The 57671-nt window shown below is 38.5% G+C and carries 51 protein-coding genes, 1 other RNA gene, 1 pseudogene and 3 riboswitches (2 of these 56 only partly in view); of the genes and pseudogenes, 48 read left to right on the forward strand and 5 right to left on the reverse strand.

Features of this window, described 5'->3' with window-relative positions; all coding sequences use genetic code 11:
• The 8 genes from hisIE to J2S74_RS09590 form a co-directional block, all read left to right on the forward strand.
• Positions 1 to 528: the 3' portion of a bifunctional phosphoribosyl-AMP cyclohydrolase/phosphoribosyl-ATP diphosphatase HisIE gene (gene hisIE / locus J2S74_RS09555; RefSeq protein WP_307324712.1), read on the forward strand. The gene continues 129 nt to the left of window position 1, outside the view; the window shows 528 of its 657 coding nt (coding positions 130-657); the start codon falls outside the window, past its left edge; the stop codon is at positions 526 to 528.
• Between the two features lie 634 nt (positions 529 to 1162).
• Positions 1163 to 2248 (forward strand): tetratricopeptide repeat protein, encoded by a 1086-nt coding sequence (locus J2S74_RS09560; RefSeq protein ID WP_307324714.1) that lies wholly within the window; start codon positions 1163 to 1165, stop codon positions 2246 to 2248.
• Between the two features lie 549 nt (positions 2249 to 2797).
• The gene (trxB, locus tag J2S74_RS09565; protein ID WP_307324716.1) at positions 2798 to 3760 is read left to right on the forward strand and encodes a thioredoxin-disulfide reductase; all 963 of its coding nucleotides are present in this window, start codon (positions 2798 to 2800) and stop codon (positions 3758 to 3760) included.
• A 564-nt stretch (positions 3761 to 4324) separates the two neighbouring features.
• Positions 4325 to 4828: an NUDIX hydrolase gene (locus J2S74_RS09570; RefSeq protein ID WP_307324880.1), complete on the forward strand. Its 504-nt coding sequence runs from the start codon at positions 4325 to 4327 to the stop codon at positions 4826 to 4828.
• Between the two features lie 263 nt (positions 4829 to 5091).
• Complete coding sequence (rapZ, locus tag J2S74_RS09575) at positions 5092 to 5991, forward strand: RNase adapter RapZ (RefSeq protein ID WP_307324717.1); 900 nt, start codon at positions 5092 to 5094, stop codon at positions 5989 to 5991.
• Positions 5988 to 6932, forward strand: a complete 945-nt coding sequence (mgfK, locus tag J2S74_RS09580; RefSeq protein WP_307324719.1) for a gluconeogenesis morphogenetic factor MgfK — start codon at positions 5988 to 5990, stop codon at positions 6930 to 6932. The genes rapZ and mgfK overlap by 4 nt, the downstream gene beginning before the upstream one ends.
• Positions 6933 to 7132: 200 nt before the next feature.
• A complete protein-coding gene (whiA, locus tag J2S74_RS09585; RefSeq protein WP_307324883.1) occupies positions 7133 to 8074 on the forward strand; it encodes a DNA-binding protein WhiA in 942 nt (313 codons plus the stop codon).
• 82 nt (positions 8075 to 8156) lie between these two features.
• Positions 8157 to 8414 (forward strand): HPr family phosphocarrier protein, encoded by a 258-nt coding sequence (locus tag J2S74_RS09590; protein WP_307324722.1) that lies wholly within the window; start codon positions 8157 to 8159, stop codon positions 8412 to 8414.
• 542 nt (positions 8415 to 8956) lie between these two features.
• On the opposite strand, the gene clpP is transcribed toward J2S74_RS09590, so the two are convergent.
• The gene (gene clpP / locus J2S74_RS09595; RefSeq protein WP_307324723.1) at positions 8957 to 9544 is read right to left on the reverse strand and encodes an ATP-dependent Clp endopeptidase proteolytic subunit ClpP; all 588 of its coding nucleotides are present in this window, start codon (positions 9542 to 9544) and stop codon (positions 8957 to 8959) included.
• A 406-nt stretch (positions 9545 to 9950) separates the two neighbouring features.
• Between clpP and rpoN the strand changes: the two genes are divergently transcribed.
• The 12 genes from rpoN (at position 9951) to J2S74_RS09655 (ending at position 22187) form a co-directional block, all read left to right on the forward strand.
• A complete protein-coding gene (gene rpoN, locus J2S74_RS09600) occupies positions 9951 to 11303 on the forward strand; it encodes an RNA polymerase factor sigma-54 (RefSeq protein WP_307324725.1) in 1353 nt (450 codons plus the stop codon).
• A 93-nt stretch (positions 11304 to 11396) separates the two neighbouring features.
• Entirely contained in the window at positions 11397 to 11645 is a 249-nt protein-coding gene (locus tag J2S74_RS09605; protein WP_307324727.1) for a glutaredoxin family protein, read from the forward strand.
• Positions 11646 to 11817: 172 nt separating this feature from the next.
• Positions 11818 to 12843 carry a sugar-binding transcriptional regulator gene (locus tag J2S74_RS09610; protein ID WP_307324885.1) on the forward strand — a complete coding sequence of 342 codons (1026 nt, stop codon included), beginning with the start codon at positions 11818 to 11820 and terminating at the stop codon, positions 12841 to 12843.
• Positions 12844 to 13014: 171 nt separating this feature from the next.
• Positions 13015 to 14022, forward strand: a complete 1008-nt coding sequence (gap, locus tag J2S74_RS09615; RefSeq protein ID WP_307324729.1) for a type I glyceraldehyde-3-phosphate dehydrogenase — start codon at positions 13015 to 13017, stop codon at positions 14020 to 14022.
• A gap of 709 nt (positions 14023 to 14731) precedes the next feature.
• Positions 14732 to 15916, forward strand: a complete 1185-nt coding sequence (locus J2S74_RS09620) for a phosphoglycerate kinase (protein ID WP_307324731.1) — start codon at positions 14732 to 14734, stop codon at positions 15914 to 15916.
• Positions 15917 to 15940: 24 nt separating this feature from the next.
• Positions 15941 to 16699: a triose-phosphate isomerase gene (gene tpiA / locus J2S74_RS09625; protein WP_307324733.1), complete on the forward strand. Its 759-nt coding sequence runs from the start codon at positions 15941 to 15943 to the stop codon at positions 16697 to 16699.
• Positions 16692 to 18230 carry a 2,3-bisphosphoglycerate-independent phosphoglycerate mutase gene (gene gpmI / locus J2S74_RS09630; RefSeq protein WP_307324735.1) on the forward strand — a complete coding sequence of 513 codons (1539 nt, stop codon included), beginning with the start codon at positions 16692 to 16694 and terminating at the stop codon, positions 18228 to 18230. The genes tpiA and gpmI overlap by 8 nt, the downstream gene beginning before the upstream one ends.
• A 364-nt stretch (positions 18231 to 18594) precedes the next feature.
• Positions 18595 to 19878 carry a phosphopyruvate hydratase gene (gene eno / locus J2S74_RS09635; protein WP_307324737.1) on the forward strand — a complete coding sequence of 428 codons (1284 nt, stop codon included), beginning with the start codon at positions 18595 to 18597 and terminating at the stop codon, positions 19876 to 19878.
• Positions 19879 to 20021: 143 nt separating this feature from the next.
• Positions 20022 to 20924 (forward strand): tyrosine-type recombinase/integrase, encoded by a 903-nt coding sequence (locus tag J2S74_RS09640; protein ID WP_307324739.1) that lies wholly within the window; start codon positions 20022 to 20024, stop codon positions 20922 to 20924.
• Between the two features lie 113 nt (positions 20925 to 21037).
• The gene (locus tag J2S74_RS09645; protein ID WP_307324741.1) at positions 21038 to 21253 is read left to right on the forward strand and encodes a hypothetical protein; all 216 of its coding nucleotides are present in this window, start codon (positions 21038 to 21040) and stop codon (positions 21251 to 21253) included.
• The gene (locus tag J2S74_RS09650) at positions 21254 to 21862 is read left to right on the forward strand and encodes a hypothetical protein (RefSeq protein WP_307324742.1); all 609 of its coding nucleotides are present in this window, start codon (positions 21254 to 21256) and stop codon (positions 21860 to 21862) included.
• A 91-nt stretch (positions 21863 to 21953) separates the two neighbouring features.
• Positions 21954 to 22187: a hypothetical protein gene (locus tag J2S74_RS09655; RefSeq protein ID WP_307324745.1), complete on the forward strand. Its 234-nt coding sequence runs from the start codon at positions 21954 to 21956 to the stop codon at positions 22185 to 22187.
• Positions 22188 to 22255: 68 nt separating this feature from the next.
• Here the strand turns inward: J2S74_RS09655 and J2S74_RS09660 are convergent, their stop codons facing one another.
• Entirely contained in the window at positions 22256 to 22996 is a 741-nt protein-coding gene (locus tag J2S74_RS09660; protein ID WP_307324748.1) for a hypothetical protein, read from the reverse strand.
• A gap of 263 nt (positions 22997 to 23259) precedes the next feature.
• Here J2S74_RS09660 and J2S74_RS09665 point away from each other — a divergent pair, with 263 nt between their 5' ends.
• From J2S74_RS09665 to J2S74_RS09685, 5 genes are all read left to right on the forward strand, one after another.
• A complete protein-coding gene (locus J2S74_RS09665) occupies positions 23260 to 25959 on the forward strand; it encodes a class I SAM-dependent DNA methyltransferase (RefSeq protein WP_307324888.1) in 2700 nt (899 codons plus the stop codon).
• 235 nt (positions 25960 to 26194) lie between these two features.
• Complete coding sequence (locus tag J2S74_RS09670; protein WP_307324751.1) at positions 26195 to 26446, forward strand: hypothetical protein; 252 nt, start codon at positions 26195 to 26197, stop codon at positions 26444 to 26446.
• Between the two features lie 12 nt (positions 26447 to 26458).
• Positions 26459 to 27739, forward strand: coding sequence for a Mu transposase domain-containing protein (locus tag J2S74_RS09675; protein ID WP_307324754.1), 1281 nt, complete (start codon positions 26459 to 26461; stop codon positions 27737 to 27739).
• Positions 27736 to 28509, forward strand: a complete 774-nt coding sequence (istB, locus tag J2S74_RS09680) for an IS21-like element helper ATPase IstB (protein WP_307324757.1) — start codon at positions 27736 to 27738, stop codon at positions 28507 to 28509. The genes J2S74_RS09675 and istB overlap by 4 nt, the downstream gene beginning before the upstream one ends.
• A gap of 16 nt (positions 28510 to 28525) precedes the next feature.
• Positions 28526 to 28852 (forward strand): hypothetical protein, encoded by a 327-nt coding sequence (locus J2S74_RS09685; protein ID WP_307324760.1) that lies wholly within the window; start codon positions 28526 to 28528, stop codon positions 28850 to 28852.
• A gap of 537 nt (positions 28853 to 29389) precedes the next feature.
• On the opposite strand, the gene J2S74_RS09690 is transcribed toward J2S74_RS09685, so the two are convergent.
• Positions 29390 to 29785: a hypothetical protein gene (locus J2S74_RS09690; protein WP_307324764.1), complete on the reverse strand. Its 396-nt coding sequence runs from the start codon at positions 29783 to 29785 to the stop codon at positions 29390 to 29392.
• Positions 29786 to 30027: 242 nt separating this feature from the next.
• On the opposite strand from J2S74_RS09690, the gene J2S74_RS09695 reads away from it, so the two are divergent.
• From J2S74_RS09695 to ssrA, 9 genes and pseudogenes are all read left to right on the forward strand, one after another.
• On the forward strand, positions 30028 to 30546 hold the full coding sequence (locus J2S74_RS09695; RefSeq protein WP_307324767.1) for a hypothetical protein: 519 nt from the start codon (positions 30028 to 30030) through the stop codon (positions 30544 to 30546).
• Positions 30547 to 30561: 15 nt separating this feature from the next.
• Complete coding sequence (locus tag J2S74_RS09700; RefSeq protein WP_307324770.1) at positions 30562 to 31236, forward strand: NUMOD3 domain-containing DNA-binding protein; 675 nt, start codon at positions 30562 to 30564, stop codon at positions 31234 to 31236.
• Between the two features lie 191 nt (positions 31237 to 31427).
• Positions 31428 to 31538 (forward strand): annotated as a pseudogene (locus J2S74_RS09705) (hypothetical protein); the annotation flags it as partial.
• Between the two features lie 522 nt (positions 31539 to 32060).
• Positions 32061 to 32291, forward strand: coding sequence for a preprotein translocase subunit SecG (gene secG / locus J2S74_RS09710; RefSeq protein ID WP_307324773.1), 231 nt, complete (start codon positions 32061 to 32063; stop codon positions 32289 to 32291).
• Between the two features lie 160 nt (positions 32292 to 32451).
• On the forward strand, positions 32452 to 33165 hold the full coding sequence (locus J2S74_RS09715) for an alpha/beta hydrolase (RefSeq protein WP_307324776.1): 714 nt from the start codon (positions 32452 to 32454) through the stop codon (positions 33163 to 33165).
• A gap of 102 nt (positions 33166 to 33267) precedes the next feature.
• Entirely contained in the window at positions 33268 to 34017 is a 750-nt protein-coding gene (locus J2S74_RS09720) for an alpha/beta hydrolase (RefSeq protein WP_307324779.1), read from the forward strand.
• Between the two features lie 52 nt (positions 34018 to 34069).
• A complete protein-coding gene (rnr, locus tag J2S74_RS09725) occupies positions 34070 to 36424 on the forward strand; it encodes a ribonuclease R (RefSeq protein ID WP_307324782.1) in 2355 nt (784 codons plus the stop codon).
• A gap of 132 nt (positions 36425 to 36556) precedes the next feature.
• Positions 36557 to 37024: an SsrA-binding protein SmpB gene (smpB, locus tag J2S74_RS09730; RefSeq protein WP_307324785.1), complete on the forward strand. Its 468-nt coding sequence runs from the start codon at positions 36557 to 36559 to the stop codon at positions 37022 to 37024.
• Positions 37025 to 37217: 193 nt separating this feature from the next.
• Positions 37218 to 37583: a transfer-messenger RNA gene (gene ssrA, locus J2S74_RS09735) on the forward strand.
• 755 nt (positions 37584 to 38338) lie between these two features.
• Here ssrA and J2S74_RS09740 read toward each other — a convergent pair.
• Positions 38339 to 40096, reverse strand: a complete 1758-nt coding sequence (locus J2S74_RS09740) for a glycoside hydrolase family 13 protein (protein WP_307324788.1) — start codon at positions 40094 to 40096, stop codon at positions 38339 to 38341.
• A gap of 404 nt (positions 40097 to 40500) precedes the next feature.
• Between J2S74_RS09740 and J2S74_RS09745 the strand changes: the two genes are divergently transcribed.
• The 13 genes from J2S74_RS09745 to J2S74_RS09805 all read left to right on the forward strand — a co-directional run bounded on the left by J2S74_RS09745 (position 40501) and on the right by J2S74_RS09805 (position 54565).
• The gene (locus J2S74_RS09745; protein WP_307324790.1) at positions 40501 to 41175 is read left to right on the forward strand and encodes an alpha-amylase family glycosyl hydrolase; all 675 of its coding nucleotides are present in this window, start codon (positions 40501 to 40503) and stop codon (positions 41173 to 41175) included.
• Complete coding sequence (locus J2S74_RS09750) at positions 41139 to 42071, forward strand: alpha-amylase family glycosyl hydrolase (RefSeq protein ID WP_307324793.1); 933 nt, start codon at positions 41139 to 41141, stop codon at positions 42069 to 42071. Before J2S74_RS09745 ends, J2S74_RS09750 begins: the two co-directional genes overlap by 37 nt.
• A 331-nt stretch (positions 42072 to 42402) precedes the next feature.
• Complete coding sequence (locus J2S74_RS09755; protein WP_307324796.1) at positions 42403 to 43689, forward strand: extracellular solute-binding protein; 1287 nt, start codon at positions 42403 to 42405, stop codon at positions 43687 to 43689.
• Between the two features lie 71 nt (positions 43690 to 43760).
• Positions 43761 to 45077: a sugar ABC transporter permease gene (locus J2S74_RS09760; protein ID WP_307324798.1), complete on the forward strand. Its 1317-nt coding sequence runs from the start codon at positions 43761 to 43763 to the stop codon at positions 45075 to 45077.
• A complete protein-coding gene (locus tag J2S74_RS09765) occupies positions 45077 to 45919 on the forward strand; it encodes a sugar ABC transporter permease (protein WP_307324801.1) in 843 nt (280 codons plus the stop codon). Before J2S74_RS09760 ends, J2S74_RS09765 begins: the two co-directional genes overlap by 1 nt.
• A 123-nt stretch (positions 45920 to 46042) precedes the next feature.
• Positions 46043 to 47068, forward strand: a complete 1026-nt coding sequence (locus tag J2S74_RS09770) for a LacI family DNA-binding transcriptional regulator (protein ID WP_307324803.1) — start codon at positions 46043 to 46045, stop codon at positions 47066 to 47068.
• 283 nt (positions 47069 to 47351) lie between these two features.
• Entirely contained in the window at positions 47352 to 49019 is a 1668-nt protein-coding gene (locus J2S74_RS09775) for a glycoside hydrolase family 13 protein (RefSeq protein ID WP_307324806.1), read from the forward strand.
• Between the two features lie 325 nt (positions 49020 to 49344).
• The gene (locus J2S74_RS09780; RefSeq protein WP_307324809.1) at positions 49345 to 50070 is read left to right on the forward strand and encodes a ThuA domain-containing protein; all 726 of its coding nucleotides are present in this window, start codon (positions 49345 to 49347) and stop codon (positions 50068 to 50070) included.
• 28 nt (positions 50071 to 50098) lie between these two features.
• A complete protein-coding gene (locus J2S74_RS09785) occupies positions 50099 to 51145 on the forward strand; it encodes a Gfo/Idh/MocA family protein (RefSeq protein ID WP_307324812.1) in 1047 nt (348 codons plus the stop codon).
• Between the two features lie 511 nt (positions 51146 to 51656).
• Positions 51657 to 52913, forward strand: a complete 1257-nt coding sequence (locus J2S74_RS09790; protein WP_307324815.1) for a coiled-coil domain-containing protein — start codon at positions 51657 to 51659, stop codon at positions 52911 to 52913.
• A gap of 124 nt (positions 52914 to 53037) precedes the next feature.
• A complete protein-coding gene (locus J2S74_RS09795) occupies positions 53038 to 53907 on the forward strand; it encodes an SMP-30/gluconolactonase/LRE family protein (RefSeq protein ID WP_307324819.1) in 870 nt (289 codons plus the stop codon).
• A 133-nt stretch (positions 53908 to 54040) separates the two neighbouring features.
• Positions 54041 to 54277 carry a YozQ family protein gene (locus J2S74_RS09800; protein WP_307324821.1) on the forward strand — a complete coding sequence of 79 codons (237 nt, stop codon included), beginning with the start codon at positions 54041 to 54043 and terminating at the stop codon, positions 54275 to 54277.
• A gap of 27 nt (positions 54278 to 54304) precedes the next feature.
• Positions 54305 to 54565, forward strand: a complete 261-nt coding sequence (locus J2S74_RS09805; RefSeq protein ID WP_307324824.1) for an alpha/beta-type small acid-soluble spore protein — start codon at positions 54305 to 54307, stop codon at positions 54563 to 54565.
• Between the two features lie 399 nt (positions 54566 to 54964).
• Here J2S74_RS09805 and J2S74_RS09810 read toward each other — a convergent pair whose 3' ends face one another.
• On the reverse strand, positions 54965 to 55147 hold the full coding sequence (locus tag J2S74_RS09810) for an alpha/beta-type small acid-soluble spore protein (RefSeq protein ID WP_307324827.1): 183 nt from the start codon (positions 55145 to 55147) through the stop codon (positions 54965 to 54967).
• A 647-nt stretch (positions 55148 to 55794) separates the two neighbouring features.
• Positions 55795 to 55933, forward strand: a riboswitch (SAM riboswitch).
• Between the two features lie 227 nt (positions 55934 to 56160).
• Positions 56161 to 56292, forward strand: a riboswitch (SAM riboswitch).
• A gap of 189 nt (positions 56293 to 56481) precedes the next feature.
• Between J2S74_RS09810 and metX the strand changes: the two genes are divergently transcribed.
• Positions 56482 to 57582: a homoserine O-acetyltransferase MetX gene (gene metX, locus J2S74_RS09815; protein ID WP_307324830.1), complete on the forward strand. Its 1101-nt coding sequence runs from the start codon at positions 56482 to 56484 to the stop codon at positions 57580 to 57582.
• 16 nt (positions 57583 to 57598) lie between these two features.
• Positions 57599 to 57671, forward strand: a riboswitch (SAM riboswitch); it runs 40 nt beyond the window's last position.

The following is a 57671-nucleotide window of genomic DNA, read 5'->3' on the forward strand; positions in this document are numbered from 1 at the left end:
GAAGAAACATGGTTTTACAGCCGTTCCCGTCAAGAGCTATGGCATAAGGGGGCGACTTCTGGAAATACGCAGCGAATCGTAGAGATGCGTTTAGACTGTGATCAGGATGCTATTGTTGTCCTTGTGGAGCCGGCAGGACCAGCCTGTCATAATGGGACCTTCACTTGCTTTACAGAAAAAGTAGAGCAGGGAGATCGTTCCGATGCTACATTATCCTCTAGTACGGACAGGGAAACGGCCGATCGTTTCGCCATTATCAACGAATTAGAAAAGGTCATCGCTGAACGCCAAGCTGAACGTCCTGAAGGCTCTTATACTACTTATTTGTTTGACGAAGGTGTAGATAAGATTCTGAAGAAGGTAGGAGAAGAAGCGGCAGAGGTCATTATTGCCGCGAAAAATCGTTCCAAAGAGGAGCTCACGTGGGAAAGTGCCGACTTATTGTACCACTGGCTTGTATTATTACGAGAGCAAGAGTTACCTTTAGATGCCGTACTAAAACGATTAGCCGAAAGACACGGCAGCTAATGTCACAAAATTGTCGGGGACCCGGTCAAGACACTGGTCAAGACACTGCGACGAGTAACCGCAGGAGTAGGCTTTAAAAATCCTGCAAGGGCTTCGCTGATTGCTTCGAGGCCACTGATAAAGGAAAAAGACGAGGCCACTGAAAAAGTCAATTTGAACAGTGGCAATGGCTTCGCTCGTTGCGCGCCTTATATGAGAAACCCACTCATATAAGGCTTTGAAAACATTGCAACGGCTCCGCTCATTGCTTCAAGGCCACTGAAAAAGATAAAAAGCGATCTTTTTCAGTGGCCTTGACCCGTCCGAATTGGGTCCTTGATTTCCGTTGTTACAAGAGATGTGACGTGTTATACTGCAATTATTATGTAAAATTTTCCGTATTCACCAGTTATCATTGCCTTTTTTTATTTACTAAGGTATGATGATTAAACGCCTTAATGGAAACTTTAAATATTGATATAAATAACTCGAAGGAGTGGAAGGCGTCCGCTTGTAACGGATTCGAGAATAACTTAAAGTAAATATATATTCTAGTTTTCTTCTAAACATATCTGTCCATAATAGACTTACTAATAAATAATTGTTTTACGAATATAAAAGGAATCGATTTTTTTAGCGATGGGAGGCTCACAGTATGAGTGAAATGGACTCAAAATTAAAGAAGGGTCAAGTAATTCCTTTCCTTCAGGATGGATCTTATTTTTATAAAAAAGGAATTGAAGCTTATCAAGCAGGTAATCTTGACCAAGCAATTAATTATATAGAGCGAGCCATTCGCATTGAACCTGAGGAGCCAGTCTTTTTATGTCAGTTAGCTATTGTTCTTTCTGAAAAAGGTGATTTCGAAGGGGCTAATGATTGGTTAGAGAAAATTATTAAAGAGATTGACAATTCCATGAGTGAGTGTTATTTTTTCATGGCAAATAACTTAGCTCATCTAGGAAAATTCGATCAGGCTAAGCTCCGTTTAAAAAAGTATTTACAGCTTGAACCGGATGGCGAATTTACAGACGATGCCCATTCTTTATTATATATGCTAGAAGAAGAGGGTCTGACCCTCTTTGCGGATTTGGATGACTTAAATATGGAACCTACTCCGTTGGAGAACATCGTGGATTTATTAAATAAAGGTGACTATGAATGGGCGGAAAAAGAGGCCCGTGGGTATTTGATGGAAAATCCAAAGGAATGGGATGTGTATGCTTATCTCGCTGAATCCCTTATGTACCAAGGGGACACAGAGCATGCTAAGTCTATTTTAAAGGATTTATTAATGAAGGAAGAGCCTAATTTCCTTGCTCAATGTAATATGACCCTCCTTCTTGCAAAAACGGGAGATGAAGGAAAGGAAACTTGGGTGAAAAACTTAATCAACCTTCGCCCAATGAAGGATTGGCACTGCTATTACTTAGCAAGAACCCTATTCTATCTTGGGGAGTATGCAAAGTCCTATAAATGGTTTCAGAAGCTATACCGAGAAAGTGATTTCCAAAAGCAGCCTGCCTATTTTCACCAAATGGCCATTGTGGCTTGGAAAAATGGAAATATAACGAAGGCAAAACAACTTTTTGAAAAAACGGAGGAGTTGGATCAGGAAAACGAAGAAATTGCTCGTCATTTTCTAGACCGTTTATCCCTAGAGGATAAATACACATTGCCTGAGGATGAATGGTTTATTTATTCTCAACCGGGCAAGCTCCTAACCAACCCTTCTAATTAGACGGCTAAGGCGTCGCTCACTACGAGAAACCACTCGTAGTGGGCTTTTTAAATTACAACAGCTGAAGACACTGCGGGGACGAGCGTTACTTCAGAGAGACATCACGCGTGATGCCACTTGAGTAAGTTTCGAGTTATCTCGACGGACACAGTTCCGAAGCAAAGCTAGTAGAGGAAGAGACACAGTTTTTTCCCGAGGAGGCTGAAGCGTTGCCCGTGGAAAGGGAGTGCCTGAAGCGTAAATCAACTTCCAAATTTAGTACAGCAAACGTAGTTTTCAATTTATGGTGGTGTCTGTAAAGACATGGGAGTTTAAGTCCACCTCTAGAATGAATTTTTTTAAATAAGTAAATAATGAACATGTTACGTGTGTTCGATTATAAAAAGGGGCAATGCAGCGTCAAAGCAGTGACCCTTTTCTTATATCCTGAACGGAAAGTGTAGTACTTTTTTAATATTCCTGAGCATGGTTTTGGACTTCTAAGTCATTTTTCCTTAGGATAGAATGGAGAATACAAACAACAACATAGTTCGCTAGGAGAGTGGGACAATGAGCGAAGAGAAAATTTATGATGTAGTGATTATTGGTGCAGGGCCTGCGGGCATGACTGCTGCTGTTTATACATCACGTGCAAACCTTTCTACTGTTATGATTGAACGTGGAATTCCAGGGGGGCAAATGGCCAATACAGAGGATGTGGAAAACTATCCAGGCTACGATAGCATTCTTGGGCCGGATCTTTCGAATAAAATGTTTGAGCATTCCAGAAAATTCGGTGCGGAGTATGCTTACGGTGATGTAAAAGAAATTATTGATGGAAAGGAATACAAGCGGGTTGTAACTGGCAACGGAGAATATAAGGCCCGTTCAGTGATTATTACAACAGGTGCTAAATATAAAGCATTAGGTGTTCCGGGAGAAAAGGAATTAAGCGGAAGGGGCGTATCCTATTGTGCCGTTTGTGATGGTGCCTTTTTCAAAAATAAAGAGCTGGTCGTTGTTGGTGGGGGAGACTCTGCCGTGGAAGAGGCCGTTTATCTTACCCGTTTTGCAAGTAAAGTAACGGTTGTTCACCGCCGCGATCAGTTTAGGGCACAGAAAATTCTTCAAGACCGTCTATTTGCCAACGAAAAAATCGATGTGATTTGGAATCATACAGTGAAGGAAATTAACGGAACAGACAATAAAGTTTCCAGTGTAACCCTTGTAAATAAAGAAGATGATTCTGAGCGTGACTTTAAAACGGATGGTGTCTTCATTTATATTGGAATGCTCCCGATCAATGAACCTTTCCTTAACCTTGGGATTACGAATGCTGACGGCTATGTGGAAACAAATGAGGAAATGGAAACAAAGGTTCCAGGAATCTTTGCCGCTGGTGATATTCGTGAAAAAACATTACGTCAAATTGTTACAGCAACTGGGGATGGCAGTATTGCTGCACAATCAGCCCAACATTATGTTGAAAATTTATTAGAAGAGCTAAAAGAGGAGTCTGCCTCTAATAAGTAAATTTCTTGAAAGCAAGGACACTTTTTCGAGTAGTCTTTGCTTTTCTTTTTTGTTGAATAAGGTTCGGTTCGTGTGAATCCGTTCCAGAATGTTACCGAAAAGAACAGGGAGACTCCATTTCGGTAACAATTAGACAATTAGAGCATAAATGTTACCGAACATCGCCTTTAGAAAAAATCGTGCTCCATTATTCTATAGGGGAAAACGATTTCATAATCTGTACTACTAAAATTTTGCTTCTGTTATAAAAGTGTGGTGTCCAATTATGACTATTTTATGAACTTTTAATAAAATGTACGTAAATTTCACAATACGTAATTATGACTTAACCCTTCTGTAACAATGCTGCAATATAAATTGGTTATTATATAAGTAGTAATTGACCCCCTTTTTTTATATATTTTTTTTACACGGGCTTCGGTCCGTGTCTTTTTTTTGAAAAAAATGAATTAACAAATACCCCCCTAGCAGTCTAGAGATTGTTAGTAAGAAATGAGATGTAGTATAATAAAATTTAATACTGTTCCAATTTAATTTTTGCAAATAGCAATTGAGGTGAAGCAGATGCAACGGGTGACTCATTGTATTTTAACGAATGATGATAAAGTGCTCATGCTGAAGAAACCAAGCCGCGGCTGGTGGGTAGCTCCAGGTGGTAAAATGGAGCAAGGGGAATCGATACGGGAAAGCGTAACACGAGAGTATTTTGAAGAAACAGGGATTACCTTAGAGAACCCAAAGCTTAGAGGGATCTTTACCATCATCATCGAAGAAAAGGGAAATGTTGTGGATGAGTGGATGATGTTCACCTTCCAAGGAGATAAGTTTAATGGGCAGACGTTAAAGGAGTCTCCGGAGGGAGCCCTTGCCTGGCAGCCTTTAGATAGTATAAATGATTTACCGATGGCACCTGGAGATTATCTTATTTTTGACCATGTGCTGTCCAATGGTGATACAGAAATAATGTACGGGACCTTTAAATATACAGAAAACTTTAAGCTGCTCGCCTACCGCTTAGACGTAGACGGCAAATCATTAAAAGAATTTAACAGACAATACCATAGCTAAGTTCGTTTTAATTGAATTTTTGAAGAAGCGAAAAGCGGTGTCTAGAGGGAAAAGCAATAGCTACGAGCGTTTCTTCACGAGTAAGCTTCGAGTTGTCTCGACGAATGTAGCAACAGAGCCTTACAAGCAGAGGAAGAGACAGGAGCCTCGGGGGCGCTTTTACCCCGAGGTAGCTGAAGCATTGCCCGTGGAAAGCATTCGCCTGTAGCGACACCGAGTGCTACGTTACTTAAGCTAATGGAAAATAGGAAAGGATGGGGGAAATGGAGCCGGTACAAAAGAATACGCAAGATTTAGAGCTTGTGATAATAACAGGTATGTCTGGTGCGGGGAAAACGGTCGCAGTCCAAAGCTTCGAGGACATGGGGTATTATTGTATTGATAACCTGCCGCCAGCATTGATTCCGAAGTTTATAGATTTAGTAGACGGATCAGCGGGACGCCTGCAAAAGGTAGCCCTCGTCATTGATTTAAGGGGAAGAGAATTTTTTGACCAATTGTTTGAGTCTATTGATACCATTGGAAGGGAAGCAAAGCTCACACCGCAAATTGTATTTTTAGATGCACGTGATCCGGTCCTTGTCAGAAGATATAAGGAAACACGACGATCCCATCCATTAGCTGCAGGTGGTTCTCCATTGGAAGGGATTCAAGCAGAAAGGGCTCTCCTTGATGAACTAAAGGGCCAGGCGCAGATGATTATTGATACGAGTGATTTAAAGCCTGTACAGTTGAGGGAACGGATCATTCAGCGTTTTTCCCTGTCGGACAAACAGGTATTTAACGTACATTTATTATCCTTTGGTTATAAACACGGTATACCTATCGATGCGGATTTAGTTTTCGATGTTAGATTTTTGCCAAATCCTCACTATATTGACCACATGAGGCCTCAGACGGGATTGGATAAAGAGGTTTCTGATTATGTCCTTAAATGGTCGGAAACGCAGCAATTTATCGAGAAGCTTTATGATTTATTGGCCTATATGCTACCCCATTATAAAAGGGAAGGAAAGAGACAGCTGGTCGTTGCCATTGGCTGTACCGGTGGAAAGCACCGTTCTGTTACATTAGCAGAATACTTCAAGGAGAATTTAGGGGATATGGGCTATTATACGTATGTCACCCATCGTGACATTGAGAAAGGAAAGCTAGAAGGTTGAAGAAGGCGAATATTGTAGTTATTGGAGGAGGCACCGGTTTATCCGTTTTACTTCGGGGATTAAAGACTTTTCCGGTAGAAATTACAGCCATCGTTACCGTAGCAGACGATGGGGGCAGTTCAGGAAGGTTGCGAAGAGATTTACGAATTCCACCTCCTGGAGATGTGAGAAACGTCCTCGTTGCCTTATCGGAAGTAGAGCCTTTAGTGGAAAAACTTTTTCAGCATCGCTTTGAAAACGGTAATGGCTTATCGGGTCATTCCCTAGGAAATTTACTATTAGCAGGTATGACGTCCATCACGGGGGATTTTGCCAGGGGTGTTCAGGAAATCAGCCGAGTTTTAAACGTAAAAGGAAAGGTTTTACCGGCAGCGAATGAAGAGATAATTCTCCATGCTGAATTGACTGATGGATCATTTGTGGAAGGGGAATCGAGAATTCCTTTGGCTAAAAAGCAAATTAAAAGGGTATTCCTTGAGCCATCGAATCCAGAGCCATTACAGGAATCATTAACAGCCATTGAACAAGCTGATTTAATTGTATTAGGACCGGGAAGCCTATATACTAGTGTCATCCCTAATTTACTTGTTCCACAAATTGCTCAAATGATTAAGCAGTCCAAGGCTTGGAAGGTTTATATTTGCAATGTCATGACACAGCCGGGGGAAACGGATAATTTCACAGCTGCTGATCATATTCAAGCCATTTATAATCATGTGGATGATAAAATTTTAAATGCTATTCTTGTAAATAGCCAGCCAATTCCATTATCCTATGCAAAGAGATATGCAGAGGAAGGGGCCAGAGAAGTTATTGTGGATTCACACCGGCTAAAGTATATGGGATTAGAAGTGGTAAGTGAAGAAATTCTATTCTTCGATGATAAATATTTAAGGCATGATTCCATAAAACTATCTCAAAGGCTTGTTTCTATGCTTTAGTCTTCTAGAAGAGGCTGTTTTCGTTTAAAAGGCTTGGAGAAGCGGAAAGCGTCCGACTGTAGCGTCTCCCAGCTACACTAAATTCTACTAAAAACAATAATCATTTAGAAAACAGCCTTAAAAATAAAGATTCATATATTGAAGCTTTTTGAAGGGGTAACATCTGTCTAAAAGTGGATGAAATGACGGAGGTGTGGCAGATGTCTTTTGCTTCCATGACAAAAAAAGAATTAACGCAGCTGGAAGTGGAGGAATGCTGTACGAAAGCGGAGTTAGCAGCCCTCATTCGGATGAATGGCTCCATTTCCCTGCGGAATATGCAAATTACACTGGATATTCAAACAGAAAACGCAGCGATTGCCAGGCGGATTTACACGCTCATTAAGAAGCTTTATTCTGTACATGTAGAGCTTCTTGTCCGTAAAAAAATGCGACTGAAGAAAAATAACGTTTATGTTGTTCGAATTACGAAGGATGCCCGCGCCATGCTGGAAAATTTAAAGATTGTAGATGGGACATTTGTATTCACTAGGGAGATTTCTCCTGAACTTATCCATAATGACTGCTGTAAACGGGCATACTTACGAGGAGCTTTCTTAGCAGGAGGGTCGGTAAATCATCCTGATACATCCTCCTATCATTTGGAAATCTTCTCCTTCTATGAGGAACATAATAGCTCACTTTGTGAATTAATGAACCATTTCGGCCTTAATGCGAAAATGCTGGAACGAAAGAAGGGATTTATCCTCTACTTAAAGGAAGGGGAGAAAATCAGTGAATTCTTAAACATTGTTGGGGCTCACCAGGCACTTCTAAAGTTCGAAGATGTTCGCATCATGAAGGACATGCGTAATTCCGTGAATCGACTAGTGAATTGTGAAACAGCAAACTTAAACAAAACAGTAGGTGCTGCCATCCGGCAGGTGGATAACATCCGGTTTATAAAGCAAGAGGTTGGCCTTGATATTCTCCCTGACAAGCTGAGGGAGATTGCTGAACTCCGTTTAGAGCACCAGGATGTAAGCCTAAAGGAGCTGGGAGAAATGCTCCCAAGCGGTGCCGTTAGCAAATCCGGAGTGAATCATCGCCTGAGAAAAATCGATGAGTACGCCCAAAAACTTCGAGAAGGGGAAAAAAATTAAATTCCGTTTCTCAGCACAGTAAAAATTACCATTTTAATGGAAGCGTTTGATTGTAAAAAATAGGGACAGGAGGAAGATACTAATGATTGAAAAAACAATTGTAGTAAAAAGAAAAACAGGTTTACAAGCACGCCCAGCGGCATTGTTTGTGCAGGAAGCAAACAAATTTCACTCTGATATTTTTATTGAGAAGGATGGTAAAAAGGTAAATGCCAAGAGCATTATGGGTATTATGAGCCTAGCCATTAACGCAAATAAGGAAATCACCTTAACTGTAGATGGCAATGATGAAGAAGCAGCCATGGAAGCCTTAGTGGCCTTTGTTGAACAAGAAAGTTAATCCGATTGAAGCTTTGAGGCTAGTAATGTAGCTAAGCTTATATTTAGCTGTGCAAACTCCCACTAAAGGACTTTAGGTGGAGTTTGCACAGCTAACATTTTCAAGAAGGGCTTTACTTATTATGAGTAAAGTTCTTTTTTTGTTTTTGGCTCTGTTAAACTTTGATGTTGATTTTCGCTTCAGGACACTCCAATTACGCCTAAAAGCAGCCCACGTCCTGTGGGCAACGGCGTAATGTCACCGTCCTGGTTCCGCGGGCAACACTTCAGCCTCCTCGGGAAAATCACCCTGCGGGGTCTTCAGTAGTTGCTTTTCCCGCAGGAGTCTCGCGCCTTTCGCTACAATCAACCCTGTTTAAAATTCAACAATGACCTTTAACAGAGCTTTGTTTTTTGAAAAAAATGTTAGAGGGAGGATGAAACGCGGAAGGGGAAGGTAATCAAAAGTTCGCGTTTCAATGAGCACAAATGAGCCGCCCCCCTCCCCATAAAATAAACAAAAAACCAAGCAGTTCCGTGAACCACTTGGTTTAAAACACTATTTTATTCCGGGCGCTTTTCCATTACTTCGTCAATTAGCCCGTATTTCTTCGCTTCAGCTGCACTCATGAAGTTGTCGCGGTCTGTATCGCGAGCAATTACCTCTAGTGGCTGCCCCGTACGCTCAGAAAGAATTTTGTTTAGTTTTTCACGCATTTCAATGATTCTTCGTGCGTGGATTTCAATATCAGATGCTTGACCTTGTGCACCGCCTAGTGGTTGGTGAATCATGACTTCACTGTTTGGTAAGGCGAAGCGTTTGCCCGGCTCCCCTGCAGCTAGTAGGAATGCTCCCATTGATGCTGCCATACCGATACAAATGGTTTGTACCTTTGGCTTAATAAATTGCATTGTGTCGTAGATCGCCATTCCCGCTGTGATGGATCCACCTGGGCTGTTAATATAAAGGGAAATGTCCTTTTCAGGATCATCTGCTGCTAAAAATAACAATTGAGCTACTACTGAGTTTGCAACGTTATCATCGATTGCAGTACCAAGCATAATGATACGGTCTTTCAATAAACGTGAATAAATGTCGTAGGCGCGCTCACCGCGATTTGTTTGTTCTATTACTGTTGGGACTAAATTCATTAAGTACTCCTCCTTTATCTCATCATAAAGATATGTTTATCTAAAGATTTTCATGTGAGTTATTTACAAATTAATCATAAACTAATAGGTCAATAAAGGTCAAATAATTTGATCCCCCTTGTATCAACCCTTAAGGCATTTCAATAGTATGTAGAAAAGCAAGCTTTCTTAAAAAACTACAACACTTTCATCATAGCCTAAATTAAACTTTCTCAAACAAAAAATTCAATATAAAACATATTAATTCCTTCTTTTACGTACAAATTTTTTATAAAATAAAAAATAAAACGCTTACATCAAAAGCCTAGTACACTAGTCTTTCTGATAAATAGAATATATTTACCAATAGCACCATTACCAACAAGTTATGGTTATCATGTATAATAGCCTTAAGGGGGGAAGTCTTATGAACATGGATTTTGGTTTGTTTCAACAGCAGTCAATGAAGCTGGTTATGACAAATGAACTTCGTCAAGCAATTGCTATGCTGCAATATTCTGTCTTGGACTTAAATGATTATTTACATGAGCAGCAATTAGAAAATCCATTAATTGAGCTGAAGGACAATCGTCTCCGGGAGGAAATGGAACGGAAAAAATACGATGATATCTCCCTGCAAAAATATGATTATAGAGTTCGTCATCACTACGACGATGATGAAGGCTACTCCCCGATTGACCATGTGACAGATGGGGATGAGGGACTTCAGGATTATTTACTAAATCAAATTCGTTTTTTACACATAGATAAATCGTTAAGGAAAATTGTTACGTATTTAGCTTTGTCCATTAATGAAAACGGTTATTTACTGCAACCCATAACCGAATTGGCAGAAGAGTTGCAAGAGCCGGCAGCAAAAATGGAAGAGGCATTAGCTATCCTCCAGTCCTTGGAGCCATACGGTGTAGGTGCCTCGTCCCTTAAGGAATGCCTATTAATTCAATTACGTCAGATGGAGATTAGAGATACTCTCGCAGAAACAATCGTAGAAAAGCATTTAGATCTATTAGGAAAAAAACAATTTAAGCAAATTGCAAAGGAAGAGAATATTGATTTGGATGAGGTTCAGTATATTGCTGACTTTATTCAAACATTAAATCCGAAGCCAGGAGCTGCCTTTCACAATGAACCAGCTAAATACGTGGTGCCAGATGTAACCGTAAAAAAGGTGAAGGGGAAATACCTCGTTTTTTTAAACGATGAGCATATGCCGCAAATGACCATTAACCGAAGATACGCTGCCCTAATGGAAGAGGGGGAAGCGGAGGTAAGTCAGTACATGAGGCGGAAATATGAGCAGTTTCAGTGGATTAAGAAAAGCATCGAACAACGGCAGCAAACATTATTAAGCGTTACCAATGCTATAGTGGAGCACCAACTGCAATTTTTCGAGAAAGGTCCAGAGTATTTACAACCATTGACCTTAAAGGAAATTGCTGATATCGTTCAAGTGCATGAATCTACTGTCTCAAGGGCTACTACGAAAAAATATATGCAAACGCCTCGAGGTTTGTTTGAGCTAAAGTATTTCTTCACTTCAACAGTAGGGAAGGACTCTGGGGAGTCCAGTTCCTCTGAGCGTGTTAAAATATATTTAAAGAAGCTAGTAGATGAGGAAAACAAGCGGAAGCCACTATCAGACCAAAAGCTATCGGACCTCCTGAAGGAACAGTATGGAATACAAGTTTCAAGACGTACCGTAGCAAAATACCGCGACGAAATGCATATCCTTTCCTCTTCCCAAAGAAAAAGATTTTAAGTGTAGGCTTTTTTCGAATAGATTGTCGTTTTTCCATAACTCGAAGTAGTGGAAGGCGCCACTCCAGCAACACTTTAAGAAAGGAAAGAAGAAATGGTCACCCTTTACTTTTATACAAAAACGGGCTGCCCTCTCTGTGATAAAGGACTGGCAACCTTAAAGGAATTTCAAAAAGACTACCCGTTTCAAATTGAAGAGCGAGACATCTACGAACGGGATGATTGGCTCGAATTATATCAAATTCGCATTCCAGTAGTGGAAGATGAAAATGGAAGCGTTTTAGATGAAGGAATACTGTCATACTCGACAATATACGAAAAAATTAATAAAAAATTTACATGATTTTTATTGCTTGTGGATCATTTACTTGCTACAATTAATTTTGGAAAGACCTTCGTTTTCCAAATTGTTGTACATAGAAATGATCTTTTTTTTCATCCGGGTGGGACATAATATGTCTGGTAGGGACGTTGTTGGTCCCGGAGGAGAAAGCAATTTAAAAAGGGGCATTAACATGCGAATGCTTTTAGATTTACAAAAAAAATTAGTACCTGACCTTTTAGACGTCATTGGTATGCGATATCGCGTGTTACGCTTTATACGTTTAATGCAGCCTATTGGAAGGCGAACATTAGCCAACAGTTTGGAAATGTCCGAGAGGGTACTTCGCAGTGAAGTTACTTTCTTAAAGGAACAGGGGCTCGTCCATGTAGCTGCTTCTGGAATGACGTTAACAGAAGAGGGAATGATTTTACTTTCCCAGCTGGAAGATGTTATGAAAGAAGTTTTTGATATCAGACAAATGGAAATTGAACTGCAGCAAAAGCTTGATTTAGCTGAGGTTCATATTGTGCCCGGAAACAGTGACGAGTTTTCGTGGGTGAAAAAGGAAATGGGGCGTACCTGTATCGCACTCATGAAAAAAAAGTTATTTGCGAAAGGAAATACTATCGCAGTAACAGGAGGAACAACGATTGCTGCAGTGGCAGAAATGATGATCCCAGATGTAGATTTAAAGGAAGCGTTATTTGTACCAGCTCGCGGAGGTTTAGGGGAACAGGTGGAGAATCAAGCGAACACAATCTGTGCCACAATGGCCAGAAAAGCGATGGGGTCTTACCGGTTACTCCATGTACCGGATCAACTAAGTAAGGATGCTTATGAATCACTCATCAATGAACCATCTGTAAAGCAAATTTTGGAGCTTATCCGTTCTGCCAATGTGGTTATTCACGGTATCGGTGAAGCTCAAACGATGGCGGAAAGAAGGAATTCCTCTCAAGAGGTGTTAGAAAAGCTTGAAAATGCTAATGCAACAGCGGAGGCCTTCGGTTATTATTTTGACCAATCAGGGGATATTATCCATAAGGTGTTGACGATTGGCCTGCAATTAGAGGATTTAAAGGGTATTCCCCATATCATCGCCGTTGCGGGAGGAGCATCCAAAGCTAATGCTATTAAGGCTTACATGAAGTACGGAACAAACCAAGTACTGGTAACCGATGAGGGTGCTGCAAAGGCAATATTAAAAAAGACATAATTTTATCGGAAAAATTAGGTTTTTACCTGTTTATAATGGGGCATGTAAGGAGAAATTTAATAGAGTAGGTTTGTAATGATTAGATAAGTCATTCAAGGGGTACATAGTTAGCTCTGTTTCCCCTTTGAAATAGATTTCTTTGTTTTACAAAAAAAAGGAGGAATTATAATTATGGCAACAAAAGTAGGAATTAATGGATTTGGACGTATCGGACGTAATGTATTCCGTGCAGCGTTAAATAACCCTGAGGTGGATGTAGTAGCTGTTAACGACTTAACAGATGCTAACATGCTTGCTCATTTATTAAAGTACGATACCGTTCATGGTAAGCTTGACGCAACTGTAGAAGTTAACGGTGAAAACCTAGTTGTTAACGGAAAAGAAATTAAAGTAATCGCTGAGCGCGACCCTGCACAACTTCCATGGGGAGACCTTGGAATTGAAGTTGTAGTAGAATCTACTGGTCGTTTCACAGCTCGTGCAGACGCTGCAAAACACTTAGAAGCTGGTGCGAAAAAAGTTATCATTTCTGCTCCTGCATCTGAAGAAGATATCACCATTGTTATGGGTGTTAACGAAGACAAGTACGATGCTGCTAGCCACCACGTAATTTCTAACGCATCTTGTACTACTAACTGTTTAGCTCCATTTGCAAAAGTATTAAATGACAAGTTTGGTGTTCGTCGTGGTATGATGACAACTGTTCACTCTTATACAAACGACCAACAAATTCTTGACTTACCACATAAAGACTACCGTCGTGCTCGTGCAGCTGCAGAAAACATTATCCCAACATCTACTGGGGCAGCAAAAGCAGTAGCACTAGTACTTCCTGAACTAAAAGGAAAATTAAACGGTGGCGCAATGCGTGTACCAACTCCAAACGTATCTTTAGTTGACCTTGTTGCTGAGTTGGACAAAGAAGTAACAGCTGATGAAGTAAACAACGCACTTAAAGAAGCTGCTGAAGGTCCATTAAAAGGAGTACTAGCATACAGCGAAGAGCCACTTGTATCTGGTGACTACAACGGTAACCCAGCATCTTCCACAATCGATGCCCTTTCCACAATGGTAATGGAAGGCAACATGGTAAAAGTAATCTCTTGGTATGACAACGAGTCTGGTTACTCTCACCGTGTAGTAGACCTAGTTGACTACATCGCAAAAAAAGGTCTGTAATCAACCTTTATAAATAGCTGTTTCTGTAAACTTTGTTTGCTTTTTGAAAAGCTTGGAGAAGCGGAAGGCGGCGACTCCAGCGGGAAAAGCAGCGGCTGAAATCTCTGAAGGGTGGTCTTCCCGAGGAGGTTGAAGCGTTGCCCGCGGAAAGCGTCCGCCTAAAGCGTATCCAAGCAACGTTATTTCTTCAAAAACAACAATGTTTTACAAAATAGACTATAAATAAACTTCTCAAATAAAAAGAGGAGACAGCGCAGTGTCCTGTTCTCCTCTTTAATCGTGAGTAGACCGCTAAGTATGAAAATGCATTAATCTGGAATCTTGAATCCGTTACAGGCGGACGCCTTCCACTCCTTCAAGAGTGCAAACAGTAACATGGATTTTGTATTTTCAGGGTAGACTTCCATGCAATAGTAATTTTGCACCATGGAGTATGAAAAATTTATTCTGCTTGGAATGAGCGAAGGTCCGTGAGACTCCTGTGGGAGTGTGGTCTAGACGAGACCCCACAGGGCGTAGCCCGAGGAGGCTCGTCAGAACACCCACGGAAAGGGAGCGGACCGTAGTGAATGAAAACTAGATTCGTAATTCCAGGGTAGTCAAAAAGGTCCTTATCTTTTTGACTACCTATACCCAAAAGCTATTTCCTGTTAATTTTAAACAATTTGTCCAAACTAAGAATGGTCTTAGTGTAAAGGAGGAGCTTCACGTGAATAAGAAATCTGTTCGTGATATTAATGTAAAAGGTCAACGAGTTTTTTGCCGTGTGGACTTTAACGTACCAATGAAGGACGGGGAAGTTACGGATGACACTCGTATCCGTGCTGCATTACCAACGATTCAACATTTAGCTGAACAAGGAGCAAAAGTAATCTTAGCCAGCCATTTAGGACGTCCTAAAGGGGAAGTTGTAGAAGAGCTTCGTTTAAATACTGTAGCTTCACGTCTAAGTGAACTTCTTGGTAAAAATGTAGTGAAAACGGATGAAGTATATGGAGATGCTCCAAAGAAAGCGATCAGCGAACTTGGGGAAGGTGACGTCCTATTACTTGAAAACGTACGTTTTGAAGCAGGAGAAGAGAAGAACGATCCAGAACTAGCAAAAGCACTTGCTGAACTAGCAGACGTTTATGTAAACGATGCATTCGGTGCTGCACACCGTGCTCATGCTTCCACAGAAGGGATTGCTCACCACCTCCCTGCAGTTGCCGGTTTCTTAATGGAAAAGGAATTAGAGGTTTTAGGGAAAGCACTATCAAATCCAGAACGTCCATTCACAGCTATCATTGGTGGAGCAAAGGTTAAGGATAAAATCGGAGTAATTGATAATCTATTAGATAAAGTAGATAACTTAATCATTGGCGGCGGATTAGCTTACACTTTCGTTAAAGCATTAGGTCATGAAGTTGGAAAATCGCTATTGGAAGAAGACAAGATTGATCTAGCTAATCAGTTCATGCAAAAGGCAAAGGATAAAGGTGTTAAATTCTATATGCCTCAAGACGTTATCGTGGCAGATGATTTCAGTGTAGATGCTACTACTCAAGTAGTGGATATTGACAGCATTCCATCTGACTGGGAAGCATTAGATATTGGTCCAAAAACAATTGACACCTACCGTGATGTTATTTTAAATTCTAAGTTAGTTATTTGGAACGGACCAATGGGTGTATTTGAATTAGAACCATTTGCTAACGGAACAATCTCTGTTGCAAAGGCCTTAGCTGACGCACAAAGTGCCTATACTGTTATCGGTGGTGGTGACTCAGCTGCAGCTGTTGAAAAATTCGGTTTTGCAGAAAATATGGATCACATTTCAACAGGTGGAGGCGCATCCCTAGAATTTATGGAAGGGAAAGAATTGCCTGGAGTTGTAGCTTTAAACGATAAATAAAGTGATCAAAGGAGGTACAATATTATGCGTAAACCTATTATTGCAGGAAACTGGAAAATGAATAAAACAAAAGGGGAAGCATTAGCCTTCGTTGAAGAAGTGAAAAATGCGGTCCCTTCAGCAGAAAAAGTAGAATCTGTTGTATGCGCACCAGACTTATTTTTAGATGCTCTAGTAAGTGCAACAGAGGGAACTCAGTTAGCTATTGGTGCCCAAAATATGCACTTTGAAGAATCAGGTGCTTTCACAGGGGAAACTAGCCCTGTTGCTCTTAAGGACATTGGTGTAAGCTACGTTGTCATTGGTCACTCTGAACGTCGTGAAATGTTTGGAGAAACGGATCAAGGTGTGAACCAAAAGGTACATGCAGCATTCCGCCATGGTTTAACTCCTATTATCTGTGTGGGTGAAACGTTACAAGAGCGTGAAGCAGGAAAGACTTCAGATGTTGTTACTACACAAGTAAAGGCTGCATTAGAAGGTCTTTCTGAGGATCAAGTAAAAGCATCCGTTATTGCTTATGAGCCAATTTGGGCAATCGGAACTGGTAAAACCGCTTCCTCTGAAGATGCTAACGAAACTTGCGGTGTTATCCGTCAAGTGGTTGCACAAACGGTATCACCAGCTGCTGCAGAAGCTATTCGTATCCAGTACGGTGGTTCTGTTAAACCAGGCAATATTAAAGAACTTCTAGCTCAGTCTGATATTGACGGTGCCCTTGTGGGTGGAGCTAGCTTAGAAGCGGATTCTTTTTTACAACTTGTGGAGGCAGGAAATGAGTAAGAAACCAAATGCCTTAATCATTCTTGATGGTTTTGCCCTCCGTGGTGAAACCCAGGGGAATGCTATTGCCCATGCGAAAAAACCAAATTTTGACCGCTATTGGAATGAGTACCCACACGCAACCTTAACGGCCAGCGGTGAAGCAGTAGGTTTACCAGAGGGACAAATGGGGAATTCAGAAGTAGGACATATGAATATCGGAGCAGGACGGATTGTTTATCAAAGTCTTACTCGTGTGAATATGGCTATACGAGAAGGGGAATTCTTTAAAAATGAAACATTTCTTCAAGCGATGAAGCATGTGAAAGAAAAGGGAACAGCTCTTCATCTCTATGGACTTCTTTCTGACGGTGGTATACATAGTCATATTGAGCATATGTTTGCTCTTTTACAGCTAGCAAAGTCTGAAGGTGTAGAGAAAGTTTTCGTTCATGGCTTCTTAGATGGACGGGATGTAGGTCCAACTTCTGCGGAAACGTATATCCGAATGACAGAAGAGAAGCTTCAAGAGCTTGGTATTGGTGAAATCGCCACTATCCAAGGACGTTACTACGCTATGGATCGCGATAAGCGTTGGGACCGGGTAGAAAAATCCTATCGTTCCATGGTATATGGTGAAGGCTTAAAATATCGCAGTGCGGTGGAAGCCCTTGAGGATTCCTATAAGAATGACATTCATGATGAATTTGTCCTTCCTTCGGTTATTACAAAGGAAGATGGGGAAACTCCAAAGGGGACAATTAAAGATGAAGATGCCATCATCTTCTTTAATTTCCGCCCTGACCGTGCTATCCAAATGTCTCAAGTTTTTACAAACAAGAGCTTTGTTGGCTTTGAGCGTGGAGACGGTCACCCGCAAAACCTTCACTATGTATGCTTAACGCATTTTAGTGAAACGGTAGAGGGGTTTGTAGCCTTTGAACCTACGAACCTTGACAACACAATGGGTGAGGTTGTTTCTAAGGCTGGCTTAAAGCAGCTACGAATTGCGGAAACGGAGAAATACCCACACGTTACCTTCTTTTTTAGCGGAGGTCGTGAAGAGAAATTTCCAGGAGAAGAACGAGTACTGATCGATTCACCTAAGGTTGCCACTTACGACTTGAAGCCGGAAATGAGCGCCTATGAAGTGACCGATGCCTTATTGGTTGAGATCAATGCAGACAAGCATGATGTCATCGTTCTAAACTTAGCAAACCCAGACATGGTAGGACATTCTGGTATGCTTGAGCCAACGGTAAAAGCAGTGGAAGTTGTGGACGAATGTCTTGGAAAAATTGTAGATCTGATTGTTGAAAAGGGTGGAAAGGTAATCATTACGGCAGACCACGGTAATGCGGACATGATCGCAAATGAAGATGGCAGCCCAATGACAGCACACACCACCAACCCTGTTCCGGTTATTGTTACAGATAAGGATGTCACCTTACGGGAAGACGGCATCCTCGGTGACTTAGCACCAACCATGCTAGAGCTATGCGGTGTAGAACAACCCGCAGAAATGACAGGTAAAACCCTGTTGAAAAAATAAATAGTAAATTTTTAAAAAAAATAAAGGTCGTTTTCGTAAACTTTGTTTGAAAAGCTTGGAGAAGCGGAAGGCGGCGACTCCAGCGGGAAAAGCAACAACGCTCTTCCGTGCGACGAGTAATCGCAGGAGCAGCTGAAGACCCCCGAGGGTGGGTTGCCCGAGGTGGCTGAAGCGTTGCCCGCGGAAAGCGTCCGCCTGTCTCTTCCTCTACTAGCAATGCCCTGTAGTGTATCCGTCGAGACAAATTGATGTATTTTCGAAGAAGCAAAGCTCTTTGTAGCGTATCCAAGCCAACATAAATTCTACTAAAAACAATTTATAGGAAACAGCCATAATAAAAGTTATAAAAAGGAGTGTTTTTCAAATGACAATTATTGCTGATGTTTATGCTCGCCAAGTACTAGATTCCCGAGGGAATCCAACAGTAGAAGTAGAAGTATACTTAGAAGACGGCGGTTTCGGCCGTGCATTAGTACCAAGTGGTGCTTCAACTGGTGAATATGAAGCAGTTGAACTTCGTGACGGTGGAGACGCTTGGATGGGTAAAGGCGTTTCTAAAGCTGTTGAAAACGTAAATGAAATCATCGCACCTGAAATCGCAGGATTCGATGCTTTAGACCAAATCGGAATCGACCAATTAATGATCGACCTTGATGGTACAGAGAACAAAAGCAAGCTAGGTGCTAACGCTATCCTTGGTGTTTCCATGGCTGTTGCACACGCTGCTGCTGACTCTTTAGGATTACCACTTTATGTTTACTTAGGTGGATTCAACGCGAAGACACTTCCAACGCCAATGATGAACATCATCAACGGTGGAGAGCACGCAGACAACAACGTAGATATTCAAGAATTCATGATCATGCCTGTTGGTGCGGAAAACTTCAATGATGCACTTCGTATGGGAGCAGAAATTTTCCATAACTTAAAGAGCGTATTAAAGTCTAAAGGCTACAACACAGCTGTAGGTGACGAAGGTGGATTCGCACCAAACCTTGGCTCTAACGAAGAAGCTCTAGCTACCATCATTGAGGCTATCGAAAAAGCTGGCTACAAGCCTGGTGAAGATATTCTACTTGCTATGGACGTTGCCGCTTCTGAAATTTACCAAGATGGTAAATACAACCTTAAAGGTGAAGGTGTTGTAAAAACTTCTGAAGAAATGGTTGCATTCTATGAAGAGCTTTGCAACAAGTATCCAATCGTATCCATTGAAGACGGTTTAGATGAAAACGACTGGGAAGGATTCAAGCTATTAACAGAGCGTCTTGGCGGACGTGTACAACTAGTTGGGGACGACCTATTCGTAACAAACACGAAGAAGCTTTCTCAAGGTATTGAGCAAGGAATCGGAAACTCTATCTTAATCAAAGTTAACCAAATCGGTACACTTACGGAAACTTTCGATGCGATTGAAATGGCGAAGCGTGCAGGTTACACTGCAGTAATCTCTCACCGTTCTGGTGAAACAGAAGATGCAACAATTGCGGATATTGCTGTTGCAACAAACGCTGGTCAAATCAAAACTGGTGCTCCATCACGTACAGACCGTGTTGCGAAGTACAACCAATTACTACGCATTGAGGACGAGCTTCAATACATCGGCCAATATGCAGGTAAAAACGCATTCTATAACCTTAAGAAGTAATTTTTAAGCATAAAAACTGCTTGTACTGTGTCGTACAGCACACATTTGGCAGTGGTTGAAGTTAGTCGTACAGCGACTTAAACTTTGCCATACAGAAACCCTCTATTTATATGTGAGTTATCACATTGGATAGGGGGTTTTTTATGATTTCAGGACTTTTAAAAGAATTTACGTTTGACTTGCAGATTAAAAATTATTCAAAGCGAACCATTGAGACTTACAATTACAATTGCTCACAATTAATTTATTACCTGAGAGATAACTTTGATATTGATGATATTGAAGAAGTATCTTCGCTCCATGTAAAAAAATTCATTCAGTATCAGACAAGCATAGGAAATAAGCCGACTTACATTAATTCGTTAATTAAAACTTTAAGAGCTTTTTATGTGTATCTGGTTAATGAAGAGTATGTGGCGCTTAACATCATGAAAAAAGTACATTTTCTTAAGGAAGAAACGCCAGTAATTAAAACTTTTACAGATGAAGAAGTGGCAAGGCTGATTGAAGTATATGATTTTAAATCGTATTTAAACGCTAGGAACAAAGTTATTATTGCCATGTTTGTAGATACAGGTATTCGTCTTTCTGAATTAATCAATTTGGAAACAGCGTGGATTAACGAAACAAATATAAGAGTATTGGGAAAAGGTGCGAAATGGCGATATGCTCCTATTAGCTTGATGTTGAGGAAGTACATGATACGTTATGAACGGATAAAGGAGAAATATTTCAGCAAGAAGAAGCTAGAGCATGGAAATTACATTTTATCAAGAAGTGGCAGACCGTTAACTTCAGTACAAATTGAATGTATTGTGAGAGAGGCTGGAAAAGTTGCGAAAGTTCGGGAAGATATTCGTTGCAGTCCTCATACCCTGAGACATTACTCGATACAAGCGAATTTAAGAAACGGTTTAGATTTGTATAGCTGTTCTAAAATAGCTGGTCATGAGAACATTCAAATCACGAAACGATATTTACAAGGACTTGAAACGGAAAATATTTTAGAAATGGCTAAACAATCAAGTCCATTAATGAATTTATAAAAAAAAAAAGAAAACGTGCTCCGACAGTTTGGCGACCGAAGAGCACGTTTCCTAAAAAACTATGACTTCATTTTAGCATGTTGCTTGTGTGAAGTCCAAAGGAGAATGAAAACATGAATGGTATCATTAAACGGAGAAAAACAACCGATTACGCACAGATCCATAACGGAGCATTACAGAAGCTTGAAGATATTCGTACCATTGGATTGATATCTCATTTAATATCGTTGCCAGATACGTGGGTAATAAGAAAGATGAATTTATATGACAAATTTGGCAGAGGACCTGTGACAGCAGCAATTGCCGAATTGGAAGCAAAAAAGTACTAGGTGACGATTAAATATCGAGATGGAAAGAAAACTTTATATTATTACAACGTGAGTGACGTGGCTTTTGACGATAGCGAAGTTTTAAATATGATTGAAGAGGTAAATGTGGGTGGATACAAAATAATCGAAATATCGGAAAGCTGGACGCATTTACTTTCCATTGGCGAAAATCAACAATTGAAAGACGAGAATAATTTAGCTGAAGTTTCTTCAATTGACGATTTTGAATTGTTGATTTTCAACAGTTCATTTTCAACAGTTCAAAATCGACAACTATTAAATAAATATAAAAAAATAAACAGTAATAAACAAAATATCAATAAAGAAACATTGTTAATTAACAAGGAATTAACAGCAGAAGAATTTAGACATTTGATGATTAACGCTTGTAACGAATATTATAATGAGTTTGCTATCAACAGATGGAATAAAAAATCGTGGAATGCACTGGTTGAAGCGTTTGTTAATGAAACGATAGTTGAGGGAAGGTATGTAAATGTTCCAGCAGATAAAATAAATGGCTATGCTTATATTTCATTAAAAAATATGGCTCATAAATTTGACTTAAAGAATGGAAGAAAGCCACTTCCAAGTTGGATGACAAAATGAATATTAATATTCAACGAACAAACGTTTCTATATAACAGATATATAGGTTTAAGAATGATATATATTCATTGTATATAAATTTGATATAGATTTGTTATATACAACAAAAAACCGATTGAAGTTTGAAAATAGCATGATGGAATACGAATGGGGTGCTGTTCAAATGGGGCAAACAGATAACTTATACTTTGTCGATAAAGTCATAGGAGCAATTAATAAAACAGATATGATTTATTCCTTGATAAATGCTCTTGATGTATGTAATCAGCTATATGAAGTAGAACAACCTGAATACTCGGATGAGCTCATTGTAATTGAGCTATAATGACGTATTTATTTCGAACTAATAACTGAAACCACAGGCTTCAATAAGCTTGTGGTTTTAATATTTCTTTATCCTTCAATTGTATATCTGAGTTTTAATGGTAGCTTACGTTGTTCTACTCGTCCTAAGTTCATGGCAACATCGTTAATATCCCCAATGTTTAATTTGCGGTCATGTTCATGGACTGCTTTTAAAATAATTCTGTATTCCTTTTGAAATTCAAAGAACTTCCGCTTATACAAAAGTGCTTTAACTGGATTTTTATCAAATTCTTCTTCAGTCATTGGATGAGGCTCCGATTTATCATCATAGTAATTAACTAAGCCACGTAAACGCCCTAGCCCTTCCTTTTTACAAGCTTCATCAACCATGTTCAAAAATTCCTCAGGTTCATTGAAGAAAATTAAATCTCTCCCAGCAAACTGTTCCGTTAAACTCTCTTCAATTTCAGGTTTTAAAACAAGGCTATTTTCTGCTTCATCAACATAGAAGTCTTTTTTAGTATTAAGCAGAACGAAGCAACAAATTGGAAGTTCTTTTATATTAGAATATGTCTGACGTAATACAGCATTTTTAAAACGAATAGGGATTTCTTTGCCATCAACGATAATTACCATTTTGCTTTTTTCACCAAATGCTTTGCTCCAATTACCTTCTCGTTTATCTCCAATACCTTTTTCAAGTTGCTTTTCTTCTAATTCAATAAAATGTTTATTTCTAGAAAAGTATAATTCCCCATTTAATGTAGATGCAGAATACTGTGGCTCTACAAATTTTAATAACAAATTCATTTCTAAATCTAAATTCAAATCTATTTCCCTCCTAGACTGGAAGCATACTTGCACCCAACATATACTCAATATTTTAACATAAATATCCAAAAGTTAGCTTGATGGTTTTTAGACTGTCGTAAAATATGCATTTTACTAGAAGCAGGGGAGAAATTAATATAGTGGCTTTCTTAGTTTGGCGATTTGTAAATAAATTTCTAATCGGGGAGAAAAAAGGAAAAATTTATAGTAAAATTTAATTATCAGATATTTTATAGGGGAATGGGGTAATAACTTTGGCAATGTTAAGCTGGAATGAAATACGAGCTAGAGCTATTAGTTTTAGCAGTGAATGGAAAGATGAAACAAATGAGAATGCGGAAGCAAAATCTTTTTGGAATGATTTTTTTAATGTATTTGGCATTTCAAGAAAAAGGGTTGCAACATTCGAGGAACGAGTAAAAACATTAGATGGTAATGGCTATATCGACCTTTTATGGAAAGGTGTATTGTTAGTAGAACATAAATCACGAGGAAGAGATTTAGAAAGAGCATATAGACAAGCTGTTGATTACTTTCCTGGCTTAAAAGAAGCTGAACTCCCCAAATATATATTAGTATCGGATTTTGAAAAATTTGCTTTATATGATTTAGAAACAGACAGTAAAAGGACATTTACCATTGAACAATTTCACCAGAATATTGAATTGTTTGGTTTTATTGCTGGTTATCAAAAGCAAGAATTTAAAGAACAAGACCCTGTTAATATTCAAGCAGCCGAGAAAATGGGAAAACTTCATGACCAATTAAGAGAAGTTGGCTATACAGGGCATGATTTAGAAGTTTACCTTGTTAGGTTGTTATTCTGTTTATTTGCTGACGATACAGGTATCTTTGAAAAGAATATCTTTCGTGATTACATAGAACAAAATACCAAAGAAGATGGCAGTGATTTAGCTTTTCATTTGGACGGGATTTTTGACACTCTTAATAAACCGAAGGAAGCTAGGTTAAAAACTCTTAGCGATTCACTTAATCAATTTCCTTTTGTAAATGGTAGGCTATTTGAAGAGCGTCTTTCGACTGCTGCTTTTAATGCAGAAATGCGAGAATTGTTTCTTGAATGTTGTTCACTGGACTGGGGAAAAATTTCTCCAGCGATATTTGGCTCAATGTTTCAAAGTGTAATGAAGCCTGAAGAAAGAAGAGAATTAGGAGCTCATTATACAAGTGAACAAAATATTATGAAGCTTATTAAACCTTTATTTTTAGATGAGCTTAGAAAAGAATTTGAGACGGTAAAAGGAAGCACCAAAAAGTTGGAAGTGTTTCATGAGAAAATAGCTAACCTAAAATTCTTGGACCCAGCTTGTGGTTGCGGAAATTTCCTAATAATTGCTTATCGTGAGTTACGTTTATTAGAGATGGATATATTACGTGAGCTTACTAGAGGGAAAATGGTACTTGATTTAGGATTCCTAATGAAGGTGAATGTTGAGCAGTTTTATGGTATTGAGATTGATGAGTTTCCAGCACAAATTGCTCAAGTGGCATTATGGTTGATTGACCACCAAATGAACATGATAGCTAGCTATGAGTTTGGTCAATATTTTGTAAGAATTCCGCTGACAACTAAGCCGAATATTGTTAATGGCAATGCATTGAAAATAAATTGGGAATCTATCGTACCAAAAAATGAACTAAGCTATATCCTTGGAAATCCTCCATTTGTTGGAGCAAGGTTTATGTCAGATAATCAGAAGAAAGACCTTCAAGAAGTAAAAGCTGGATTTAAAGGCATAAATGACTTAGATTTTGTCGCTGGATGGTTTATCAAAGCGGCTGATTACACTGGGGCAACAAGTATAAAAACGGCATTTGTTTCTACAAATTCAATAGTACAGGGCGGTCAAGCGGCTATATTATGGAAATACATTTTCAGTGACAGAGGGCATAATATTCATTTTGCACACCAAACTTTTAAATGGACGAATGAAGCTAGAGGAAAAGCGGCGGTGTATTGTGTTATTGTTGGTTTCGCGAGAGACAAGCCTTCAAATGCAGTGATATACAATTATCCAGATATATCTGGAGACCCTGTTATGACTAAAGCCAACAATATAAATCAATATTTAGTAGATGCCCCTAAAATCTTTATTTCTAAACGCACCGAACCACTCTCGGCAACTGAAAAAATGATTTATGGTTCAATACCTGCTGATGGGAAGATATTTTTGCTCAATGAAGAAGAAAAAGACGAATTTATTGCTAAAGAGCCATTATCAGCTAAGTACTTCAGACCTTATGTTGGAGGGTATGAATTAATTAATAGCATACAAAGGTATTGCTTATATTTAAAAGATTGTCCACCAGCAGAACTTAGAAAAATGCCTTTAGTACTGGATGTAGTTCGCCAAGTTGCTGAATATCGTTTAGGAAAAAAGAGATACGTTAAATTAGCTGACTACCCAACTTTGTTTGGAGAAGATAGAGTTAAAAACGAGGATTTCTTAGGAGTGCCAGTTGTCTCTTCGGAAAACAGAAAAATAATTCCGATTGCATACTACACTAAGGAATATATTTGTAGCAATCAGCTTTTTCAAGTTCCAAACGCAACGCCATACCTATTTGGTATTTTAAATTCTTCTATGCACATGGCTTGGATGAAAATAGTTGGTGGTCGATTAAAGGGAGATTACCGTTATTCCAATACATTAATTTACAATAACTTTATCTTTCCAGAGCCAACAGAGCAACAAGTAAAAAATATTGAAAAACAAGCAGATAATATCCTAGAAATTAGAAGCAAATATATTGAAAAAAATACTTCCCTAGCTGATTTATACGACCAACTTATAATGCCATCTGACTTAAGGAAGGCTCACGAGAAGTTAAATGCTGAGGTTGATAAAGCATATCAATTTAAAAAACAAATACGTACAGATGAAGTGCGTGTAGAATTTTTGTTTGATTTATACGAGAAATTTGTATATAACAACTAACATTAAAGATATTATTTGGCTTTCTATGGTTGATACATAGGAAGCTATATTTTTATACAAATTATCCATAAATGGATTTACCTAATAAATAATGTAATTGTAACTGCTAAACTAGAATCAACAGTTTTCCACAAATAAGAGTAAACAGAATTCAACAAATAAGATTAAACAGTTTACCTTAAATAGTCCACTTTCTATATACTTTAAGTAGTCTATGGAAAGTGAGGAACAGGAAGTGGAAAAGTTGATAACATACAACGAGATTCATAGGCTTCGCAGCGAAGGGTTTTCTAACAGCTCGATTGCCAGAAAATTAAAAATTTCAAGGAATAGGGTGATTGAATACGGAAAAATGACGCCAGAAGAGTTTTATTTATTTGCGATTTCATTACAGACAAGAAGTAAGAAACTTGATCCATACCGTGAGGAAATTCTAGAGTGGATCAAGGAACATCCCGACCTAACAGGAGCTCAAGTATTTGACTGACTGGAGGATAAATTGAATGTTAGCTCTGTCACTGAAGGAACAGTGAGGAATTATGTAAATGATATTCGAGAGGCTTATCATCTTCCGAAGGTGTTTTCAGAAAGGGATTTTAGTGCAGTTCCTGAACTACCTATGGGGCTACAGATTCAAGTGGATTTTGGTCAAATTAGGCTCCCTACTACAGATGGGACATACAAAAGGCTTTACTTCATTGGGTTTGTGCTAGCACACTCTAGATACAAATACGTTGAGTGGTTAGATCGGCCATTTAAATCACATGACCTTATCCGAATGCACGAGAATGCCTTCCGGCATTTTGGCGGAATGTCTATTGAAATAGTCTATGACCAAGATCGTTTATTGGCAGTCAGTGAAAATGCTGGGGATCTTATCATGACAGCGGAATTTACCAAGTACCAACAGACAAGAAAGTTTAAAGTATATCTCTGTAGGAAATCCGATCCGGAGTCCAAAGGAAAAATAGAACAAGTAGTGAAGTATGTGAAAAATAATTTTGCGAAGAACCGAACTTTTGATAATTTAATAGATTGGCAGAATTCGTGTATGAGATGGCTAAAACGTACAGGGAATTATAAGGTTCATCATAATACTAAAAAAAGACCCGTTGAGGTGTACGCCCTGGAAAAGCAACACCTTCAAAAGGTCTCTGGAACTTACATTTTTGAAGATATCTTCGACTCTAGTATATCAAGAGATATCCACAAAGACAATATCATTCGGTTCGATGGCAACCGATACAGTGTACCGCGCGGTACATACCGTAAAGGTGCACCGAATACTGCCTATGTCAATACTGATGGAGAATATGTATATATACGCCTACAGAAAAACGGACAAGTCTTGGCAAAACATGAAATTGCAAAAGGAAAAGGAGATCTCATATCGGACCCTTCTCACCGGATTCGTAAGCAGACCAAGCGCGACCTCTTAAGTGGGCAGGTGGAGGAAATGTTAAACGATAAAGAAGTTGCGAAGTGGCTAATCGATTTATTATCCGAGCAATATCCTCGTCATATAATTGATCAACTGAAAGTGGTGCAATCTGTCATCTTAAAGTATCCAACCTTCGCTGAAGAGGCAATTTATGAAATGAGACGTCTACGGCTAACAAGTGCGAATGATTTACGGGATATCGCTATCTCTTTAGAGGTCCAAAACAAAAAGCAAGGAAAGGACCCTGGAACTGTAAATGAAAAGTATAAGGATCTAGTAGCACCAGAGCGAAAAGAAGACATCTATTTCAGTGTTCTTCAGGGAGGTAGAAACAGATGAATCAGCCCTATGAAATACTTCAGGATAAGTGTCGGGCCTTGCGATTAGCCGAGACAGCCAAAGAGCTTCCTACATTCCTGAGAGAAGTAGAAGCAAAAGGATGGACATATTACGAGTTCATTCATGAAATTCTACGTCATGAAATGAGCTGTAGGGAGAGAAAGAACAGTGAGAAACTAATGAAGTGGGCAGAATTCCCTGATGTTCTGACATTTGAAAACTTTCGCCTAGAAGAACAGACGGCAATTGGAGAAAAGCAATTAAATGTATTAAAACAACTGTCTTGGATCGATGAGTGCTTCACCCTAATTATGATGGGACCGACTGGTGTGGGAAAGACGCATCTCTCGACTGCATTAGGTATTCACGCCATCGAAAGTGGCTACCAGGTATCTTTTATATCAATGGATCGCCTCATCTATGTTCTCAAATCAAAAGAGTACATAGGTAAGTCTAGGACAAGATATAAGCGAATCACTAAGTCTGACCTTATCATCATTGATGACGTTATGTATATGGCCTATGAAGCCCAGGATGCCCACTTGTTCTTTCAGTTCATTTATGAGATGTACGACAAGGCAGCGTTCATCCTTACATCTAACAAAGGCCCTGGGGAATGGGGAAAGTTCCTGGGAGACCCGACGCTAACTACAGCAATCCTAGATCGTCTCCTTCATCGCAGTGAGATTTTGACCTTTAGCGAAGAGCAAGACAGCATTAGGATGAAATACAGAAAAGCTATATTCGATAATAATAAGGTTGAATCTTAGAGAGGAGAAAACGAAAATGAGTGTTTTAAACCAAGAAGAAGTAATTAAGTTTTTTAAATTATATGGATTTAGAGTAGATGAAGTATCGGTAAGGGAATGGGTCAAGGAAAACAACAAGAAAGCAAATACTTCTGATAAGATTCGTCCAACTATTGAGGATGATTTACTTAAATATAATCATTGGTGCATTGTAAAAGGTACGGCATATGAAGAGGGCATCGATGATCAAACGAAAATTAGTAGATTGTTAGAAGAGGTTGAGTTACTTAGAAAGGAAGTTGAGGATTTAAAAAACGAAAAGTATGATCTAGAGAAGCTACTAGGAAAGAACACTTGGATATAAGTTGTGTTAGCCAAACACTAAGTTAGAGAAAACAATGATTTATGCTTATGCCATAGATTTTTGATTTGAAAATCTATGGCAACAACAAAAAATACTTAATTAAATCAAGTATCAAAGTGTTGAATCTTAATTGATGAAAACTGTTTAAAATTATTTATCAAAAACTGTTTAATTCTACTTGACGGTTACAGTAATTGAATATTATTATTCAATTATGCCAGTTTTATAGGTGGAAATGGTATAATATAGATGCTTGCAGTAATAGTAACGGAGAGGGCGAACTCGCTATCCTGAGCATGAATTGAAAGGGGCGAGTAAATATGCAAATAAATTTACACATTAAAGTGTATGTTCCAATATTTGCTGTTGGGGTAATATTAGCCATACTTAATATCTTACGTTAATGCAAAAAACTGCAAGCAGGAAGTCATCTCATTTATGAGGTGGCTTTTTTATTTTGTAAGAAAATAGCAGAAATAGCTATATAAAAACCTCAATAATTTTATTGAGGTAGAAAAGTATGTTTGAATGAATTTATTAAATTTGGGTCGTATCTAATAATTGAACTGCTTCATTTGGTTTTAAGCTATGCGCACCTTTATTAATTAAGTAATCATAAAAACTCTGTGTTGTTTGCGAAATAACTGTTGCATAGTTATGTTGTCTTGCCACTGCATAAGAAATCCTTATCATACCTAAGCCTTTACGGGTCTTTCTTTCTGAAGGTGGGAGGAAAATTCTTGTAATTTCAATGTAATCTCCGTTTTCAGGAATTTGTAAAAAATACATAAGGAAACTATTTGATGAATTTGGATCTCCTATTATTTCAATGTCTTTATCGGTGGTAGAAATGGCAAATTGAACATTTAGTACTTTAGATAAGTAAGTTTGAAGATTATCGGCAATTTCATTGATTACGATTTGTTTGGTCATTAAGAATACCTCATTTCAATTAAATTTTAAAGCACATGGATAATTATACCTATTGTATTCTATTTAGTAAAAGAGAGTTTTCATTATATTAATTAATAGCTCGATAATTAAAGAAATGGAGCAGTTCAATCGAACTGTGTTTTTTATTTTAAAATATTTTGCTATTTCGGTTTACACATTTTTCGAAGCCAATACAATGCTGGTGTCAGTAAAACAAACTAAAACGAAACGGGGAATTTAAAATGTTAAATAGAATTGTTTATGGCGGAGAAGTGTACTACAAAGTTACAGACTTAGCAGAACTGTTTGAGCTATCACAATATAAAATTAAAAAAATCTTAAAGGAGCAAGAAATTGAAACAACTACGCTCAAGGGATTTGGTCGTTCATTATTTGTAATAGAGAAAAATGTATGTGCTATTGAAGTTAATGGGGAAATTACCATCATTAAAACGGAAGTTAAAGAAACTAAGAAGAAAGAGCTTAGTAATGATTTTAAAAAAACTATGAAAAAAACTGCGAAGCTTGGTAGATATAATAAACAAGCTACTAATGTTATTCCTTTAAAAAGAAAAAGGAATAATGAAAGTGACCAAAATATTGAAGCCCTTCAAAAAGAGCATTCAAAGTTGATAAAACAGGGTTCTGCAATATATTTTAATTTCCACACGAAAGGAAAAGAATCTATTGCTAAGGAAATTGTTCAACGGCATTTGGGAAAAGGAGGCTTTTTAAAGAAACTGATGTTAATGATATTGTAGCAGTTCGCTCAATCGTTGCAGAGTTTCAAAATAAATACGTTGAATTATACCCCTAAACAATTCTTAGGGGAAAAGAAGTATTATGTTTATACACATGAGCTTAAAGGTTCTATTATATATGTAGGAAAAGGTTCAAGAAGAAGAGCGTTTGAATTTTCGAGAAGGAGCAAATTGTGGAGTGAAGTCGTAGGTATTAATGTGAGTTCTGTAAAAGTTTCTATTGTAAAATGGTTTGATTATGAAGAAGATGCTTATAAATATGAAGGAACTTTAACTAAACATTTTAAAAGTTTAGGACAGTGTCAAGCCAATTTAAGTATCGGAAAGAAACATTCGGAAAAGACAAAACGACTATTGAGCGAAAAAGGGAGAGGTAAACATAACACTATGTCAGGCAAAGAATTTAGTCCTGAGCATAAGCATAAGTTAAGTAAATCTAAAACAGGAGAAAAAAATCATATATACGGAAAAACAGGTGCAAAGCATAGTAGTTCCAAAAGGGCAGTAGCATTATTACCAGATGGATATAAAATTGAAGCTCCTTCAAGAAATGAGTTGGCTAATATAATAATGAAAGAATACGGTATAAGCGCCAGTATGATTAATCAAATGATTTTAACAGGAAAGCCATTTCAAGCACGATACAAGAAACATGAAAAGGCTAGAGGACTAATTGTGAAATATGTATAGTTATAATAAATACAAGCGCCTTGATAAATTTGTTTATTTTCCCCATAAATATTGATATAATTAAACTGTTACGAACAGCTGCTGAACCAATGGAAAAATGCAGTTTGTGAACTTTGTAAAACAACCACATATAAATAATGGGAAATGGCTTAAAAATGCTGATTTATCAAGGGTTGTATTAAAAAGTACTTAGTAACACAGACCGTGTTGCAAAGTACAACCAATTACTACGCATTGAGGACGAGCTTCAATACATCGGCCAATATGCAGGTAAAAACGCATTCTATAACTTGAAAAAATAATGATTAGTTAGATTGGGAAGCTGCGCGGGAGCGCAGCTTCTTTTAATATGTTAAAAAGTGAGGAGGGATGTTACTGAAAAAGGAATTGGAAAAGAAATTGGGTAACATTTAACCAAGAAAAACTACCGAAATTTGAAGAAGTAAATGATTTAGGTAACATTTTATTTATAAGGCTCTTTTCGTAAACTTTGTTGCTTTTTTAGGTAAGCTTGGAGAAGCGGAAGGCGGCGACTCCAGCGGGAAAAGCAATAGGCGAAGACCCCGGAGGGTGGTTTTCCCGAGGAGTCTGAGGCATTGCCCGCGGAAAGCGTCCGCCTATAGCGTATCCAAGCCAGCTACTTACTCCTAAAGACAACAATCTTTTAGAAAACAGCCTATTAAAAAAAGTATTTAACTCCCAAATATTACTACCACTCGACTAAACCTGCATCAGCTGTCAAAAAACCAAAAACCAAGTTGCGCCGTCCTAGTTTTCGTGATATATTTTAAGAAGGTTTAAGTGCCAGTATGGAGGTGTCGATTTTGCAGACGTTAGCAACAATTTTACTTATTATTGTATCCCTTTTACTTATTACTGTAGTTGTTTTACAATCTGGACGCAGCGCTGGTCTATCTGGAGCGATTTCCGGTGGAGCGGAGCAATTGGTTGGTAAGCAAAAAGCACGTGGTCTAGAGGCTGTACTAGGTAAAGCGACGATCGTTCTTGGAGTGCTTTTCTTCCTATTAACTATTGCAGTTGCATTCTTTATGTAATATAAGTGACGACCATTTAGCAGCAGGCACACGCTTGCTGCTTTTTAATTTGGTTAAAATTAGTCCCCATTGGGAAAATAAGTAGTAGTGAGCAATACACGTGACAGACTCGTTGTGCATTAACTATGATTAGAGAGGATTATCTAAGGAGGGGGTTTCTATGATTGGCTGTTTATGTCTCCACGGTTTCACAGGAACACCTGATGAATTAAAGGATATCACTTCATACTTAGAGAAAAACCACTGGCTTGTTTATTGTCCAACCTTGCCAGGTCATGGATCCAAGGAGGGGTTAAAGGGTGTCACCTATAAACATTGGATTTATGCGGCGGAGGTTGCTGTAGAGGAACTCTTAAAGCGTTGTGAAAAAGTTTATGTCATAGGTTTTTCCATGGGTGGAATGATTGCAAGCTATATTGCAGCTAATTATCCAGTGGAAAGGCTTGTTCTCATTAGTGCATCGGCCTACTATTTTAACCCAAAGCATATTGTTCAAGAGATAACCGGCTGGTCCCTTGAAGGATTGCGTGGAGAAAAATTAATAGACGATAAGATTTATCAATTTTATCGAAAAAAGGTAAAGGAGACACCCCTTCATGCCACAAAGGAATTCACTTTAATGGTAAGAAAGCTAAGGGGGCATCTCAAGAACATTACTGTTCCAACATTAATTATTCAAGGGGAACACGATGGTTTAGTTCCTCCGAGGAAAAGTGCAGAGTTCATTTACCATCAAATACAATCAGAGGAAAAACGACTTTATTTTTTTCCGAATGCAAAGCATTATATTTGGTTTGGGGAACAGAAGGAAGCATTATTAGAGCGAATCAATGAGTTTTTGTGCGTAGACAATAAGGAGCAATGCGGTGATTGATCCTTGAAAAAACATGCCTACTCCTCTTTAAACAGGCATGTTATTGTTTTTACAGGACTTATTTTTTTACATATTGGGAATTGGAAAAGGAGAATGGAAACGATGATGAAAGTAACACAACCTAGACCTTTTACATTTGAAGCGGGTAAACGGGCTGTTTTATTATTACACGGCTTCACTGGCAACTCTGCCGATGTGAGAATGCTGGCGCGATTTTTGGAAAAGAAGGGGTATACGTCCCATGCCCCTCAATATAAGGGACATGCTGTACCACCGGAGGAGCTGGTGAAATACGGACCAGATGACTGGTGGGAAGATGTACAAGCAGGCTATAATCACCTGAAGGAATTGGGGTATGATGAGATTGCAGTGGGGGGACTTTCTTTGGGAGGTGTATTTTCCTTAAAAGTTGGGTACACACTACCTGTAAAGGGAATTATCCCAATGTGTGCCCCTGTGAATATAAAAGGGGAAGAGGAAATGCACCAGGGAGTTCTCGATTATGCCCGGAAGTATAAGCGGCATGAGAAAAAGCCTGAGGAACAAATTGAACAGGAAATGAAAGAATTCGAAGGCACTCCCCTTCCAACCATTCGGCAATTGCAGAAGTTTAATAAGGATGTAAGGGCTAATATCGATATGATTTATGCCCCTACTTTAGTAGTACAAGCCCGTCATGATGAAATGATTGATACGAATAGTGCCAACATCATTTATGAAGAAATTCAATCCGATTTGAAAGAGTTGAACTGGTATGAAGAATCGGGGCATGTTATTACGTTAGATAAGGAAAGGGATCAATTACACGAGGACGTATATGCTTTCTTGGAAAAACTAGATTGGACAGTTTAACTGCGATGAGCGAAGCCATCGTAATACTCTCAAAGAAAGGAGAGAAAAATAGATGAGCGAAATGACAAAGGAACGCCTATTGACGTACATGAAGGAAGAAGCGGATAAGCCATTATCCATAAAGGATTTGGAAGAAGCCATGGGGCTTGACGATTCCTCCCAATTCAAAGAGTTTGTAAAAATGCTCAATGAATTAGAAGAGGAGGGGGAGCTTGTTCGAACACGGAGCAATCGCTATGGCCTTCCTGACAAAATGAATTTACTCCGTGGGGAAGTCATTATGCATCCGAAGGGATTTGCTTTTGTTAAAACAGAGGTTGGACAAGACGATGTGTATATTGCTGGTGCGGAGATGAATGGGGCCATGAACCAGGATAAGGTCCTTGTTCGTTTGCACCCAGGTTCCAGTGGAGCACGTCCAGAAGGTGCGATCATACGCATTTTAGAAAGGGGCGTCAAAACAACGGTTGGGACATATGTAGATGATAAGCATTACGGCTTTGTCATCCCAGACGATAAACGAATTCCGAACGATATTTTTATTCCGAAAAACAAAGAGGGCGGTGCCGTTGACGGCCACAAAGTCCTTGTGGAAATAACGAAATATCCAGAAGGACGAATGAGTGCAGAGGGGCAAGTCCTAGAGGTTCTAGGTCATAAAAATGATCCTGGAGTGGATATTCTTTCTGTCATCTACAAACATGGCCTTCCAGGGGAGTTTGAACAGGAAACCCTTGATCACGCTAACTCTGTACCGAATGAAATTGACCCAAGCGAATTAGAGAACCGCCGAGATTTGCGTGATGAAACAATCGTTACCATCGATGGTGCAGACGCGAAGGACTTGGATGATGCCGTTCAGGTAAAAAAACTAGAGAACGGAAACTATCTATTAGGGGTACATATTGCAGACGTTTCCTATTACGTGAAGGAAGGATCCCCTATCGATGTGGAAGCAGCGGAGCGGGCTACAAGTTGCTACTTAGTAGACCGAGTGATCCCCATGATTCCACACCGTTTATCTAATGGGATCTGTTCCTTGAACCCGCAGGTAGATCGACTAACTCTATCTTGTAACATGGAATTTACCCCTACAGGTGAGAGAGTCAACCACGAGATCTATCAAAGTGTTATTAATACGACAGAACGAATGACGTATACAGATGTAAGAAAGATATTACAAGAGGAAGATGAGGAAGTAACGAAGCGTTATGAATCATTAATTCCATTTTTTAAAGGCATGGAAGAATTAGCAGAGATTCTTCGTAACAAGCGAATGGCTCGAGGAGCTATCGACTTTGATTTTAAAGAAGCGAAGGTTTTGGTTGATGAAGAAGGGACTCCTACGGATGTAGTCATACGGGAGCGCTCTGTGGCGGAACGCCTTATCGAGGAATTTATGCTTGCAGCTAATGAGACAATTGCGGAGCACTTCCACTGGATGAAGGTACCGTTCATGTACCGTATCCATGAGGATCCAGACGAAGAGAAGCTGCAACGCTTCTTAGAGTTCATTACAAACTTTGGTTATGTAGTGAAGGGAGCAGCTAATACGGTTCATCCTCGGGCATTGCAAGAGTTGTTGGATCAAGTGAAAGGTGAACCAGAGGAAGCGGTCATCAGTACCGTTATGCTTCGCTCCATGAGACAAGCGAAGTATGATCCGGAAAACATCGGTCACTTCGGCTTATCCGCTGATTTCTATACACACTTCACATCACCGATCCGCCGCTATCCGGACTTAATTGTTCATCGATTAATCCGCACGTATTTAATCGATGGAAAAACCGACGACGCAACCATTGAAAAATGGAATGAAAAGCTCTATGAAATTGCGAAGCATTCCTCCGAAATGGAGCGGCGTGCAGAGGATGCTAGCCGGGAAACGGATGAACTGAAAAAGGTTCAGTATATGCTCGATAAGATTGGTGAAGAGTACGATGGGATCATCAGTGGGGTAACGAACTTTGGTCTTTTTGTAGAACTACCTAACACCATTGAAGGTCTCGTTCACGTCAGCTACTTAACGGATGACTACTATCATTACGACGAAAAGCAATATGCCATGATTGGGGAACGGAGCGGTAACGTGTTCCGCATCGGTGACGAGATTGAAGTTCGTGTGGTGAATGTGAATGTAGACGAAAGAATCATCGACTTTGAAGTGGTGGGTATGAAGCCACGTAAAGAGCGTAAAGCTGCCGATCGTCCAAAGGTTATTCAAGGTGGTATTAGACCAACTCGGAAGAAAAAGGATCAGGATGACGAAAAAGGTAATGGAAAGGGACCTCGTGGTAAAGGCAAGGGCAAAAACGGCAGGGGTAAGCAAGGTGGCGGTAAGAAGAAGAAGTTCTTCGAAAATGCACCAAAGGGTAAGAAGAATAAAGGAAAAAAGAAAAAGAGGTAAATGATATGCTGGCAAGCCACGGGGGAAGGACATCCGTGGCTTGTTTCAGGAGAGGTGCCCCTAAGAAATTGAATATCTTACCTTTTTTTGCTATGATGAAGTAATGAGTGAGAGGGAAAGGATGCAAAAATCATGGCAACAGAAGGTAAATTGATCGCACAAAATAAAAAAGCGAGACATGATTATACTATTGAAGAAACATATGAAGCTGGCATGGTGCTAACGGGAACAGAGATCAAATCCCTGCGAGGCGGCCGTGGAAATCTAAAGGATTCCTTTGCAAGGGTAAGTAATGGGGAAGTATGGCTGCACAATATGCACATAAGTCCGTATGAGCAAGGAAACCGTTATAATCACGATCCAGTTAGAACACGTAAGCTGTTAATGCACCGAAAGGAAATTGATAAGCTTATTGGTCTTACTCGGGAAAAAGGATATACCCTTGTACCTTTAAAGGTTTATATTAAAGGTGGATTTGCAAAAATTCTTCTAGGCTTAGGTAAAGGGAAGAAGAAGTATGACAAGCGGGAAGACTTAAAGAAGAAGGATGCAAAGCGCGAAATCCAACGTGCCTTTAAAGACCGTCAGTTAGGTCGCTAGTCGTTCAATTCCCAGTTAATTGGTACGGACTACATCTCATGGTGCAGGTTACCATTTGAACTATCTTCTAAATATGTTATAATCAATTATGTTGTTACGGAAAATACAATTTAATAAGCGATTTTCGCTTTGATCTATTATCTATCCGCAACGCTCTACCTTATATGCCCGAAACATTCGGTGCACTTATAATGGGGACGTTCTGGATTCGACAGGGGTAGGTCGGGCTTAAGTTGCGAGCCGAGCTGAGTGTCCTCGTATAAAACGCTCATCGCCTATAGTTGGCAAAGAAGAAAACAACTTCGCTTTCGCTGCCTAATAAGTAGCGCATAGCGGTTCCTCCCTTCATCGCCCATGTGAAGGTCAAGGGACTCACTTATAGTGGGATACGCCTTGCGTCCACCGCCTGAGGACAATAGGAAGAGATCAATCAGGATAGCTGCACGGAAGCCTGTCAATTGGCCGAGGTGCTAGCGAAATGCTAATAAATTGACTACGCTCGTAGACGCTTAAGTAACGTTGCCCTTGGACGTGGGTTCGATTCCCACCGTCTCCACCATACATATATATGGTGGTTTTTTTGTTGCTAAATGTAACGTAAAGCATAAGATTTCCGTTTGGAAAGCTTATGCTTTGTTTTTATTTGTAAATGTCAAGCTAACTATGTAAATTTTTGATTATTTAAGACTGTACAAAATTACTCTTCATTCTGATAATAGAATTTAATTTCTGAAGACAAGAATTTCTTTTCCTTCGTGTCCACGCTCTTCCTGCCAGCTGGAAAATGTGTATGTATTAGGGGACGCAGCAGGCTATGCATCCTTAGGTGATGCGACCCGAGACGGCTTTGAAAAGGCCTCTACCCTTGAATCTATTGTTACAAATAGCAGAGAAAAAGAGGGATTGGAGATAGTTTGGTTTAGAAAAAACATCCTTCTTGTTATAAGTAACTTTTCTTCAGAAAACGTAGTTTTTCAATTGCCCTAGGAGATAAACTATGAATCTAGTGAACTAGTTATCGGGAACTGTGAAGATGTTAATAACGAAAAAGAGTTTAAAGAGGCTGGGACAAAAGCGTTTTCTTAATGAGAAATCCGAACGGAGCATATAAATCACTTCGGAAATATACTTCGCTATGGTATTGGCATTGTTCGCATTATCATTTAAAAACTTTAGTTATGTCCCAGCCTCTTATTGTACATTTAGTAACCACAAGGGAGCGCAAATCAATAGGGATAAGTGAAAAGGGTTAGGATTACCCATTTGTTATGAAAAATCCCCCCCTTTTACCTGACTGTGGGGATTTTATTTAATTTACTTTATACGAAAAATAAAGAAACTGTACGGATCAACATTAATAGTTTCCGCTAATCTATTTTCAGTACTATCCCATAAATTTGTTACTTTTCTTTGTTGGTAAGATTCAGGAATATTGATTACCTTTTTCTCATCATTGTTATTTATAAGTACTAGAACTTCGCTTGTTTCGTCTTTTAAACTGTACGTAATTGTATTTTGGGAATCACTTGCTTCGATAAAGGAAAAGCTTTCATTGGAGCGAAGAACCTTATTCTCTTTTCGCAGAGAGATTAGCTTTTTTACAAATAAAAGCATCTCTTTATCTTGTTTTTCTTCCTCCCAGATCATACATTTCCGACATCCTGGGTCCTGTCCACCTGTCATGGCAATTTCATCACCATAGTAAATGCACGGTGTTCCTGTAGAAGTAAATTGAACGAGCATTTGTAGCTTTACTAAGTCTTTATTATCGTTACTGATCGTTAAAATTCTTGGTGTATCATGACTACCTAACAAATTGAACTGAACACGGTTTACTGTTTCTGGATAAAGATTTCGAACGGAAGTAACAGCATTGGCAAATTCAGAAGTAGTAATATTTTCTTTTGCGAAATATTCCGTAATGGCAGTAGTTAATGGGTAGTTCATGACTGCATCGAACTGGTCTCCTTGCAGCCATGGCATGGAATCGTGCCAGATTTCTCCCAGTATATAGGCATCAGGTTTAACCGATTTTACTGCATTACGAAACTCTCGCCAGAACACGTGGTCTACTTCATTTGCCACATCTAAACGCCAACCATCGATATCAAACTCTTCCACCCAGTAACGAGCCACGTCTAGTAAATAATTTTTAACTTCTTCGTTTTCTGTATTTAATTTTGGCATATTAGGAACATAGGCAAAGGTATCGTAGTTTGCTGGATATTCCGTTTTAACAGGGAAGCCTTTTAGATGAAACCAATCTTTATACTTAGACTTTTCCCCTTTCTCTACAACATCCTGAAATTGAGGGAAATAGAATCCACTATGATTAAATACAGCATCTAGCATGACACGAATGCCTTTTTCATGACACTTCTTTACAAGTTCTCGAAATGTTTCCTTGTCCCCAAATTGCGGGTCTATCTCCATATAATCGATCGTATCGTATTTATGGTTGGAGTAGGCTTTGAAGATAGGGGTAAAGTAAATTCCGCTAATTCCCAGGTCCTCTAAGTAATCTAAATGATCGATAACTCCTTGAAAGTCCCCTCCAAAAAAGTTTTTTGGAGATGGATCTGTACTTCCCCACGGGAGTGCTCCTTCAGGATCAATCGAAGGATCTCCATTAGCAAACCTTTCAGGGAAAATTTGATACCAAACGGTGTTATTAACCCATTCTGGTGGAGAGAAAACATCGATTTTATTTAAGAAAGGAAAACAGAAATAATAGCCAGCATCATTAGGCTCCTCATGATAAAAGCCTTTCTCAGTATAAAAAAGTGTTTCGTTATTGTTTTCTAAAAGAAATCCATAACGAAGACGCCGGTGTTCTGGTTTGACAGCAACTAACCAATAATCATGCAAACTGTCACTACCATTAAACAACATGTCTTTTTTCGAAGAAATCCAACATTTTTTTTCTGAGTGAAAATCGTAAGGATCACCGTAAATGAGCTTCACCTTGTCTACATCATTCTTCTTTGTTTTCAAGCGAATATGAAGTGTTGATTCATCAATAGCATAGGCAAATTCATTTTTCGGTCGATGATAAATGGCTTCCTTCAACATAGTTAACCACACTCCTTTGTAAAATAGCATTACCTAAACTAGAAAAGGTACAACCAAGTCGGTTGTACCTTTTAGGTAAGCATTGCCGTAATAATAAAGATTATTATATTTTTAATTTACTAACATTATTAAAATAAGTCAAGCGTTTGCACACTTTATATTTGAAAGGAGAAATAATGGATTCCATTCTTTGTTTAAAAAGTATTGCTAATTATGTTAATGAAAAGTATAATTTACCTTCGAAACAAGAGTAATCCATTACTATTATTTTTTTACACATTTGCGCAAACGATTTCCTAATACCTATCGGCAGGTGAGAGGTAGTCTATATTAATAGTTACACTTTATATTGAAAGAGTATCCTAAAAATAGGAAACAAAACTTTTAAAAAAGGAGGAAATTAAATGGTAAAAAGATCAGTCTATCTAATAATTGTATTAATATCATTTTTCATTATGGGCTGTTCTGAAAAGGTCAATGAACCAATTTCTTTTAGTAAGGAACAACTTAAATCAATCGAGCCTCATGGTATCTATTACGAGATTTTCATTAGGGCTTTTTATGATTCTACTGGAGATGGTATTGGAGATTTTAAGGGGGCGACATCTAAACTAGACTATCTGCAAGAGCTTGGTGTAGAGGGAGTCTGGCTAATGCCGATTAATCCGTCCCCTAGTTATCATGGCTATGATGTTATTGACTATAAAGATGTAAATCCTGAACACGGTACAATGGATGATTTTAAAGAATTTGTTGAGGAAGCGCAAAATAGAGGGATCAAAGTAATAAAAGATTTTGTTGTGAATCATTCTAGTACGGAGCACCCTTGGTTCGAAGCGGCATTAGAGCACGATGAGCAGTATCGTGATTTTTATGTTTGGGCAGATGAAAATACAGATTTAAGGCAAAGGGGCGAGTGGGGACAATTAGTATGGCATGGATCAGGGAATAATATTTACGAAGGTGTTTTCTGGGGAGGAATGCCTGACTTAAATATGGATAATCCGCAGGTTAGGGAGAAATTATATGACATCGGTAGGTTTTGGCTAGAGGAAGTGGGAGAGACGGATTCCGTTTAGATGCGGCAAAGCATATTTATAGTTCCTATCATGGTAGTGATTATAAAGAAAAGAATCACCAATTTTGGAGAGAATTCAGAAGTGAAATGGAAAAAGTCAATTCAGACGTTATTTTAGTAGGAGAAGTTTGGGACACTGCACCTGTTGTGGCGCCTTATTTAGACCGTGGATTGCATTCGGCTTTTAATTTTGACTTATCAGAAGCCATATTGTCTTCCGTACTAGCTAACCGTGATACAGGACTTGTAAATGCACTTGAAAGAAATAGGAATTATTATAATGAGAGCTCCGATGATTATTTTGATTCAACATTTATTACGAATCATGATATGAATCGTGTCATGAGTGAGGTTCGTGGAGATTTGAACCGGGCCAAAATGGCAGCTTCTTTATTATTAACGTTACCAGGTAACCCTTTTATTTATTATGGTGAAGAAATTGGTATGAAAGGGGAAAAGCCTGACGAAGATATTCGCTTGCCAATGAGATGGTACGAGGACCCAACTAATACAGGACAAACTACTTGGAGAGAAGACCGATACCATAATGAAGAAGACGGTATTACTGTTGAATCGCAACTAGAAGATGAAGAATCACTTTTAAACCATTACAAGGAATTGATTTATGCACGCAGGGCAAGTGAAGTTTTAATAAAAGGGGAAATACAAAGTGTTCCAATTAGAGAGAGGGGAATCTTATTATTCGAAAGAGTAACAGAAAATGAACAGAAGCTTGTTGTACACAATCTTTCCAATGAAATGAAAAAACTTCATTTAGATGGGGATTTAGAGAAGTATAAAGAATATTATTTCTATCTTGGAAAGATAGAAGAAATAGAAATAAAAAACAAAGTTTTAAGTATTCCCCCTTTTACTAGTGTAATATTAAAGGAATAATAAAAAACGTTTGCACAAACTCTAGTAAAACAACAAATAGAAAAATAATAAAGGGAAAATTAAAGAAAAGTATTGTCAACAATTTAAAAGAAGTTTATAATGAAATCAACCAATGCAATCGTTTTCACTAGATTTCTGCAAAGTAAGTCGGTGAAACAAAAAAATTTATATAGTTGTGCAAACGATTGCCTTTTTTTAAATCTTTCTTTTCACTAATATAAAAAATAGACGTAGCTAATATCGCAAATACTTTTTTATGACTATGTAGTTATATTGGATATTTGGTGAAAGGAAAAAATTAATTATGAACAAAAAAAGGGAGGAACGAATTATGTTCAAAAAGTCAACACTTTTATTAGTAGCATTGTTATTAGCGCTTGTAACTGCACTTGCTGCATGTGGCCCTGATCGAGAAGAAGAACCACCTGCAGATACAGGTGCCGATACAGATACGGATGTTGGAGCTGATGAAGAAGCAACAAAACCAGAATCGCTTACTATTTGGGCAAATGATAGTGATAATGAGCTAGACTTATATGAAGAGTTAGGAGCAAAATATACGGAAAAAACAGGAATTGAAGTAGAAATAGTTCCGTTTTCTATGTTGGAGCAAGTAGATGCATTATCATTAGATGCACCAGCAGGAAGAGGGCCAGATTTATTCTTCCAGCCACATGATATGGTCGGTAATATTTACCTTCAAGGATTGGCGGCAGAACTTGAATTAACAGAAGAACAGTTGGCAGGTTACCCTGAAGGGGCTATAGATGCATTTTTCTATAATGGACATCAACTAGGGATTCCAGTTGTAACTGAAACATATGCTCTTTTTTATAACACAGATTTAGTACCAGATGCTCCGCAAACGATGGATGAGCTTATGGAAATTGCAGCAAACTTAACGAATGCTTCACAAGATGAGTATGGATTTTTAATGGAAGCAACGAATTTCTATTTTGCATATCCATTCCTAACTGGTCCTGGTGGTTATGTATTTGGAACAGATGAAGAAGGGTCCTTAAACCCAGATGATATTGGTTTAGCTAAGGACGGTGCTGTTCAAGGTGCGGAGTTGATTCAATCTTGGTTTGAAAATGGATATATGCCTCGTGGTATTAATGGAGATATTATGAGCGGATTATTCCGTGATGGAAAAGTAGGTGCAGTTGTAACTGGTCCATGGAGTATTCAAGAATATCGAGCTGATTTAGGAGATAGTTTTGCAATCGCCCCACTTCCAACAGTAGATGGAGAACCTTTAAACTCTTTCTCTGGAGTAAAAGGCTGGATGGTTTCCGAGTATAGTGAACATAAGGATTGGGCTACAGATTTAGCATTATTCTTTACAAATGCTGAAAACGCAGAAAGAAACTTCGAGCTAACAGGAGAACTTCCTGCTCGCGTAGATGTTGAGATTGATGATGAGTTACGCGCAGCAATTTTAGAGCAAGCGCAACACGCGATTCCAATGCCAAACATTCCAGAAATGGGACAAGTTTGGGAGCCGATGGGAGATGCTCTTGAGTTTATATCTCAAGGTGATGATGCAAGAGAAGTATTAGAAGAAGCAGTTGAACAAATTATAGAACAAATTGAATTAACAAGAGCAGGGCAATAATTAAATAACTTTGGATGGCAGGGTGTTTTTCTAGCCCTCCATCCTATTCTTTAAAGCAGGAGGTAACTGATATGGCTAACAAGGAAGACACAAATGATGTCAACCTCAACCATTCCCAAAAAAAATCACATAATCCCAAAATGGCAGCTATACTATCCATCATTCCTGGTATAGGACAAGTGTACAATGGCAGGAAAATAAAAGGTTCGATCTTTTTCATTCTCTTTGCTGCTTTTATAATTGTGTTTAATGATTTTTTAAATATTGGTTTTTGGGGACTTGTTACATTAGGGGAAATTCCACGTATTGATGATTCCCGAGTACTTTTAGCACAAGGTATTATGGCCCTCATTTTAACTAGTTTTGCTGTAACTTTTTATGTGGCTAACTTAATGGATGCCTATAAGGACGCAAAGAGAATACAACAAGGTTGGAAGCCTTCTTCGATTCGCGAAGAATTTCGAAATGCTTGGGATAAGGGATTCCCGTACTTATTAGTAGGACCAGGCTTATTTCTATTAATATTTGTAGTTGTTTTCCCTCTATTATTCATGGTTTTTCTTGCCTTTACTAATTACAATATACACAATGCACCACCGAGACATTTATTAAGCTGGGTGGGGTTTGATAATTTTATTGCCTTAGTAACGATACCAATATGGCGAGATACATTTTTCACAGTATTGTCATGGACGTTAATTTGGACATTCGTAGCGACAACGCTGCAAATTGCTCTCGCCCTATTTTTAGCAATTATCGTTAATGATCCCCGTGTTAAGTTTAAGAGATTAATCCGAACCGTTTTTATTTTACCTTGGGCAGTACCTGGTTTCGTAACCATTTTAATTTTTTCAGCAATATTCCATGATCAATTTGGGGCGATTAACCGTGATTTACTAATACCGTTACTAGGTTTTGGAATTGATTGGTTAAGCGATCCATTTTGGACAAAAATTGCATTGATTATGATACAAGTATGGTTAGGCTTTCCGTTTGTATTTGCTTTATTTACAGGTGTATTACAGAGTATATCCAGTGATTGGTACGAGGCTGCAGATATAGATGGAGCATCCCGTTGGCAAAAATTCAGAAACATAACATTTCCACATGTTATGTTTGCAACAGCACCACTATTAATAATGCAATACGCAGGTAATTTTAATAACTTCAATATCATTTTCTTATTTAACCAAGGTGGACCTGCTGTTCGTGGACAAAATGCTGGTGGAACGGATATCTTAATTTCATGGGTTTATGGTTTAACCTTCGAAACACAGAACTTTAATATGGCAGCGGCTATTTCCATTATTATTGGATTAATGGTTGCTGGATTTGCCTTCTTCCAATTCCGCCGTACTCGTTCATTTAAAGAGGAGGGTAAAATCTAATGAGCAGAAAAACAAAAAATATAATAGAATTAACAGGAATTTATAGTGTTATTGCCCTTATGTTTGTAGTTATTTTTTACCCATTACTTTGGACCTTAGGTCTTTCACTAAATCCAGGGACAAGTCTATATGGGGCAAGTATGATTCCAGAAAATTGGTCACTAGTGCACTATGAGTGGTTATTTACTAACCCTCGCAGTGATTACTTGGTTTGGTATAAAAATACAATAATTGTAGCCACCGCTACTTCGTTCTTTGCCGTTTTATTCGTTTCCCTGGTGGCTTATGCTTTTTCCCGCTATCGATTTGTTGGAAGAACGTATGGACTTTATGCATTTTTACTTTTACAAATGTTCCCAGTTCTCATGGCGATGGTAGCAATATATATTTTATTAAACACAGTTAACTTACTAGATACATTAACTGGTTTAATCATTGTTTATATAGGTGGAGCTATTCCAATGAATGCCTTCCTTGTGAAGGGATATTTCGATACCATTCCAAGGGAATTAGATGAATCGGCAAAAATTGACGGTGCAGGTCATTTCCGAATTTTCTTCACCATCATGTTGCCATTAGCTAAGCCAATCTTAGCGGTCGTTGCTCTGTTTAATTTTATGGCTCCATTTATGGACTTTATTTTACCGCGAATAATCTTAAGAAGTCCTGAGAACTTTACGTTAGCACTAGGGTTATTTAACTTTGTAAATGATCAGTTTGCGAATAACTTTACTCGATTTGCTGCTGGTGCAATTTTAATTGCGATTCCAATAGCAACAGTTTTCCTATTATTACAGCGTTACCTTGTTTCAGGATTAACTGCCGGTGCGACAAAAGGATAAGTTTACTTAAAGGAGAGTGAAGGAGCAAATAATCCCTGCTCTCCTTTTCTTCTATTTGAAAACTATTGAATAAGTCGTTTGCTAAAGCTAAAATAAAGAGGAATTAGAGGAGGTGGGAACCGGATGGCGGTTACCATAAAAGATGTCGCTAGACGGGCAAATGTTGCCCCATCAACCGTATCTCGAGTAATCTCGAATAGCTCTAGAATAAGTGAAAAGACGAAAGAACGTGTTAGAGAAGCGATGAAAGAGTTAGGATACCATCCTAATTTGAATGCGAGAAGTCTTGCGAATAAAAGTACAAAAACAATTGGTGTGATTATGCCTAATTCTGCAAAGGTTGCTTTTCAAAATCCATTTTTCCCAGAGGTTATTCGTGGAATTACGACGAAAGCTTACCAAGAAGGTTATGGACTTTATTTATCTACTGGCCAAACAGAAGATGAAATTCTTGAAGAAGTGAAGCAAATGGTTTATGGCGGTAGGGTGGACGGAATATTGCTGCTATATTCCAGAGTGAATGATAAAGTTATGCCCTTTTTACTGGAGCATGGATTTCCTTTTGTACTTATTGGGCGACCATACAATATTGATGAAAGTAAAGTAACATTTGTCAATAATGATAATTATAAAGCTGCCAAAACTGTAACCGATTACCTCGTACTCTTGGGGCATAAAAGAATCGGATTTATTGGTGGAAACCTTGACTATGTTGTAACGGTTGACCATATGAAAGGGTATGAACAAGCATTACAAAATGCCAATATAGAACTTAGGGAAGATTATATCGTTCACCATGCAGAGGTGAAGGAAGGTGGTCAAGATGCTGTAATTGAACTTATGTCTATTGACCAACGTCCAACGGCACTAGTTGTAGCAGATGATATTATGACCTTCGGGGTTATAAGGATGCTTGAGGATATGGAAGTACATGTTCCTGATGACATGTCGATCGTCAGCTTTAACAATGTGATGATATCAGAGCTATCTTCACCACCTATGACAACAGTAGATATTCATATTTACGATTTAGGTTTACAAGCAACCCATTGTTTAATCAATAAAATTAATGACCCTGATATAGAGGAAAAAAAGGTAATCATTCCTCATAGACTTATCAAAAGACAAACGTGTAAAAAAATGGAATAACCGATAGGGTCGTGCAAACACCCCTTTGTGCAAACAATTGCATAAAGGGGTGTTTTTATTTGAAGTGGTATACCAGTGTCTCTGCCAAAAATAAAGAAGTTGTATTAGACTTCTTCTTTTTTAATTAAAGAATCATTTGAAATTAATATGAAATAAAATAAGAGATTTTTTATCAGTAATTTGCATATATAATAATAAATAAAAATTTAACGAATTATTGCGCAAACGCTTGCACCATTAAGTCCAATATGGTACTTTTATAATAGATAAGGAGGAAGTCTATATGAAACAAAAATGGTGGAAAGAAGCTATAGCTTATCAAATTTATCCTCGAAGCTTCATGGATTCGAATGGTGATGGTATTGGGGACATTCAAGGAATTATATCTAAACTAGACTATATAAAGAATTTAGGAATAGATGTTATATGGATCTGTCCAATTTTTAGTTCGCCGAATGATGATAACGGTTACGATATTAGTGACTATAAAGGAATAATGGATGAGTTCGGTACGATGGATGATTTTGATCAACTATTAAAAGAAGTCCATTCCCGTGGTATGAAGTTAATTCTTGACCTAGTAATTAATCACACATCTGATGAACATCCTTGGTTTATAGAATCTCGCTCTTCTAAAGATAACCCATATAGAGATTATTATATTTGGCATCCAGGTAAAAATGGCAAGGAACCTAACAATTGGGAATCCATTTTTGGTGGCTCAGCCTGGGAATATGATGAAAAAACAAAAGAATATTATATGCATGTTTTTTCACGTAAACAACCGGATTTAAACTGGGAAAATCCAAAGGTTCGTAAGGATTTATATGATATGGTCAATTGGTGGCTTGATAAAGGAATCGATGGTTTCCGTGTAGATGCCATTTCCCATATAAAGAAAGTCCCAGGATTTCCTGATTTACCAAATCCAAAGAAAAAGAAATACGTTCCTTCCTTTAAAGGTCATATGAATCGTCCAGGTATTCATGTTTTTTTAGAAGAATTAAAACGGGAAACCTTTGCTAATTACGATATTATGACCGTAGGTGAAGCAAATGGTGTAAAGGTAGAACAAGCAGATGAATGGGTCGGAGAAGAAAACGGCTGTTTCAATATGATTTTTCAATTTGAGCATTTAGGTTTATGGGGGAAAAGTGTGGAAGGCGGTCTTGATATAGACACGTTAAAAGAAACATTTACAAAATGGCAAAAAGGACTTGATGGTATTGGTTGGAATGCTCTATTTTTAGAAAACCATGATCAACCTCGCTCTGTTTCTACTTGGGGAAATGACAAAGAGTACTGGGATCAATCAGCAAAATGTCTAGCTACGATGTTCTTCCTTATGCAGGGAACGCCATTTATTTATCAAGGGCAAGAAATAGGCATGACAAATGTTAAGTTTAACTCTATTGAAGACTATAACGACGTAGCCATTAAAAACCTTTATTACAACGAACTAGAAGAAGGTAAGACTCATGAGGAAATAATGGAGGTAATTTGGAAGAACGGCCGAGACAATTCGAGGACACCCATGCAGTGGAGTTCTGAAGAAAATGCTGGATTTACTACTGGTACACCTTGGCTCAAAATAAATCCAAACTACAAAGAAATCAATGTGGAACAATCCATAAAAGACCCGCAATCCATTTATCATTATTATAAAAAACTAATCGAACTTAGAAAAGAAAATGATGTGCTTATTTATGGAAGCTATGATTTGATCTTAGAGGATCACGAAAAAATATTTGCCTACACAATGACCCTTCATGGGGAGGAAGTAATAGTTTTAACGAACTTATTTGCAGAAGAAGCTGATTTTGCATTACCTGCTACTATAGCTAAAAAATCGAAACACTTATTAATTAGCAATTACGATGTTCAATCAGATGATGAGGAGAAAGTTATTACCTTTAAACCGTATGAAGCAAGAGTATATCGATTAAAGTAATATTCGCAAGTTTTGATTGTATAATTCTTAGAGTGTCAAAAAGTGTGTTGCAATGGCTCCGTTCGCTGAGCTTGCTAGGAGAAAACCACTCCTAGCAAGCTTTAAAGAAAAGCAGCGACTCCGCTCATTGCTTCAAATCTGTTCAAAAAGCTCAAAAACCGACCTTTTTGAACAGATTTTATCAAGTTTTTAGTTTAAGTTTAAGTGAAAAAAGCGATTTAATTATCGCTTTTTTGATATATATAATAGTTTTGAAAATAAGTGAATGCTAGTAAGCATGTTAAGCTTATATTTAAAACTACATAATAAAAGGGGGAATAGACCAATGGTAAACGTTACTGTATGGAATGAAAATCGTCATGAACAAAAAAATCCTCTCGTAAGAGAAATTTATCCAAAAGGTATTCACGGAGTGATTGCAGACTTTCTGAATGAAGAAGGCCTGGATGTGAGAACAGCTACACTGGATGAGCCGGAGCATGGTTTAACGGATGATGTCCTTAGTGAGACGGATGTTCTCATTTGGTGGGGACATCTCGCACACCATGAAGTAGCAGATGAAATAGTACAAAAGGTTAAAGAACGGGTTTTAAATGGAATGGGGTTAATTGTTCTCCACTCAGGCCATTTCTCTAAGATCTTTAAATCACTAATGGGGACTACATGTGATTTAAAGTGGCGTGAAGCAGATGAAAAGGAACGGCTGTGGGTTGTGGATCCTAGTCATCCAATTGTAGAAGGGATTGGGGAGTATATAGAGCTAGAAAAGGAAGAAATGTACGGAGAACATTTTGATATTCCTGCACCAGATCAACTCCTATTTATGAGCTGGTTTGAAGGTGGGGAAGTATTTAGAAGTGGATGCACGTATCAAAGGGGAAAAGGAAAAATCTTTTATTTCCGTCCTGGTCATGAAACGTATCCTACGTATCATCATACAGAAATTCAGCAAGTCATTAAAAATGCTGTACATTGGGCAAAGCCAACGGAGCTTCCGAAACCAGTTTATGGTAATGCAAAGCCATTAGAAGAAATCAAACAGAAAAATTAGGTAAAACGAATGGTAGAGGTATTAGAAAATGGCATATACGAAAAAAATAAGAATGGGAATCATTGGTGCAGGGGGAATTGCCCAAGGGCGTCACATTCCTGCTTATCAACAATTAAGTGAATTAGTATCGTTAGTAGCTGTTTCTGATATAAATGAAGAAACAGCTGCACAAGCAGCAGAAAAATTTAATATTCCTCACGTATTTCAAGATTACCGGGAAATGTTTAACCATGTGGATGCGGTAACCATTTGCACCCCAAATAAATTTCATGCTGAAATTACCATTGAAGCACTAGAGGCGGGAGTTCATGTACAATGCGAAAAACCAATGGCCATGAATAAGGAAGAGTGTACAGTCATGATTCAAGCAGCGGAAAGATCAGGAAAAACCCTTTCTATTGCCTATCATTACCGCCACATGAAGGACTCTAAAGCTGCTAAAACGGTTATTTTAGATAATCAAATTGGTGAACCCATCGTAGCACGAGTACAAGCGTTAAGAAGGCGTAAAGTTCCTGGGTGGGGAGTATTTACCAATAAAGATCTCCAAGGGGGAGGCAGTTTAATCGATTATGGTTGCCACTTTCTAGATCTTACTCTTTGGTTATTAGGAAACCCTAATCCTGTTGAAGTAATGGGCACAACATATAACAAATTAAGTAAAATGCCGAATCAAGTGAATGAGTGGGGAAACTTTGACCATGAAACATTTGAAGTGGATGACCATGTAACAGCATATATAAGATTTGATAATGGGGCTTCCCTATTATTTGAAACTTCATGGTCAGCGAACATAAAGGAAGACAAAGAAAATGTCAGCATTTCTGGAACTACTGGTGGGATTGATTTATTTCCCTTTGAATTTAATGAAGCAAAGAACGGCATGTTGTTAAATAGTCAAGCTAATTGGCTCCCAGGAGAAGAAGATCCGGGAATACCACAAGCAAGAAATTTCGTCCTTTCCTGTCAAGGAAAAGAAGAGCTTGTTGTACAACCGGAAGAGGCATTACAGGTTTCAAAAATTATCGATGCTATTTATGAAAGTTGTAAGACTGGTAAAAGCGTCCGTTTATAATACTAGTATTTTAGAATAATAAATACTTCATGAGAAGAAGACAATGGGTAACGTCAAAGGAATTTCCTCTGGGTTACCCATTTTTGTTTATTACAGAATGAATCCACTTTTTTTTTTTGGAAAACAGGTTAAGACAGCGTTTTACATATTTTTTAAGTGTTTCTTTTTAGTTTTAAACCTCCGTCCATGTTATTTTTACTAATTCACAAAACCTTCGATATTTCTCCCCAAAATCTACACAAAGATACCTTAAGTTTTAAGCATAAAAAGTATAAAAATATAGTGAAAGGGGAAATCTTTGGGGTTAACTCTATTAATATGTCGTTTTCTAGTAATAGAATTGTAATATTTATATTACATTTCTGTTACTTAGGAATGTTATACTACATTTGCTAGGTTATGGTAATAGATTAATAGAGTATCTAGTTTACATGTACTGGTACCATTGGAGTAATTAGTTGTTAATACATAAAAAAACAGTGGAAAATGTCGATGGAAAGTAGGGGAGAGAGTGCTGAAGAAGCTTGCGTTACTAAGTATGTTTACCGTATTGGGAAGTGTCGTTTTTGTACCTGCAGTATTAGCTAATACGAATGAGGAATTACGTCATATTCAGGAGGAACGAAGGGAGGTTCAGTCTCAATTATCCGAAGCGGAGCAACAGGTAGCAGATTTAATGACAGAAATTGATCAAATTAATGCTCAATTAGCTAGGCTTGATGAAGCTATGAGAGATAATGAGAAAAAAATAGAAGAAACAACGGATGAAATAGACTCTGTTCAAGAAGAAACAGATGCTTTACAAGTAGAGATCGAGGTAAAACAAGCGGATATTGATGCCCGTATGGAATTGTTAGGGCAGCGAGCTGCATCTTATCAAAAAAGTGGTGGGAACATTAGCTACTTAGAAGTTCTTCTAGGAGCGAGCAGCTTCGGTGATTTTATTGATCGAGTCCTTGCCATCGCTAAGATTGCTAGAGCAGATACAGAGTTCATTAACCAGCTTGAACAAAGCCAACAGGAGTTGGTTGAAAAACAAGCAGAACTTGAAGAGAAGCTAACTCAGCTTCAAGAAATGATGACAGAGTTAGAAGGAATGCAGCATCATATTTTGGACCAAAAAGAACAAAATGATGAGTTACTAGAGACTCTAAAAAGTAAAGAAAATGAAGTAAATGCTTTAATTGAAGATTTAACACAACATGCTACTGATTTGAGAAATGCAGAGGAAGACATTAAGCGACGAATTGAGGCGGAGCGTCGTCGCCAAGAAGAAGAGTCTAGCAGTGCATCACCAGCTAGTACAAGCAGCTCAGTAACTCAATCTTCTAACAGGAATACGCAAACTGCATCTTCTCAAACGACTGCCACAACAAATGGAACAGTAAGTGATTTGATACAAGCAGGTTTTAAGTATTTTGGAAATTCAGTCTATGTTTTTGGCGGTGGAAGAACCCAATATGACATAGATAACGGAAGATTCGATTGCTCTGGGTTTACTCGCTGGGCATTTTCTCAAATTGGTATTAGTATAGGAGCAAGTACCGATTCTCAAATACATGCAGGCCGCCAAGTACCTGCAAGTGAAAGACGCCCAGGGGATTTAGTGTTCTTTGATACGTATAAGCGTGATGGACACGTTGCTATTTATATGGGAGGCGGTCAGTTCATCGGAGCGCAAAGCTCCACTGGTGTCGCAATTGCCAGCATGAGTAGTGGCTACTGGGCACAGCGCTTTAATGGACGTGTAGTGCGAGTAATTGACTAATAGTAAGGTAGTAATTTAAACGAGGGGTGTCGTAGGGAAAATGGCATACCCTCGTTTTTGTTTTTACTATAGAAAATATATTCCCGTTTAATAATAAAATGAAACAAAAATAGGAGGAGAAAAAATGAAACCGGAATTAATTTTGGATGCAAAAGCAACTTTAGGTGAAGGTCCTTGCTGGGATGAGATGGAGCAGAAACTGTATTGGGTAGATATTATGGAGAGAAAAATACATGTTTTAGATCCGGAAACGGGAGAAAATGAAACAATTGTGCTCGATCAGTATGTGGGGTGTGCTGTCTTAAAGGAAGGTGGTGGATTGCTTCTTGGCTTGCAAAATGGATTTTATGAACTTGAGATCCCTTCAAAAAAATTAACTCTTATACATAATCCAGAAAAGGATAAGCCGGAAAATCGCTTTAATGATGGTAAGGTAGATCCTTTAGGCCGTTTTTGGGCAGGAACAATGCATTTGGAGGCTAAGGGAAATAACGGGGCACTCTACAGATTAGATTCTAATTATGGCGTAAAAAAAATAATTGGTGATGTTGGGATATCTAACGGCCTTGCATGGGATGTTTCAAGGGGAGCGATGTATTTCATCGATACAACAACAAAAAAAGTGGCTGCATTTGATTATGATCTAAAAAGTGGTGAGATTAGTAATAAGCACTTTGTTATCACCATTCCAGAGGGTGAAGGTTTCCCTGACGGCATGACTATCGATGTTAATGGTCATCTTTGGATCGCCCATTGGGATGGGGCTAAAATAACCAGGTGGGATCCTTCAACCGGTAAAAAAATCGAAGAGATTAAATTCCCAGTTGATCGAATAACAAGCTGTTGTTTTGGAGGAAAGGAAATGAACGAATTATTTGTAACTACAGCTAGAAATGGTTTATCCCCATCACAATTAGAGAAGCAACCCCTTGCCGGTGGGCTTTTTAAAGTGAAAACAGCTGTTAAAGGTAGTCCAACTTATCGATTTAAATAGTTAAAGTTAGCACTCTAAATTATAATTAGGGTGCTTTTTTTTGAGAAAAAAATCCAAGACTTGTTGGAAAGGATTATTCCATCATATTTTTTATCAAAACGCAAATCCTATACATGAAATGGAGGCGATATTGATGAAGAACAATAAAGTGACAAATAATGATGCAGACAAAATTGCTGAAAAGTCATATGAAGTAGAAGGTTATAAAAGCAATGACGATACAGAGCACGGTTTAGCCATGACACATGAGCAGGTTTCTGATGCTTATACAGAAGGAACCATTGATGCAAGGATCGATCAAATGGATGGGAACAACAAGGTAAAGGGAGATAATGGTGAGGAAATTCCTCGAAAAGGTTTTGACCAGTAATCATTTCTCATGAAGGAGGGTAGTACTATGGCAAGGAGAAATAAAATTCTTGTTCCTGAAGCAAGGGAAGGACTAGACCGCTTAAAGGCTCAAGTTACCAATTCCATGGATCCGAATCAAGCGAAGTATGAAGTAGCAAGGGAACAAGGAATTAATCTACAAGAAGGCTATAATGGGAATCTTAGAGCCAAGGATGCCGGAAAAATCGGTGGTAACATCGGCGGAAATATGGTAAAAGAGCTAGTGAAGATGGCGGAAAAGCAATTAGGACAGAAGTATAACAAATAATTTGTATGAATTAGGGGTGTTAGTTGAAGGCTAACACCTTTTTATTGGTATCTATATTGTGAAAGGAAAAAATTTTGTTTTAATGAGCGGGAAAAGAGCTGGAAAAGAGAAAATCACGTTCATGGAAGATGTCTCTCATAAAGTTCGCGTAACAAAAGCACTCATTGAAACGCGAAAACGGAGCAATACTTCAAATTCGCGTAACAAAAACACTCTTTGCCACGGGAAAACAGAGCCCCCCAAAAGTTCGCGTTTCCAAAAACACTCTTTGTCACGTGAATAGAAGGCTCTTCTAAATGACGCAAAAGGAACAGCGTCGTAAAAAAGTTTTTTTAAAAATAAATCCTCTCCAATAAAAAAACGCGCAGAAGGAAACCTCCTACGCGTTAAAGCCAAATATTAAAATTTTTGTTGTTCTGCTTGTTGGACTAGACGCTTCGTGATCTCGCCACCTACAGAACCGTTAGAACGAGAAGTTGCATCTGCACCAAGTTTAACCCCAAACTCTTGCGCGATTTCATACTTCATTTGATCCAAAGCTGCTTCTACTCCTGGAACTAGAAGTTTGTTGCTTCGTGCCATTCTGTATCACCTCGCTTTGTTTTAGGTTACTCCTAGTATGACAGCATGAGAATTTCCTATACTTTTTCCTTCGTGGCAATTTTTTCTTCTACCTTCTAACAGCGATGTAGAGCCTTTTACAAAGCATTAAATTTTAATAAGGTAGTTTTGTAAACTTTGTAGCTTTATATAAAAAAGCTTGGAGAAGCGGAAGGCGGCGACTCCAGCGGGAAAAGCAACAAGTCTTTTCTTGCGACGAGTAAGCGGAGCGGCACAGGAGCAGCTGAAGACACCGCAGGGTGTTCTTCCCGAGGAGGCTGAAGCGTTGCCCGCGGAACCAGGACGGTGACATTACGCCGTTGCCCATAGGACGTGGGCTGCCTTTAGGCGTAATAGGTCCGCCTGTAGCGTATCCAAGCAAAAAATTTTGCTTTAAAAACAACATTCTATGCAAATGAGCCTTTAATAAAGGCTGTGTAAAAGCTCAATATTTAATAAAAGTCCTTCCTCCCCACATCGTTTGCTTGACTTTAACAATGCAAAAAATAAAAGAATCATACTTCTTAACTAAACGCATAAGATGATTTTAAATAAAAAATTCTTTGACAATTCTCGAAAGAGATGTTAAGATTTTTAACAACTTAATACTTCAAATGATTAAAGTTTTTTCCTTATCAAGAGAGGTGGAGGGACTGGCCCGACGAAGCCCGGCAACCAGCAATCCAACAGCGACTTCTGAGAAAGCCTGTTTGGATAGCAGAGGTGCTAATTCCTGCAAAGCGAGAGATCAGCTTTGGGAGATGAGAATGGAATTTCTAGTAAGAAATTTAATGACACATTCTATCACTTCCCTTTGCTGCTATGTCGGTGGAGGGATTTTATTTTATCAAAAATAAAATCAATTATTCCGATGAGTTTTATCAGAAAAAAATATTGACGAATCTTAATGTAAATGATAAGATTCAAATTAATTAAACTATTGATAACTTTTGAATAGTGAAAATAATTCAAACTTTTATAACTAAATATTAAAGCTCTTATCAAGAGAGGTGGAGGGAATGGCCCGATGAAACCCGGCAACCATCTTAACTGCGTGAACCATTTAGCTGCGCAGCAAAGAAAGGTGCCAATTCCAGCAAAGTGATAATCGCTTTGAAAGATAAGAGAGATGATGATAAATCTCGCGTCTCTCTGTCTTTTTACAGAGAGACTTTTTTAGTTGGCTTTGTTAAAGGATAGTGTTGAGTTTGAAACAACATTGATTGAAGCGGAGTACGAGACTCCCGCAGGAACATCAACATCAAATTTTAACAGCGTTTTTAGCTTTGTTGAAGAAGAGGAGGTGTGGCGCTATTATGGTTGTAAAGCAACTTAATCAGGTGAAAACCGGTACAGTTACACTCCCTGTATTTACATTAGAATCTGGCATACAATTAAAAGACGTAACACTCGCCTATGAATGGGCAGGACCTGAAGTCGGAGATCCAATTCTCGTTTGCCACGCATTAACTGGCAACCAGCACACAGTTGGTACCGAAGAGGAGCCTGGCTGGTGGAGAGGATTAATTAACTACTCAGGTTATGTGGATCTTTACGAGCAGCCGGTAATCACCTTTAACGTCCTTGGTGGCTGCAACGGCTCTACTGGACCATTATCGATCAATCCTGCTAGCGATCAGCCTTACAGAACAGAATTACCCTTCATTTCTGTGAGAGACATGGTAAAGGCTCAAAAGGAAGCATTAAATATCCTTGGAATCCAGAAGTTGAAAGGGGTAATCGGCGGCTCTCTTGGAGGGATGCAAGCTCTGGAATGGGCAGTTACCTTCCCGGAGATGGTGGAAAAACTTATCGTAATGGCTGCTACCTCGTCGTTGAGTGATTATGGAATGTCCTATAACGCGATTGCTCGAAAAGCCATTATGGATGATCCAAATTGGAATGAAGGAAATTATACAGATCACTCTTTTCCAACGAGTGGACTCTCCCTTGCTAGAATGATTGGGATGATCACTTATCGTTCGGATCAATTATTCAACCAGAGGTTTCATCGTGAGAAAAAAGATGAGTGGGGAACGAAACATAAAGAAGTTGCCTATCAAGTGGAATCGTACCTTTTGTACCAAGGGGATAAATTCACGAAGCGTTTTGATCCAAACAGCTATTTGTACTTGTTGAAGGCTATGGATAACCATGACATAGAGGCTGGAAGGAATACGTTAGAGAAGACGCTTTCTAGCTTTCAAAAGGAAGTTTATCTTATTTCCTATAAAGGAGATTTACTATATCCACCTGCTGATATGGAAAGATTAGCTGAGGCTTGGGAAATTGCGGGTGCGCAAGTGAATTACAAGGAAGTGGATACCATATTTGGCCATGATGGCTTTTTAACAGAGTTCGATAAATGGGGAGCCTTTGTACATGAGGCACTCAAGGAAAAAAGACCTGTAAATTAAAAAAACAATTGAAAATCTCTTATCAAGAGAGGTGGAGGGACTGGCCCGATGAAGCCCGGCAACCACCAAGGATATCCTCCTTGGAAGGT

The organism is Evansella vedderi (assembly GCF_030813435.1).
GTDB lineage: Bacteria > Bacillota > Bacilli > Bacillales > Salisediminibacteriaceae > Evansella > Evansella vedderi.

Excerpts from the sequence above, each read along its gene's own strand:
- istB (WP_307324757.1), top strand. The coding sequence starts at position 27,736 with ATGAATCAGCCCTATGAAATACTTCAGGATAAGTGTCGGGCCTTGCGA.
- J2S74_RS09745 (WP_307324790.1), top strand. The coding sequence starts at position 40,501 with ATGGTAAAAAGATCAGTCTATCTAATAATTGTATTAATATCATTTTTC.
- J2S74_RS09755 (WP_307324796.1), top strand. The coding sequence starts at position 42,403 with ATGTTCAAAAAGTCAACACTTTTATTAGTAGCATTGTTATTAGCGCTT.
- J2S74_RS09760 (WP_307324798.1), top strand. The coding sequence starts at position 43,761 with ATGGCTAACAAGGAAGACACAAATGATGTCAACCTCAACCATTCCCAA.
- J2S74_RS09805 (WP_307324824.1), top strand. The coding sequence starts at position 54,305 with ATGGCAAGGAGAAATAAAATTCTTGTTCCTGAAGCAAGGGAAGGACTA.
- J2S74_RS09740 (WP_307324788.1), bottom strand. The coding sequence starts at position 40,096 with ATGTTGAAGGAAGCCATTTATCATCGACCGAAAAATGAATTTGCCTAT.
- J2S74_RS09785 (WP_307324812.1), top strand. The coding sequence starts at position 50,099 with ATGGCATATACGAAAAAAATAAGAATGGGAATCATTGGTGCAGGGGGA.
- trxB (WP_307324716.1), top strand. The coding sequence starts at position 2,798 with ATGAGCGAAGAGAAAATTTATGATGTAGTGATTATTGGTGCAGGGCCT.
- clpP (WP_307324723.1), bottom strand. The coding sequence starts at position 9,544 with ATGAATTTAGTCCCAACAGTAATAGAACAAACAAATCGCGGTGAGCGC.
- rnr (WP_307324782.1), top strand. The coding sequence starts at position 34,070 with ATGAGCGAAATGACAAAGGAACGCCTATTGACGTACATGAAGGAAGAA.
- J2S74_RS09810 (WP_307324827.1), bottom strand. The coding sequence starts at position 55,147 with ATGGCACGAAGCAACAAACTTCTAGTTCCAGGAGTAGAAGCAGCTTTG.
- J2S74_RS09685 (WP_307324760.1), top strand. The coding sequence starts at position 28,526 with ATGAGTGTTTTAAACCAAGAAGAAGTAATTAAGTTTTTTAAATTATAT.
- J2S74_RS09795 (WP_307324819.1), top strand. The coding sequence starts at position 53,038 with ATGAAACCGGAATTAATTTTGGATGCAAAAGCAACTTTAGGTGAAGGT.
- smpB (WP_307324785.1), top strand. The coding sequence starts at position 36,557 with ATGGCAACAGAAGGTAAATTGATCGCACAAAATAAAAAAGCGAGACAT.
- gpmI (WP_307324735.1), top strand. The coding sequence starts at position 16,692 with ATGAGTAAGAAACCAAATGCCTTAATCATTCTTGATGGTTTTGCCCTC.
- J2S74_RS09765 (WP_307324801.1), top strand. The coding sequence starts at position 45,077 with ATGAGCAGAAAAACAAAAAATATAATAGAATTAACAGGAATTTATAGT.
- whiA (WP_307324883.1), top strand. The coding sequence starts at position 7,133 with ATGTCTTTTGCTTCCATGACAAAAAAAGAATTAACGCAGCTGGAAGTG.
- J2S74_RS09800 (WP_307324821.1), top strand. The coding sequence starts at position 54,041 with ATGAAGAACAATAAAGTGACAAATAATGATGCAGACAAAATTGCTGAA.
- J2S74_RS09605 (WP_307324727.1), top strand. The coding sequence starts at position 11,397 with ATGGTCACCCTTTACTTTTATACAAAAACGGGCTGCCCTCTCTGTGAT.
- J2S74_RS09665 (WP_307324888.1), top strand. The coding sequence starts at position 23,260 with ATGTTAAGCTGGAATGAAATACGAGCTAGAGCTATTAGTTTTAGCAGT.
- gap (WP_307324729.1), top strand. The coding sequence starts at position 13,015 with ATGGCAACAAAAGTAGGAATTAATGGATTTGGACGTATCGGACGTAAT.
- J2S74_RS09570 (WP_307324880.1), top strand. The coding sequence starts at position 4,325 with ATGCAACGGGTGACTCATTGTATTTTAACGAATGATGATAAAGTGCTC.
- J2S74_RS09715 (WP_307324776.1), top strand. The coding sequence starts at position 32,452 with ATGATTGGCTGTTTATGTCTCCACGGTTTCACAGGAACACCTGATGAA.
- tpiA (WP_307324733.1), top strand. The coding sequence starts at position 15,941 with ATGCGTAAACCTATTATTGCAGGAAACTGGAAAATGAATAAAACAAAA.
- J2S74_RS09775 (WP_307324806.1), top strand. The coding sequence starts at position 47,352 with ATGAAACAAAAATGGTGGAAAGAAGCTATAGCTTATCAAATTTATCCT.
- J2S74_RS09640 (WP_307324739.1), top strand. The coding sequence starts at position 20,022 with ATGATTTCAGGACTTTTAAAAGAATTTACGTTTGACTTGCAGATTAAA.
- J2S74_RS09610 (WP_307324885.1), top strand. The coding sequence starts at position 11,818 with ATGCGAATGCTTTTAGATTTACAAAAAAAATTAGTACCTGACCTTTTA.
- J2S74_RS09695 (WP_307324767.1), top strand. The coding sequence starts at position 30,028 with ATGTTAAATAGAATTGTTTATGGCGGAGAAGTGTACTACAAAGTTACA.
- metX (WP_307324830.1), top strand. The coding sequence starts at position 56,482 with ATGGTTGTAAAGCAACTTAATCAGGTGAAAACCGGTACAGTTACACTC.
- J2S74_RS09720 (WP_307324779.1), top strand. The coding sequence starts at position 33,268 with ATGATGAAAGTAACACAACCTAGACCTTTTACATTTGAAGCGGGTAAA.
- J2S74_RS09590 (WP_307324722.1), top strand. The coding sequence starts at position 8,157 with ATGATTGAAAAAACAATTGTAGTAAAAAGAAAAACAGGTTTACAAGCA.
- rpoN (WP_307324725.1), top strand. The coding sequence starts at position 9,951 with ATGAACATGGATTTTGGTTTGTTTCAACAGCAGTCAATGAAGCTGGTT.
- J2S74_RS09780 (WP_307324809.1), top strand. The coding sequence starts at position 49,345 with ATGGTAAACGTTACTGTATGGAATGAAAATCGTCATGAACAAAAAAAT.
- J2S74_RS09560 (WP_307324714.1), top strand. The coding sequence starts at position 1,163 with ATGAGTGAAATGGACTCAAAATTAAAGAAGGGTCAAGTAATTCCTTTC.
- eno (WP_307324737.1), top strand. The coding sequence starts at position 18,595 with ATGACAATTATTGCTGATGTTTATGCTCGCCAAGTACTAGATTCCCGA.
- J2S74_RS09770 (WP_307324803.1), top strand. The coding sequence starts at position 46,043 with ATGGCGGTTACCATAAAAGATGTCGCTAGACGGGCAAATGTTGCCCCA.
- J2S74_RS09690 (WP_307324764.1), bottom strand. The coding sequence starts at position 29,785 with ATGACCAAACAAATCGTAATCAATGAAATTGCCGATAATCTTCAAACT.
- rapZ (WP_307324717.1), top strand. The coding sequence starts at position 5,092 with ATGGAGCCGGTACAAAAGAATACGCAAGATTTAGAGCTTGTGATAATA.
- J2S74_RS09645 (WP_307324741.1), top strand. The coding sequence starts at position 21,038 with ATGAATGGTATCATTAAACGGAGAAAAACAACCGATTACGCACAGATC.